The organism is Pseudomonas sp. R1-18 (assembly GCF_051132095.1).
Taxonomy (GTDB): domain Bacteria; phylum Pseudomonadota; class Gammaproteobacteria; order Pseudomonadales; family Pseudomonadaceae; genus Aquipseudomonas.
The window spans coordinates 3955469-4011488 of record NZ_CP071658.1; the positions used below are offsets into that span (position 1 = coordinate 3955469).

General features: G+C 60.7%; 57 protein-coding genes, 1 tRNA gene and 1 riboswitch (2 of these 59 cut by a window edge). Of the genes, 31 read left to right on the plus strand and 27 right to left on the minus strand.

Annotated elements, in window-relative coordinates:
- The 5 genes from J3P77_RS18130 to rutR form a co-directional block, all read right to left on the minus strand.
- A protein-coding gene (locus J3P77_RS18130) for an ABC transporter permease (protein WP_434677958.1) crosses the window boundary here: on the minus strand, positions 1-513 show its 5' portion. 414 nt of this gene lie to the left of the window's left edge; the window shows 513 of its 927 coding nt (coding positions 1-513); its start codon is at positions 511-513; its stop codon lies beyond the left edge, outside the window.
- A complete protein-coding gene (locus J3P77_RS18135) occupies positions 513-1625 on the minus strand; it encodes an ABC transporter permease (protein ID WP_434677959.1) in 1113 nt (370 codons plus the stop codon). Before J3P77_RS18135 ends, J3P77_RS18130 begins: the two co-directional genes overlap by 1 nt.
- Positions 1618-3135 carry an ABC transporter ATP-binding protein gene (locus J3P77_RS18140; RefSeq protein WP_434677960.1) on the minus strand — a complete coding sequence of 506 codons (1518 nt, stop codon included), beginning with the start codon at positions 3133-3135 and terminating at the stop codon, positions 1618-1620. Before J3P77_RS18140 ends, J3P77_RS18135 begins: the two co-directional genes overlap by 8 nt.
- Complete coding sequence (locus J3P77_RS18145) at positions 3132-4223, minus strand: BMP family ABC transporter substrate-binding protein (RefSeq protein ID WP_434677961.1); 1092 nt, start codon at positions 4221-4223, stop codon at positions 3132-3134. The genes J3P77_RS18140 and J3P77_RS18145 overlap by 4 nt, the downstream gene beginning before the upstream one ends.
- Before the next feature lie 177 nt (positions 4224-4400).
- Positions 4401-5195: a pyrimidine utilization regulatory protein R gene (gene rutR / locus J3P77_RS18150; protein WP_434682054.1), complete on the minus strand. Its 795-nt coding sequence runs from the start codon at positions 5193-5195 to the stop codon at positions 4401-4403.
- A gap of 289 nt (positions 5196-5484) precedes the next feature.
- On the opposite strand from rutR, the gene rutA reads away from it, so the two are divergent.
- The 6 genes from rutA (at position 5485) to J3P77_RS18180 (ending at position 10657) form a co-directional block, all read left to right on the plus strand.
- The gene (rutA, locus tag J3P77_RS18155) at positions 5485-6567 is read left to right on the plus strand and encodes a pyrimidine utilization protein A (RefSeq protein WP_434677962.1); all 1083 of its coding nucleotides are present in this window, start codon (positions 5485-5487) and stop codon (positions 6565-6567) included.
- Positions 6567-7307: a pyrimidine utilization protein B gene (gene rutB, locus J3P77_RS18160; RefSeq protein WP_434677963.1), complete on the plus strand. Its 741-nt coding sequence runs from the start codon at positions 6567-6569 to the stop codon at positions 7305-7307. The genes rutA and rutB overlap by 1 nt, the downstream gene beginning before the upstream one ends.
- 10 nt (positions 7308-7317) lie before the next feature.
- A complete protein-coding gene (gene rutC / locus J3P77_RS18165) occupies positions 7318-7701 on the plus strand; it encodes a pyrimidine utilization protein C (protein WP_434677964.1) in 384 nt (127 codons plus the stop codon).
- A 14-nt stretch (positions 7702-7715) separates the two neighbouring features.
- Positions 7716-8516: a pyrimidine utilization protein D gene (rutD, locus tag J3P77_RS18170; protein ID WP_434677965.1), complete on the plus strand. Its 801-nt coding sequence runs from the start codon at positions 7716-7718 to the stop codon at positions 8514-8516.
- A gap of 11 nt (positions 8517-8527) precedes the next feature.
- Positions 8528-9076 carry an NADH-dependent FMN reductase RutF gene (gene rutF / locus J3P77_RS18175; RefSeq protein ID WP_434677966.1) on the plus strand — a complete coding sequence of 183 codons (549 nt, stop codon included), beginning with the start codon at positions 8528-8530 and terminating at the stop codon, positions 9074-9076.
- 405 nt (positions 9077-9481) lie between these two features.
- Positions 9482-10657, plus strand: coding sequence for an HD-GYP domain-containing protein (locus J3P77_RS18180; RefSeq protein WP_434677967.1), 1176 nt, complete (start codon positions 9482-9484; stop codon positions 10655-10657).
- 29 nt (positions 10658-10686) lie between these two features.
- On the opposite strand, the gene J3P77_RS18185 is transcribed toward J3P77_RS18180, so the two are convergent.
- The 6 genes from J3P77_RS18185 to J3P77_RS18210 all read right to left on the minus strand — a co-directional run bounded on the left by J3P77_RS18185 (position 10687) and on the right by J3P77_RS18210 (position 19909).
- A complete protein-coding gene (locus J3P77_RS18185) occupies positions 10687-13407 on the minus strand; it encodes a LuxR C-terminal-related transcriptional regulator (protein ID WP_434677968.1) in 2721 nt (906 codons plus the stop codon).
- Between the two features lie 115 nt (positions 13408-13522).
- Positions 13523-13771 carry a hypothetical protein gene (locus J3P77_RS18190; protein WP_434677969.1) on the minus strand — a complete coding sequence of 83 codons (249 nt, stop codon included), beginning with the start codon at positions 13769-13771 and terminating at the stop codon, positions 13523-13525.
- Positions 13772-13795: 24 nt separating this feature from the next.
- Complete coding sequence (locus J3P77_RS18195; protein ID WP_434677970.1) at positions 13796-15160, minus strand: DUF1329 domain-containing protein; 1365 nt, start codon at positions 15158-15160, stop codon at positions 13796-13798.
- 27 nt (positions 15161-15187) lie between these two features.
- Positions 15188-17125, minus strand: a complete 1938-nt coding sequence (locus tag J3P77_RS18200) for a DUF1302 domain-containing protein (RefSeq protein ID WP_434677971.1) — start codon at positions 17123-17125, stop codon at positions 15188-15190.
- Positions 17126-17478: 353 nt separating this feature from the next.
- Positions 17479-19161: a fatty acid--CoA ligase gene (locus tag J3P77_RS18205; protein WP_434677972.1), complete on the minus strand. Its 1683-nt coding sequence runs from the start codon at positions 19159-19161 to the stop codon at positions 17479-17481.
- 118 nt (positions 19162-19279) lie between these two features.
- Positions 19280-19909: a LysE family translocator gene (locus J3P77_RS18210; protein ID WP_434677973.1), complete on the minus strand. Its 630-nt coding sequence runs from the start codon at positions 19907-19909 to the stop codon at positions 19280-19282.
- Positions 19910-19993: 84 nt separating this feature from the next.
- Here J3P77_RS18210 and J3P77_RS18215 point away from each other — a divergent pair, with 84 nt between their 5' ends.
- From J3P77_RS18215 to J3P77_RS18225, 3 genes are all read left to right on the plus strand, one after another.
- Positions 19994-20959, plus strand: a complete 966-nt coding sequence (locus tag J3P77_RS18215; protein WP_434677974.1) for a 2-hydroxyacid dehydrogenase — start codon at positions 19994-19996, stop codon at positions 20957-20959.
- A gap of 163 nt (positions 20960-21122) precedes the next feature.
- Positions 21123-22121 (plus strand): methyltransferase, encoded by a 999-nt coding sequence (locus tag J3P77_RS18220; protein ID WP_434677975.1) that lies wholly within the window; start codon positions 21123-21125, stop codon positions 22119-22121.
- Positions 22122-22160: 39 nt separating this feature from the next.
- Positions 22161-22298: riboswitch (yybP-ykoY riboswitch) on the plus strand.
- 69 nt (positions 22299-22367) lie between these two features.
- A complete protein-coding gene (locus tag J3P77_RS18225) occupies positions 22368-22952 on the plus strand; it encodes a TMEM165/GDT1 family protein (protein WP_434677976.1) in 585 nt (194 codons plus the stop codon).
- A 36-nt stretch (positions 22953-22988) separates the two neighbouring features.
- Here J3P77_RS18225 and J3P77_RS18230 read toward each other — a convergent pair whose 3' ends face one another.
- The 4 genes from J3P77_RS18230 to J3P77_RS18245 form a co-directional block, all read right to left on the minus strand.
- Positions 22989-23819 (minus strand): M48 family metallopeptidase, encoded by an 831-nt coding sequence (locus tag J3P77_RS18230; protein ID WP_434677977.1) that lies wholly within the window; start codon positions 23817-23819, stop codon positions 22989-22991.
- Between the two features lie 179 nt (positions 23820-23998).
- On the minus strand, positions 23999-24628 hold the full coding sequence (locus tag J3P77_RS18235; protein ID WP_434677978.1) for an SOS response-associated peptidase: 630 nt from the start codon (positions 24626-24628) through the stop codon (positions 23999-24001).
- Between the two features lie 31 nt (positions 24629-24659).
- A complete protein-coding gene (locus J3P77_RS18240) occupies positions 24660-24920 on the minus strand; it encodes a putative signal transducing protein (protein ID WP_434682056.1) in 261 nt (86 codons plus the stop codon).
- Complete coding sequence (locus J3P77_RS18245) at positions 24920-25102, minus strand: CPXCG motif-containing cysteine-rich protein (RefSeq protein ID WP_434677979.1); 183 nt, start codon at positions 25100-25102, stop codon at positions 24920-24922. Before J3P77_RS18245 ends, J3P77_RS18240 begins: the two co-directional genes overlap by 1 nt.
- A 105-nt stretch (positions 25103-25207) precedes the next feature.
- Between J3P77_RS18245 and J3P77_RS18250 the strand changes: the two genes are divergently transcribed.
- Positions 25208-26371 (plus strand): 1-acyl-sn-glycerol-3-phosphate acyltransferase, encoded by a 1164-nt coding sequence (locus tag J3P77_RS18250; RefSeq protein ID WP_434677980.1) that lies wholly within the window; start codon positions 25208-25210, stop codon positions 26369-26371.
- Between the two features lie 127 nt (positions 26372-26498).
- Positions 26499-26705, plus strand: a complete 207-nt coding sequence (locus J3P77_RS18255) for a hypothetical protein (RefSeq protein ID WP_434677981.1) — start codon at positions 26499-26501, stop codon at positions 26703-26705.
- An 81-nt stretch (positions 26706-26786) separates the two neighbouring features.
- Here the strand turns inward: J3P77_RS18255 and J3P77_RS18260 are convergent, their stop codons facing one another.
- A complete protein-coding gene (locus J3P77_RS18260) occupies positions 26787-27371 on the minus strand; it encodes a YajG family lipoprotein (protein WP_434677982.1) in 585 nt (194 codons plus the stop codon).
- A gap of 176 nt (positions 27372-27547) precedes the next feature.
- Here J3P77_RS18260 and J3P77_RS18265 point away from each other — a divergent pair, with 176 nt between their 5' ends.
- Both J3P77_RS18265 and mqo read left to right on the plus strand, forming a co-directional pair.
- A complete protein-coding gene (locus tag J3P77_RS18265; RefSeq protein ID WP_434677983.1) occupies positions 27548-27781 on the plus strand; it encodes a hypothetical protein in 234 nt (77 codons plus the stop codon).
- Between the two features lie 724 nt (positions 27782-28505).
- The gene (gene mqo, locus J3P77_RS18270; protein ID WP_434677984.1) at positions 28506-30014 is read left to right on the plus strand and encodes a malate dehydrogenase (quinone); all 1509 of its coding nucleotides are present in this window, start codon (positions 28506-28508) and stop codon (positions 30012-30014) included.
- Between the two features lie 387 nt (positions 30015-30401).
- Here mqo and J3P77_RS18275 read toward each other — a convergent pair whose 3' ends face one another.
- The 3 genes from J3P77_RS18275 to J3P77_RS18285 form a co-directional block, all read right to left on the minus strand.
- The gene (locus J3P77_RS18275; RefSeq protein ID WP_434677985.1) at positions 30402-30689 is read right to left on the minus strand and encodes a PA4642 family protein; all 288 of its coding nucleotides are present in this window, start codon (positions 30687-30689) and stop codon (positions 30402-30404) included.
- A gap of 65 nt (positions 30690-30754) precedes the next feature.
- On the minus strand, positions 30755-31249 hold the full coding sequence (locus J3P77_RS18280; RefSeq protein ID WP_434677986.1) for a hypothetical protein: 495 nt from the start codon (positions 31247-31249) through the stop codon (positions 30755-30757).
- Between the two features lie 116 nt (positions 31250-31365).
- Positions 31366-31923 (minus strand): hypoxanthine-guanine phosphoribosyltransferase, encoded by a 558-nt coding sequence (locus J3P77_RS18285; RefSeq protein WP_434677987.1) that lies wholly within the window; start codon positions 31921-31923, stop codon positions 31366-31368.
- 208 nt (positions 31924-32131) lie between these two features.
- Here J3P77_RS18285 and upp point away from each other — a divergent pair, with 208 nt between their 5' ends.
- Positions 32132-32770, plus strand: a complete 639-nt coding sequence (gene upp / locus J3P77_RS18290; RefSeq protein ID WP_434677988.1) for a uracil phosphoribosyltransferase — start codon at positions 32132-32134, stop codon at positions 32768-32770.
- Between the two features lie 4 nt (positions 32771-32774).
- The gene (locus tag J3P77_RS18295; RefSeq protein ID WP_434677989.1) at positions 32775-34052 is read left to right on the plus strand and encodes a uracil-xanthine permease family protein; all 1278 of its coding nucleotides are present in this window, start codon (positions 32775-32777) and stop codon (positions 34050-34052) included.
- Positions 34053-34305: 253 nt separating this feature from the next.
- Here J3P77_RS18295 and hemH read toward each other — a convergent pair whose 3' ends face one another.
- Both hemH and J3P77_RS18305 read right to left on the minus strand, forming a co-directional pair.
- On the minus strand, positions 34306-35328 hold the full coding sequence (gene hemH, locus J3P77_RS18300; protein ID WP_434677990.1) for a ferrochelatase: 1023 nt from the start codon (positions 35326-35328) through the stop codon (positions 34306-34308).
- 25 nt (positions 35329-35353) lie between these two features.
- Complete coding sequence (locus J3P77_RS18305; protein WP_434677991.1) at positions 35354-36256, minus strand: TIGR01777 family oxidoreductase; 903 nt, start codon at positions 36254-36256, stop codon at positions 35354-35356.
- Between the two features lie 300 nt (positions 36257-36556).
- On the opposite strand from J3P77_RS18305, the gene J3P77_RS18310 reads away from it, so the two are divergent.
- From J3P77_RS18310 to J3P77_RS18340, 7 genes are all read left to right on the plus strand, one after another.
- Positions 36557-37543 carry an NAD(P)/FAD-dependent oxidoreductase gene (locus tag J3P77_RS18310; RefSeq protein ID WP_434677992.1) on the plus strand — a complete coding sequence of 329 codons (987 nt, stop codon included), beginning with the start codon at positions 36557-36559 and terminating at the stop codon, positions 37541-37543.
- A complete protein-coding gene (locus tag J3P77_RS18315; protein WP_434677993.1) occupies positions 37540-37755 on the plus strand; it encodes a TIGR02450 family Trp-rich protein in 216 nt (71 codons plus the stop codon). The genes J3P77_RS18310 and J3P77_RS18315 overlap by 4 nt, the downstream gene beginning before the upstream one ends.
- Before the next feature lie 154 nt (positions 37756-37909).
- Positions 37910-38866, plus strand: a complete 957-nt coding sequence (locus J3P77_RS18320) for a YbgA family protein (RefSeq protein WP_434682057.1) — start codon at positions 37910-37912, stop codon at positions 38864-38866.
- Positions 38867-38869: 3 nt separating this feature from the next.
- Positions 38870-39793, plus strand: coding sequence for a MerR family transcriptional regulator (locus J3P77_RS18325; RefSeq protein WP_434677994.1), 924 nt, complete (start codon positions 38870-38872; stop codon positions 39791-39793).
- Positions 39794-39803: 10 nt separating this feature from the next.
- A complete protein-coding gene (phrB, locus tag J3P77_RS18330; RefSeq protein ID WP_434677995.1) occupies positions 39804-41252 on the plus strand; it encodes a deoxyribodipyrimidine photo-lyase in 1449 nt (482 codons plus the stop codon).
- Between the two features lie 67 nt (positions 41253-41319).
- Complete coding sequence (locus J3P77_RS18335; protein WP_434677996.1) at positions 41320-42072, plus strand: SDR family NAD(P)-dependent oxidoreductase; 753 nt, start codon at positions 41320-41322, stop codon at positions 42070-42072.
- Positions 42073-42198: 126 nt separating this feature from the next.
- Positions 42199-42498 (plus strand): YkgJ family cysteine cluster protein, encoded by a 300-nt coding sequence (locus J3P77_RS18340; protein ID WP_434682059.1) that lies wholly within the window; start codon positions 42199-42201, stop codon positions 42496-42498.
- Positions 42499-42640: 142 nt separating this feature from the next.
- Here J3P77_RS18340 and J3P77_RS18345 read toward each other — a convergent pair whose 3' ends face one another.
- The 6 genes from J3P77_RS18345 to hemA form a co-directional block, all read right to left on the minus strand.
- Complete coding sequence (locus J3P77_RS18345) at positions 42641-43159, minus strand: acyloxyacyl hydrolase (protein ID WP_434677997.1); 519 nt, start codon at positions 43157-43159, stop codon at positions 42641-42643.
- Positions 43160-43273: 114 nt separating this feature from the next.
- Positions 43274-44089 carry a glutamate racemase gene (gene murI / locus J3P77_RS18350; protein ID WP_434677998.1) on the minus strand — a complete coding sequence of 272 codons (816 nt, stop codon included), beginning with the start codon at positions 44087-44089 and terminating at the stop codon, positions 43274-43276.
- Between the two features lie 2 nt (positions 44090-44091).
- A complete protein-coding gene (locus J3P77_RS18355; protein WP_434677999.1) occupies positions 44092-44853 on the minus strand; it encodes a molybdopterin-synthase adenylyltransferase MoeB in 762 nt (253 codons plus the stop codon).
- Positions 44847-45680 (minus strand): peptide chain release factor N(5)-glutamine methyltransferase, encoded by an 834-nt coding sequence (gene prmC, locus J3P77_RS18360; protein ID WP_434678000.1) that lies wholly within the window; start codon positions 45678-45680, stop codon positions 44847-44849. Before prmC ends, J3P77_RS18355 begins: the two co-directional genes overlap by 7 nt.
- Complete coding sequence (prfA, locus tag J3P77_RS18365) at positions 45681-46763, minus strand: peptide chain release factor 1 (protein ID WP_434678001.1); 1083 nt, start codon at positions 46761-46763, stop codon at positions 45681-45683.
- Positions 46760-48037, minus strand: a complete 1278-nt coding sequence (gene hemA, locus J3P77_RS18370; protein ID WP_434678002.1) for a glutamyl-tRNA reductase — start codon at positions 48035-48037, stop codon at positions 46760-46762. The genes prfA and hemA overlap by 4 nt, the downstream gene beginning before the upstream one ends.
- Positions 48038-48258: 221 nt before the next feature.
- Here hemA and J3P77_RS18375 point away from each other — a divergent pair, with 221 nt between their 5' ends.
- From J3P77_RS18375 to rfbB, 9 genes are all read left to right on the plus strand, one after another.
- A complete protein-coding gene (locus J3P77_RS18375; RefSeq protein WP_434678003.1) occupies positions 48259-49986 on the plus strand; it encodes a tetratricopeptide repeat protein in 1728 nt (575 codons plus the stop codon).
- A gap of 4 nt (positions 49987-49990) precedes the next feature.
- The gene (gene lolB, locus J3P77_RS18380; RefSeq protein ID WP_434678004.1) at positions 49991-50608 is read left to right on the plus strand and encodes a lipoprotein insertase outer membrane protein LolB; all 618 of its coding nucleotides are present in this window, start codon (positions 49991-49993) and stop codon (positions 50606-50608) included.
- A gap of 2 nt (positions 50609-50610) precedes the next feature.
- The gene (gene ispE / locus J3P77_RS18385; protein WP_434678005.1) at positions 50611-51459 is read left to right on the plus strand and encodes a 4-(cytidine 5'-diphospho)-2-C-methyl-D-erythritol kinase; all 849 of its coding nucleotides are present in this window, start codon (positions 50611-50613) and stop codon (positions 51457-51459) included.
- A gap of 37 nt (positions 51460-51496) precedes the next feature.
- Positions 51497-51571, plus strand: a tRNA-Gln gene (locus J3P77_RS18390).
- A gap of 45 nt (positions 51572-51616) precedes the next feature.
- Complete coding sequence (locus J3P77_RS18395; RefSeq protein ID WP_002552145.1) at positions 51617-52558, plus strand: ribose-phosphate pyrophosphokinase; 942 nt, start codon at positions 51617-51619, stop codon at positions 52556-52558.
- Between the two features lie 137 nt (positions 52559-52695).
- Positions 52696-53301, plus strand: a complete 606-nt coding sequence (locus tag J3P77_RS18400; RefSeq protein WP_434678007.1) for a 50S ribosomal protein L25/general stress protein Ctc — start codon at positions 52696-52698, stop codon at positions 53299-53301.
- 164 nt (positions 53302-53465) lie between these two features.
- Positions 53466-54050: an aminoacyl-tRNA hydrolase gene (pth, locus tag J3P77_RS18405; RefSeq protein ID WP_434678008.1), complete on the plus strand. Its 585-nt coding sequence runs from the start codon at positions 53466-53468 to the stop codon at positions 54048-54050.
- A gap of 21 nt (positions 54051-54071) precedes the next feature.
- Complete coding sequence (gene ychF, locus J3P77_RS18410; RefSeq protein WP_434678009.1) at positions 54072-55172, plus strand: redox-regulated ATPase YchF; 1101 nt, start codon at positions 54072-54074, stop codon at positions 55170-55172.
- A gap of 355 nt (positions 55173-55527) precedes the next feature.
- A protein-coding gene (gene rfbB / locus J3P77_RS18415) for a dTDP-glucose 4,6-dehydratase (RefSeq protein ID WP_434678010.1) crosses the window boundary here: on the plus strand, positions 55528-56020 show its beginning. It continues 581 nt past the right edge of the window; the window shows 493 of its 1074 coding nt (coding positions 1-493); it begins with the start codon at positions 55528-55530; its stop codon lies beyond the right edge, outside the window.

Below are 56020 nucleotides of genomic sequence, written 5' to 3' on the forward strand. Positions count from 1 at the left end.
GCCCACCGCGCGCAGGCGCAGCCCGGTGCGAGTACGCGCCAGCAGCCAGACCACTGCGACGAATATCAGCGCCGTCAGGTACACAACGGGGTTCTGCACGAACACCTTGCCGACCACCGGTAAATCCGACAGCGGCCACAACTCCACGGCCTGCAAGCCGCTGACCGGACGGTTAGTCCAGCCCAGCACCGTGCCCAGCAGGCCGGTCAGGCCCTGGCAGAAAAAGACCAGCGCAAGTCCCGCGATCACCTGATTGATGCGCAGCACCAGCACCATCAGTGCAAACAACAAGGACACCGCGCTGGCGGCGGCCATCGACGCCAGCAACGAAAGCCCGGGCAGCCCGAGACCCAGCTGCATTCCGATACCGGCCAGCGCGCCAACGAGCATCAGGCCCTCGGCGCCCAGGGCCAGTACGCCGCTTCGTTCGATCAGGATCAGGCCCAGTGCCGCAAGAGCAAAAGGCACGGCGAAGTCCGGGACGCTGCCCAGCCAGTGAGCGATAAGATCCATCAGCGGTCTCCGGCCTGGATGCGGCGCAGGCGGTGGCGTATGAAAAAGTCCGAGGACGCGACACAGATCACCAGGATGGCCTGGATCAACTGCACCATTGAAAACGGGATCTGGTAGAACACCTGCAGATTGCGTCCGGCCACGAACAGCATGGCCATGAGCAAGGCGACCACTGTTGCAGCCACCGGGTTGTTGCGGGCCAAAAAGGCAATCAGGATCCCGGAAAAGCCGTATCCCTGGTAGAACGACTGGGTCAAGCGGCCTTCCTGCCCGGCGGTCACCACGAAACCGGCCAGGCCGGCCAGCGCTCCGGAAAGCGCGACCGTGCCGACAATCATCTTGCCCACCGGCACGCCCACCGCACTGGCGACCCTGGGGTTGGCGTCGACGAAGCGCAGATAGAAGCCGCCACGCGACACGCCGATGAACCAAAGGGTCAGCCCGGTGACCATCAGCGCCAACACGATCGCCAGGTTGTAGCCATCAAACAGGTCCGGCAGTCGTTCGAAGCCCTGAAACGCTGGCGAGTAGGGAAAATTGTCACGCGGGTCCTTCCAGCTGCCATAGACCAGATGCAAAAGGAAGTTGGCGGCAATGTAATTGAGCATCAGCGTCGAGATGATCTCATTGACCTGCCACTTGAGCTTCAACAGGATCGGGCCGAGCGTCCAGAGCACCGCGCAGACCAGAGCGGCCAGCGCCATCAGCGGCAACCTTAGAAATTCAGGCCCGATCTGGAACAGCGAGATCGCCGTGGCGCCGATACCGCCCCAGATCATCTGGCCTTCGAGCCCCAGATTCCAGAAACGCGCACGGAAGGCCATGCATCCGGCAAGTCCGACCATGATCATCGGCGCAGCCTGAAACAGAACCGCCCGGAAGTTCTGGGCATCGAACACCGTCTGCATGACGAACTCGTTGAGTAGTTCGCCAGCCGGCACGCCGGCCAAAATCAGGATCAGCGTGCAGATCGCCAGGCCCAGAACCAGCGCCAGGGAAATGATCAACGCTTGCAGCGGCCAGGGTGTCTGCTGGCGGAGCTCCAGCGCGTAGCGGCGTCCAAGCAAGGGTTGCCGGGCCGGCGCAGCTTGTTGCAGTGTCGTTTCAGTCATGGCTCACCATCGCCTTGCCAATCGCCTGTCGATCCGCCGGCCGGTCGAACTCGGCGACGATGCGCCCGCGGTTCATCACACCGATGCGGTCGGCCAGAGCCAATACCTCGTCCAGGTCTTCACTGATCACCAGCACCGCCGCGCCCGCGTCACGCGCAGCGCGCAGGCGCCCATGCACGGCCTGGCTGGCCCGTACGTCCAGACCACGGCTGGGGCTGTGAACCAGCACCAATTGCGGGTCGCGGCTGAATTCGCGGGCGATCACCAGCTTCTGTGCGTTACCGCCCGACAGCAGCGCAGCCTTCTGTTCCAGAGAGCGCACCCCTTGTACGTCGAAATCCGCGACCGCCTGCCGGGCATCCTGCTGCAGACGCGGGTAGCGCATGCGCCAGAACGAACCGTAGCGACCGCTGTGCAGATTGCCGACGCCGAAGTTTTCGGCGATCGACAATGAACCTGCCAACGCGGCGCCATATCGGTCCGCCGGGATCGAGGCAATGCGCAGCTCACGGCGCTGCTCGGTCGAGGCGGTGCGCAGGTCGCCGAACTGTGCCAGGTGAATCTCGCCTTCGGTCGGCTGCGGCAGGCCCATCAAGGCATTGGCGAGCTCGGCCTGACCGTTGCCGCCGACGCCCGCGATGCCGTAGATCTGGCCGGCGCGCAGGGTCATGTCGACGCCATCGAGCGGGCCGCTGCCTGGCAGGCTGCGCAGGTTGCGCACCTGCAGGCGCGCTTCGCCGGGCGTCGCGCAAGGATGATCGGTGACGGCGGCACCCGACTCGCCAACCGTCAGGCGCACCAGTTCTTCCACACTGACGTGCTGTGGGTTGAGCGTTTCAATCGTCCGTCCGCCGCGCATCACCGTCACGCGGTCGGCGTAGCGTTTGACGTCCGCCATCTTGTGAGTAACCAGAATCACCGCCGCGCCCTGCCGCGCAAAGGCCTGCACGGTCGCCAGCAGGCGCTCGGCCTCCTGATCGGTGAGCACCGCGGTAGGTTCATCGAGGATCAGGATTCGCGCGCCGGCCAGCAGCACCTTGAGGATTTCCACCCGTTGCTGCTCAGCCACCGACAGGGTGTCGACGATCTGCCGAGGATCGAGCACGAACCCCAGCCCCCGAGCCTTGGCGCTGATCCGCTCTTGGAGGGCGGCGAGACGCTTGCCATAGCTGCCCTCGCCCAACTGCTCGGGAAGGCCGAGCAGAATGTTCTGCGCAACGCTGAAGGGTTTCACCAGCTTGAAATGCTGGTGAACCATGCCGATCCGGTGAGCGCTGGCATCCTTCGGCCCGCCCAGCCGGACGGGGTTGTCATCGATCAACAGCGCGCCGGTTTCGGGGGCATACAGCCCGGCGGCAATGTTCATCAGCGACGACTTGCCCGCGCCATTTTCGCCCAGCAGCGCGTGCACCTCACCCCAGCGCGCGGTGAAATCAGCGTCGCTCAGGGCCTTGAAGCCGTCGAAGGATTTGCTGATGCCAATGAGTTGAAGCGCGTTGGCCTGGCTCATTGCTGGGTCTTCACGCCCTGAACGAACCAGTCCATCTTCCACAGTTCCGGATCGGCCATGCTCTGCCCAGCGGCAATACGCTCTTTGCCATCGCGGTCGGCCATTGGCCCGCTGTACAGAATCTTCTTGCCCGCCAGCAGCTGCGCGCGCTCGGCCTCGATGCGCTGGCGGTGTTCGGCGGAGATCACCGGATCGCCGGTGAGGCTGATATCGGTGCCGCCCTGCTCCATCGACAGCAATGCGCCGTTGGGTGTCGGGGTCCAGTTGCCGGCCATGACTTTCTTGAGCTCGGGCGCCAGGAACCGGTCCCAGACCCACTTCGACGAGCAGATGGTTGCCTTGGGCGCGAACTCGCTGAGGTCGCGATGGTAACCGGTGCCGTGAACGCCGCGTTCCTGAGCGACAATCTGCGGTGTCGGGCTGTCGACGTGCTGGCCGATCACATCCGCGCCATTGTCGATCAAGGCCATGGTCGCAGCGCGCTCCTTGACCGGATCGTTCCAGGCGCCGGTATAGATCACCGTCACCGTTGCGTCGGGGTTGATTTGCCGCGCGCCCAGCTCATACGCGTTGATGGTCCAGTTAACCTGGCCGAACGGATTGGCCGCCACGAAACCCAGCTTGCCGGATCTGGACGCCGCGCCTGCCGCCATGCCGCACAGGTACTGGCTTTCGTAGGTTCGACCGTAGAAGGATTCAAGGTTGGCGGCGTTGGTGGTGCCGGAGCCGTTGAGAAAGGCGACATCCGGGTATTTTTTCGCCAGGTTCAGGAAGGTGTCCGAATACCCGAATGCGGTGCCAACGATGATGTTGGCGCCGCGCGCGATCAGACGGTCGACCACTGGCGTGATGGCGGCGGCGTTTTCCGGCACGCTCTCGACGAACTGGATTTTCTGGTCCAGCTCTTTCTCCAGCTTCACGCGGGCTTCGTCGAACGCCTGGGTCCAGCCGCCGTCGTTGCGCGGGCTGATATAGACCATGGCGATTTTCGCCGGCCCCTTGAGCGTGAGTCCTTCAGCCTGGGCAAGGCTGCCCATCCCCAACGCTACAGCTGCACACAATGTTCCGGGCAACAGTTTCTTGTACATAGACGTTTTCCTGTAGGTAAGGGCCTGACCTCTTGCGTCAGGTCCAAAGCAGCATCCATGCCACTACAGAAAACTCGTCTGGTAACAATGACTTCGGTCATATCGTGGGAAGAAAGCAGATCAAACGGTCCGATTCAGAGCACTTGGTTTGTGCGCTGCGCGCGGCGCGTGCGCTTTTCAGGTTCGCGGCCGGATGCCATCCAGAATCATGCTGATAAGGCTGGCGAGCACCTCTTCGAAGAACTCGGGGTCGTTGAGGGTCTTGCCGGTGACCGCTTCCACCTGGGTCCGGAAATCCGCGTAATGCTGAGTGGTCGCCCACAGCGAAAAGATCAGGTGATGAGGATTGACCGGTGCCAGTTGCCCGGCGTCGATCCACTGCTGGATTACGGCTACCTTTTTCTCCACCGTGTCTCGCAACGGATGCTGCAGCTCGCCTTGTATCAGCGGTGCGCCTTGCATTACTTCCATGCAGAACAGCCGCGATTCGGCCGGATGATCGCGGGACATCTCCAGCTTGGCTCTTATATAAGCGCCAATCGCCTCGGCCGGGTCCTTGTCGGCGGTGAAGTACACCAGGGGCTTGAGCCAGACTTCCAGCAGCTGCCGGAGCACGCTGAGGTAGAGGTCATCCTTGCTGCTGAAGTAATACAGCAGGTTGGTCTTGGATACATCGGCAAGGCTCGCCACCTGATCCAGACTGGTGCCATGCACGCCAAAACGGGAAAAGACCTCCAGCGCGGCATCGAGAATCGTCGCGCGCTTGCTCTCCATGACCCGCAGGCGGCGCTTGAGGGATTCGGCGCTAGGCTCACGAGTTGCCTTGGTCGAGGCCTTGGTTTTGGTCGAGGCCTTGGCTTTGCCCGACGCTGTGATTTTGGGCAGCGCTTTAGGCTTGGGCTGAGTTTTGGGCAGGACCTTGCGTTCGCGCTTGGCGGGCTCGGTCACGGGAGGCTTCTTGTTCACGCAGATCCAACCAGTGATGCCGGAATGAGCGGGCATCTTAACGGGCGCGGGCGTTTTGTCGATATGACGGTTCGCCTTGCCAGCCCTGCCCCGACTGCAAGCGAAACACGCTCCAACAGCGTGCACGACGCACAAACCAAGTGCTCTAATTCAGACCAAATGGTCCGATATTGAGGAACTTAACTCTCAAGTAGTTGAATAATAACGATAAAAAAATATGGCCCGCTATATGCAAACAGCGATTGCAGTGCCGCTCCTCTCACGGCATTCATCGACCCACGCAGCGAGGCCTCACATGGACATTGGTATTTTCATCCCCATTGGCAACAACGGCTGGCTGATCTCCAGCAATGCTCCGCAATACAAGCCCACCTTCGAACTGAACAAGAACATCGTGCAAAGAGCCGAGCACTACGGCTTCGACTTCGCGCTGTCGATGATCAAGTTGCGCGGTTTCGGCGGCAAGACCGAGTTCTGGGAACACAATCTAGAGTCCTTCACACTGATGGCCGGCCTGGCTGCGGTCACCAGCAAAATCCAGCTGTTTGCCACAGTCGCTACGCTGACTATTCCGCCCGCCATCGTTGCGCGGATGGCGTCGACCATCGATTCCATCTCCAACGGCCGCTTCGGCGTCAATTTGGTTACGGGCTGGCAGAAACCCGAATACGAGCAGATGGGCATGTGGCCGGGCGACGAGTTCTTCCACACGCGCTACCAGTATCTGGGCGAATACGCTCAAGTGCTGCGCGACCTCTGGGGCACCGGACGCAGCGACTTCAAGGGCGAGCACTTCACCATGCAGGATTGCCGCGTCAGCCCGCGTCCGCAGGCCGACATGAAGTTGATCTGCGCCGGCCAGAGCGAAGCAGGCATGGCCTTCTCCGCGCAGTACGCCGATTACAACTTCTGCTTCGGCAAAGGCGTGAACACGCCGACGGCTTTCGCACCAACCGCACAGAAACTGATCGAAGCCAACGCCGTAACAGGTCGCAATGTGACGTCCTGCGTATTGTTCATGGTCATCGCCGACGAGACCGACGAGGCCGCGCGAGCCCGCTGGGAGCACATCAAGGAAGGCGCCGACGAGGAAGCCATCGCCTGGCTGAGTGAAAAAGGCGCGGCGGACAAGAGCGCCGGATCGAATCTGCGGCAGATGGCCGACCCGACATCGGCAGTCAACATCAACATGGGCACGCTGGTCGGTTCCTGGGCAAACGTCGCACGCATGCTCGATGAAGTGGCCACGGTTCCGGGCACCCAGGGCGTCATGCTGACGTTCGATGACTTCGTCAAAGGCGTCGAAGACTTCGGCCAGAAGATCCAGCCGCTGATGACCAGTCGCCGACACGTATCGCCGCTCAAGGAGGTGGTTTGATGAACGCGCCTGCCACCCTCGCCGGTCTGGTCACGCCAGACGACAGCCGGCCTTCCTGCAACTTGCCGGCCCGCCCCGAAGCGCTGCACATGAAGGTTGCCGAGACCGCACTGGTAGTCGTCGACATGCAGAACGCCTATGCGTCGCTTGGCGGATATCTGGATCTGGCAGGGTTTGACGTCAGCAGCACCGCGCCCGTCATCGCCAATATCAACAAGGCCTGCGACGCCGCCCGTGCAGCCGGCATTCCGGTGATCTTTTTTCAGAATGGCTGGGACCCGGCCTATGTCGAGGCAGGCGGCCCCGGCTCGCCTAACTGGTACAAATCCAACGCACTGAAAACCATGCGCAAACGCCCGGCGCTGGAAGGCAAGCTGCTGGCCAAAGGCGGCTGGGATTACGACCTGGTGGATGAGCTGAAGCCGCAACCGGGCGACATCGTGGTGCCCAAGACGCGTTACAGCGGCTTCTTCAACTCCGGCTTTGACAGCGTGCTGCGCAGTCGCGGTATCCGCAATCTGGTGTTCACCGGAATCGCAACCAACGTATGCGTCGAATCAACCCTGCGCGACGGCTTCCACCTTGAGTATTTCGGCGTGGTGCTGGCCGACGCCACTCATCAGGCCGGCCCCGAGTTCGCCCAGCAGGCGGCCTTGTTCAACATCGAAACCTTCTTCGGCTGGGTCTCCAGCGTCGATGACTTCTGCGCCACCTTCCGCCCGGCCGGGCAACCTTCTTAAGGAGACCAGCATGACCAAGAAAGCGATTATCCCTGCAGGCACCGGCACTCCACTCGCGCCTTTCGTCCCAGGTTCCATGGCGGACGGCGTGCTTTACGTTTCCGGCACGCTGCCGTTCGACAAGGACAATAACGTCGTGCATGTCGGGGACGCGACCGCCCAGACCCGGCATGTGCTGGAAACCATCAAAGGTGTGGTGGAAACCGCTGGCGGCACGCTGGACGACGTGACGTTCAACATGATCATGATTCGTGACTGGGCCGACTACGCCAAGGTCAACGCGGTCTACGCCGAATACTTCGCCGGAGAAAAACCGGCCCGCTACTGCATTCAGTGCGGACTGGTTAAACCCGATGCACTGATCGAAATCGCCAGCATCGTTCACATCGGCTGACCGGGGAGACGCGCATGTATCACGAAATCCATGGTCTTCAAGATGCCGACGCGCCGACGCTGGTGCTCAGCCCGGGGCTCGGCGGCTCCAGTCGTTACTGGGCGGACGACCTGTCTGTGCTGGGGCGCGATTACCGCGTGGTGGTCTACGACCACGCCGGCACCGGACGAAGCCCGGCGACCCTGCCGGCGGGCTACTCGATCAGGCACATGGCCGAGGAGCTGCTCGCTCTGCTGGATTCGCTGGACATCGCGCGTTGCCACTTCATCGGGCACGCGCTTGGAGGGCTGGTCGGGCTGGAGCTGGCGTTGCTGCGCCCCGAGCTGCTGCAAAGCCAGGTGTTGATCAACGCCTGGAGCAGCCCGAACCCGCACAGTACACGCTGCTTTTCACTGCGCAAAAAACTGCTCGCCGGTTGCGGGCCCGACGCTTACGTCCAGGCACAGGCGCTGTTCCTGTATCCGGCGGACTGGATCGCCGCCAATACCGAACGGCTGGCTGCCGACGAAAAACATGCGCTGGAGCACTTTCCGGATACGGAAAACCTTCTGCGCCGGATTCATGCTCTGGAAACGTTCGATATCGAATCGCGCCTGCGGAGCATCAAGGTGCCGACGCTGCTGATCGCCAACCGCGACGACATGCTGGTGCCCTGGCAACGCTCGAAGCACCTGGCGGACACCCTGCGCGACGCGGAACTGGTCCTGTTGGAGTACGGCGGCCACGCTTCCAGCATCAGCGATCCGCAGCCATTTCGTCTTGCCCTGCTCGATTACCTCAACGCCCGCACCCGGTCGACACCCGCTCTGATCTGAAGGAGATTCCCATGCACAGCACTCAAGTCAGCGATGCACTGCCCACTGCGGCCACACCGGTCGCCGCCCAGGAGTTTCGCGATGCCATGTCCAGCCTCGCGGCGGCGGTCAACGTTATCACCACGGACGGCCCCTGCGGACGCGCGGGCTTTACCGCGACCGCAGTGTGCAGCGTGACCGATCAACCGCCTACGCTGCTGGTGTGTATTAACCGCAATGCTTCGGTCTACGAAGCATTCCTTGGAAACGGCACGCTGTGCGTAAACACCTTGGGCAACGAGCAGCAGGCGCTGTCCAACCTGTTTGGCGGCAAGACCCCGCAGCGGGAACGTTTTGCCTGTGGCAAGTGGACTACGGGCGTAACCGGGGCGCCGATCCTGGAAAATGCCAAACTGGCTTTCGACTGCAAAGTCAGCCACTCGGTCAGCGTCGGTACCCACGACATCCTGTTCTGTGAGGTACTGGACATCCGTCATCAGAACGAAGCGGATGTGCTGGTTTATTTCGGCAGGCGTTATCACCGGTTGCCCACTACGCTGGCCGTCGAAAGCGGAATCTGACGACACGGCTGCCTGCATCTGGAACTTCGCGGATAGTCGCTCAGTCCACTATTCATCCGTTTGGATATATAGGTCGGCTGAACGAACTCCGCTTCTGGAGCTTTTATTCAATATTTTTTGCCGGCTGTTTGGCGTCAATTATTTGAAACCCATAAACCACTGATTTTATTGAAATAAATCAGAATAATGCTTTATTGACGGTTGAAAAATCCTGTGATTTTTCGCTGGCCCGCCCCGTATACTGGCCTTCCGAGATCAGGATGATCCTTGAGTCGTACGAGGTGAAACCATGTCGATCAGCGACAACTGCAAAAATTTTTACTGCCGTTTGGATATACGCCCGTGGGTAGCTGCGTTCGCTGCTGTCTCGTCCAGCCTCTCAGATGATGCCTGCGGGGTCTGAAGATGCTGAGAAAAATCCGGGTATCGGAACTGACCCTGGGGATGCACATCCACAAGTTCTGTCGCCCCTCTATTGATGATCCGTTCTGGATAGAACAGGTCGAGGTGGTGCTGCGAGACGCTGCTGTACTTGAACGCATCCAGAAGTCCGACACTCTGGAAGTCTGGATCGACACCGGGCGCGGCAAGGCACCTTCGGATGTGGCTTGCGCTGGCGCTGAACAGATCTCTACCAGGCCCGCCAGCCTGGAAGAAGAAGTACGGCGTGCCCGTAAAATCTGCGACCGGGCCAAAGGCGCGGTCATGGTCATGTTCAGCGATGCCAAGATGGGCCGCGCCATGAATGTGCACGACGTAGACCTGCTGGTAGAGGAAATTTCCAGCTCGATCCTGCGTCACCCTCACGCTCTGATCAGTCTGTCGCGTCTCAAGACTTCCGACGAATACACCTACATGCACTCGGTGGCGGTCTGCGCCTTGATGGTCGCGCTCGCCCGCCGCATGGGCATGCCGGAAGAGCAGATACGCGAGGCCGGCGTTGCAGGGCTGATGCATGACGTCGGCAAAATGATGATCGACCCGCAGATCCTCAACAAACCGGGACGCCTGACGCCGGAAGAATACGATGCCATGAAGCACCACCCCGAAGCCGGCCTGAAGATTCTAGAGGCCAGCCTGCAGGTCAACGCCATAGTCCGGGACGTGTGTCTGCACCACCATGAGAAGTTCGACGGCAGCGGTTACCCGCATGGCCTGGCAGGCGAACAGATCAGCATCTTTGCCAGAATGGGTGCGGTTTGCGACGTGTACGACGCGATCACTTCGGACCGGCCTTACAAAAAGGGTTGGGGCGCGGCGCATTCGATTCGTGAAATGGCGTCCTGGAAAGGCCACTTCGACGAAGTGGTGTTTCAGAACTTCGTGAAGACGGTCGGCATTTATCCGGTCGGCGCGCTGGTACGTCTGGAGAGCGGGCGGCTGGCTGTCGTCATTGAACAGAATGAGCAGACGCTGTTGCTGCCCAGGGTGAAAGCCTTCATGTCGGCACGAACCGGCAGACGGTTTACCCCGCAGGTCATCGACCTTGCCCGGCAGGAGGAGCGTGACTCGATCATCAAGATCGAACTGCCTGCCGACTGGGGGCTTGAAGACGTCGAGGCGTTGTGGAGCGGAGAATAATCGGGCGCCAGCGGCGTACGCGCGCCCGCCTATAGCAGGCCCAGCGCCTTGGCCCGGGCCACGGCCTGGGTGCGGCGCTCCACGCCGAGTTTGCTGTTGATGTGGCTGGCGTGGGTCTTGACGGTATGCAGCGAGATGAACAACTGCTCGCTGATTTCCTGGTTCGAACAGCCCTGAGCGATCAGCTGCAGCACGCCAAGCTCGCGCACGCTGAGCGTGTCATTGCCCGTGGCCGGGCAACCGCAATTCGGTGTCGGCAGCCGCTCCAGAAGAAAGTCACGCACCGGGCATGGCGCGGCTCGCAGCAATTGCTCGCGGCACCAGCGAGGATGCTCATCGAGCAGCGCCTGAAAGGGCAAAAGTGCCCCGCCTGCCGCGACGTGAAGACTGCGTCCGAGTAACTCCCGCGCTTCTTCACAGCGAGCATCAGCGAGCAGCAGGCTGATGCGCTGCACCGCAGCGTAAAGACTGGGCAACAATGCGCCCGCCTCCTGAGCCCGCTGGTCAAGCTGCTGCAAGCGATGGCCGCTGGTGCGCAGATCGCCGCGCAGACGCTCCAGTACCGCGCGTTGCAACTCAATGTGCTCGGCCAGCTGTGGATGGCATTCCGGCGCGGCGGCCGGCAGCCCGCCGCCGTAGGTCTGAGTCAGGCGCAGCAACCAGGCTTCGGCCAGGTCGACGCGGCCTTGCATCAGCCACAGCTCGCATTTGATCAGGGTGATCATCGCCAGGTAATACATCGGCGGCACGTCCCAGATGTGCATCAGCCGCTCGGCCTCGGTCAACTCGGCGAAGGCTTCAGGAAAACGACCGGCCCGCCCTTCCAGACCGGCAATCACACAATGCCCGATCAGCACGCTGATATCCCGGCAGGCACGGGCCTCGGCCAGGCCGGCGAGCAATTGCACGCGGCCGCCGTCGGTCTGCATGCGCATGGTCAACAGATAACCTTCGTACAATTTCAGACGGGCGCGTACGGCATACAGCCTCGACGCAGGCAGATCCTTGAGCCGTTGCAGCCCCAGCCGGACTTCTTCCAGCGCCCGGAGGATCTGGCCGCGCGCCTGCATGACCCTGGCGCGGTCGTAATGCGCCAGCGCCTCGAACAAGGGATTGGCCACCCGCTGCGCCAGTTCCAGCGCGTCTCGATTCAGCGCCCTGGCGCGCAGCAGATCACCGTCGGCAATGGCCAGGTTGGCGAGCGTCGACAGGCAGACCAGACGCTGGCCATAGCGTTTTTCCGGCAGGCTCAGCAGGGCTTCGCCGCAATAAAGCCGGGTTCGCTCGCTGTCACCACGGCCGCGTGCGATCACGCCGCTCAGCGCCAGCCACTGCGCAAGCATGGACTTTTGCGCCGAGGCCGAGGGCGCCGGCAGGAATCGGCTCAAGTGGCTGGCCAGCGCTTCGGCGGCATCCAGCTGACAGGCCAGCGCCAGCGCCCATGCGTAGAGCACGATCAACCGAGGCGTGCTGGTCAACAGGCTGTCGGGCAAGTCGAGCTTCCAGCGCAGCAACATGCCGACGTTCTGCTCGGAAAGAAGCTGCTCTTCGGAAAGGTTCTGGACCAGGTTTGCCGCGACTTCCGGATGCCCGGCGCGCAGGGCCTGTTCCACGGCTTCGTCCAGCAGCCCTTGCTCGCTGAACCAGCGACAAGCATTCAGGTGAAGATGAGTGTGGCGCGCCTGGTCTGCGTTGCGGGTGCGCAACAGATCCGAGAACAGGTGGTGGTAGCGAAACCAGCGTTCTTCTTCATCGAGCGGCACCAGAAAAACTTGATGAGCCTTGAGATAGCCGAGCATTTCGGCACTGTCACGGGCGTCTCGCGCCGCGTCGCAAAGCGGGGCGCAAAAGCGTTCAAAACAGGCCGTATCGTAAAGAAACGCCTGAACGTCGGCGGGCAGGCACTCGATGACTTCTTCCAGCAGGTACTCACGTATCAACCCGTCGCCGTCGTGCAAGGCGCGTGGCCGAGCGTTTTCGTCGCCGGGCCCAGTGGCGGCCAGCAACCAGAAGCGCAGACCGGCGACCCAGCCTTCACTGCGGCGGATCAGGCTTTGCAGGGCGTCGCTTTCCATCGTCCCGCTGCGGCTGTCGAGCACCGCCAGCGATTCGGCATCGGTAAGGCGCAGGTCCTGCTCGTTGAGTTCGACCAGTTGGCGCGACAGGCGCAGGCGCGCCAGGTGCCAGTCCGGGCGCTGGCGGCTGGTAACCAGCAACACCAGACCGGCCGGCAGGTGGCTGAGCAGCAGTTGCAGGCAGCGGTCGAGTACCGGGCTCTGGGCCAGATGATAGTCGTCGAGCACCAGCAGCAACGGGCGGCTCAGCATCAGGTGCATCGCCAGCTCATCGAGAAGCCCGTCCAGCCATTCGTCGAAAGCGAACGGCTCGTGGCGCTGGCGCATTTTCAGCAAGCCCATGGCCTGCGTACCAAGTTGCGGGAAAAACTGCTGAAGGCCGCCGAGCAGACGTTCCAGAAAACGGCCGGGGTCGCGGTCACGCTGGCTCAGACCCAGCCAGACGCTCTGCCATCCGGTTGGCAGACGCTGACAGAACTCCACCGCCAGCGAACTCTTGCCGAAACCCGCAGGTGCGCATACCAGCAACAGGCGCCCGGCGAGCCCGGCGTCCAGCCGCTCGCACAGCCGCGCACGAGGCACGTGCCCTTCAGGCAGTGGCGGACGGAAGTATCGCCCTTCCAGCGCGGAGATCGCGCTGTCTGCAAATCCTTGCATTCGGGACAGGTCAGTCATGGCCGGCTCTTATTGGAGTCATTATTCGGCGTAACAGGTTGTGTCCCGAGACTAGCGGGTAATCCCGGCCTTTTGAAGGCAACATCCGATAACTCTGTAACAAAATTCCTACAATTTACGAGCCGAATGCCTCGGCATAAAAAAGCCCCGACGACGGGGCTTGATGGGTAGGAGCGGACCGGGCGACGATCCAACTGGTGAGGATCTGCGTGCGCTTCTGCCCGAAGGGCGTAGGAGCTGGCTTGCCTGCGATCTGCCGCGCAGCGGCAGCAGTCCGGTTCACCCCGCAGATCAGTTGGTACAGTGCGGCTTGTTTTGCTGCCGCTAAACGCCAGATCGTCGGATTGCCGCCCACAGCAAGCACGCTCCCTCCGCGAAGGACATCAGATCAACGCACACCCTCCTGGCGCAGCGCGTTGGGCGTGAAGTCGCTGCTGCTGGCGGTAAAGCCGAACTGGTAGGCGCTCTTCTCTTCGTTCTTCATGCCCAGCGCTACGTAACGGCCGGACTGCAGATCGTAGAGGGTTTCGATCGCGTACCACGGCACTTGTTTGTCGTAGTAGTTCTGGGCGTGCGCCTCGGCTACGCGCCACAGTTGTCCACGGCCGTCGTAATGATCGATGACCGCCGCCTGCCAAGTGTCCTCGTCGATGAAGAAGTCACGTTTGGCATAGATGTGGCGCTGCCCTTCCTTCAAGGTCGCGGTTACGTGCCAGACGCGGCGCAGCTCGTAACGCGTCAGATCCTGGTTGATGTGGCCGGCCTTGACCACGTCGGCGTACTTGAGTTTGGGATCGTCAAGCTTGTGGCTGTTGGCGGCGATATACATTTCCTGCTTGCCGATCAGCTTCCAGTCGTAGCGATCCGGAGCACCGTTGTACATGTCGAGGTTGTCGGAAGTGCGCAGCCCGTCCGACGCAGTGCCAGGGCCGTCGTAGGACACTTGCGGCGCCCGGCGCACGCGACGCTGACCGGCGTTGTACAACCACGCCGAGCGCGGCTCCTTCACCTGGTCGAGCGTTTCGTGCACCAGCAATACGCCACCCGCCAGACGTGCAGGCGCGGTGACCTCTTGCTTGAAGTAGAACAGGATATTGCCCGGGTTCTTCGGATCGAAATCCTTCATCCGGTCGCGGAACACGAACTGGTCACTGAAATACACCAGGTTGTAGGAACCGTTGGGCTGCGGCGTAGCCTGGGTAACGAAGCGCCGTACGCTCCCGCCACGGTAACGCGTGATGTGGTTCCAGATGACTTCAACGCCATTGGCGGGAATCGGGAACGGGATTGCGGTATCGAAGTTTTCCAGACCGCTGCCGCCACCCACGATTCGGGTGCTGGTGGCGTTCTTGCGGATTGCGTTGAATACCTCGGCAGGCACCGTGGCGCCGCGATGGGTGGTGTAGACAGGAATCCTGTAGCTTTCCGGATAACGTTTGAACATCGCGTATTGGCCCGGCGCCAGCTTGTCCTTGTACTGCTCCACATTCGCTGCGGTGATCGTGAACAGCGGCTTCTCACTGGCGTACGGGTTGGCGAGGAAGCCCTTGCTGTCCACCGCGCCGGCGTTGGCCGGCATTGGTGTCCAGGCGGAAATGGTATTGGCCGCATTGCCGGCCTTTTCCGCGCCCATTGGCGTCAGAGTCGTCCCCAGTTTCGCCGCCTCGGACTCGGGTACCGCTGCCATCACCCCCGTCGCCAGCAATGACACACCCAACACCCCGGCTTGCAACAGACTCTTTGTTATTTTCATTTTCATAGTCATCCCGATACCGTGTTCTTAGAAGTTCATGCCAAAGCTGAGCGCCACGAAATCTCGGTCATCGACCGTGGTGTACTTCCCATCAAAGAAGTTGGTGTAGGACAGGTTCGCGGTGTATGTATTCTGATACTCGGCATCCAGGCCCAGGCTGACCGCCTTGCGGCCTTCCTCGAAGTTGCCGCCAGGGCCGGGCGAGTAGCCCTTGACGTCATGGGACCAGGCCACGCTCGGCCGCAGGTTTACGCCGGCGTACACGTTGTTGTAGTCCCAGATGGCCCGGGCGCGATAACCCCAGGAGTTGGATGTGGTGAAACCATCGTTTTCGCAATAACGGCTGAGGTTGTTCTGCTCGGCGCCGGTTAGCGTGCCGGCGTTGAGCACAGCGCACTGGCCGGCCGGGAGCGGGCCGGGACCGTAGACCGGGTCGCGGCCGTAGCGGATTTCCGAAGTGCTTTCCAGACCGCCCACATGCGTCCAGCCTACTTCGCCGACCACGGTCAGACGATCAGCGCCCATCACCTGATCGAAGAAGTGCGTAAGCGTGGTTTGCAGCTGGGTGATTTCCTTGCGGCGGTAGCCCGGCTGATCCGTATTGGGACGCCCAGGCAACAGCGACACGTTCGGGTTCAGCGGGGTGATGCCCGAATACAGGATGTCAGTGGTGTTGACCTGCACCGGCGCGTTCGGCCGATAGCTGATCTCACCGCTCCACGCTGTACCGGTCGCCAGCGTGGTGGAGAAGCTCAGACCATACAGGCGGATGTCTTCAGGGTATTCGACGTAGTAGCTGGAGTTGCCGGCCACCACCAGCGGCAGCAGGGTCGGTGCAAGACCTACCGCAACCGACGCGGGAATGCCATTTCGAACCAGCGAACCCACGAGCCCCGGAGCACTGAACGAGGCCGCCGAGCCACCCCGTCCGCTGAAGATCGGCGCACGGCTGTGATAGTTCATCATGTACGCGCCGAACTCGGTGTCCAGCGGCTCGTAGTTGTAGCGCAAGGCAAAACCGAACTGGCCGCCGTCACGCGCATCCCGGTCCGGGCCGCGACGCACGATGGCGCCTTCGTCGGGATTGCCGAAGGTAACGCCCTGCTGCGATAGCGAGTTGAATATCGCGCCCCGCGCAGCAGCCGGCAGTCCCGCCGCGGCCAGGGAACTGTTGAGGCCGGCGCGGCTGCGCAGCACAGCGAGATTGTTGTCACAGCCATCGGCGATAACATCCGGCTGCGAGAAGAAGGTGCCGCAGTTGTCGACCACCGTCTGGTCCCACTCCAGCTGGTAGAAACCTTCAGCCGAAAGGTTGTCGGTCAGGCTTTGCTGCAGATAGAACATGTTGACCGGAATCAGGCCTTCCTTGATTTCCGAACCCGGACGCCGGAAGGCGGAAACATCGATCGGGTTGACGCTGTTGATGCCGCCCTGGATGAAAGTACTTTCACCCCAACTGATCACCTGTTTGCCGAAACGCACCGCACCCGGCTGATCGGCAATGGCGTAGTTGTGATAGACGAATGCATCGAGCAACTGGAAGCCGGAAGACTTGGCGCCTTCCTTGCGGTTGGAATCACTGATGTCCTTGAACTCGCGGCTTTCATCCTTGAGTTCGAAGTCATACCAATACTTGCCGCGCAGAAACACGCCGGTATCGCCGTACTTCAACTCCAGATCGTGAATACCTTTGAAGATCTTCGAAAAGGTCTCGCCACGTTTGAAGTTAAGGTGGCCGTCATCGGAAGTCTGCGACAGGCCGCGTCCGCCGTTGTTGGCACCGATGAGATTCTTGTTGGCTTTCTCGGTCGACCAGCTGGCACCCACCGACAACGAGGAGTCGAAACTGCCCTCGATTTCGCCGACATTGAAAGTAACGCCGAAGGCCGGGCCGGCGAGCGAGGAGGCAAGGCTGACTGCCAGGGGAAGTTTCGCCCGGCGCCAGAAAGGGTTTGCTGTGGTCATCGACGCTACTCCATGTGCTTTATTGTTATGGCAGTGGGAACTTCAAAAAAGCGGACCAGCCATCGAAATCGGAAACTGACGGTTACAGCTCGTTCAGACAGCCCGGAGGCTACAACACGAAATGCATGCTTTCGCTCTTGCTCATTCCCTGTGCCGACTATATCCAGCAGGCCGCTGCGCTTGATCCCTCTAAAGTGTGATTTGCAGCATGAAGGCCTCTGGCCCGCCGGTTCCCGAGAGGTTCCGACAGGCCTGAAACGCAGAATGGCTTAAATTGAAAATTTGGCAAGCAGTGCTCGCGGCCCGACTACGCACACGCCTGCCGGGCCCGCCAGGCATGGCACGGGCGTTTGTTACAGCCTGGACAGAAATGCGCTGTCAGTGTTCTGCCATTCAATGATGTCCTGACGCATACGTTTTTTATCGAGCTTGCCGACACTGGTCTTGGGAATTTCAGTAACAAGCGCGATCTGGTTTGGAATCGCCCACTTGTTGATATGACCTTGCTCGACAAACGGCGTGAGGTGTTGCTTCAAACCTTGCGCGTCCAGGCTGTGACCTTCGCGCAATACCAGCAGCGCAAAAGGCCGTTCGCCCCATTGCGAATCGGCTACTCCGACCACTGCAACTTCGCGCACGGCCGGATGACGACTGCACAGGTCTTCCAGCTCCAGCGACGAAATCCATTCGCCGCCGGTCTTGATCACGTCCTTGATCCGGTCCCGAATATCGATAAAGCCCATGTTGTCGAGCGTCGCCACATCGCCGGTGTGCAACCAGCCACCGGCCCACAGCTCGGCGCCCTTCTCCGGCTCGCGGTAGTAACTCTGCGTCAGCCAGGGCGCACGCAGCACCAGCTCGCCTTGCGTTTGGCCGTCGGCAGGCAGGAAGTTGCCGTCTGCGTCGACAATCGCCGCTTCCACCAGCATGCCCGGCACGCCGGCTTTGATCCGGTAGTCGATGCGCTGCTCTTCGCTGCCGGCGAACAGTTCCTCGTTAAGGTGTGCCACCGAGATCAGCGGACCGGTTTCGGACATTCCGTAAGCGGCAGTCAGCTGGATACCCCTGGCCTTGGCGGCGTCATACAGGCTGCGATTCAACGAACTGCCGCCGATGATGATCTTCCAGCCGCCAAAATCCGTGTCCTGCGCGGCCTTGGCATTGAGCAGCATCTGCATGATGGTCGGCACGCAATGGGAGAAAGTGACTTTCTCCTTGCGCCACAGCTCCACCAACAACTCAGGGTCGTAGCGGCCCGGATAAACCTGCTTGAGGCCAAGCATGGTCGCGGCATAAGGCACGCCCCAGGCATGCACGTGAAACATCGGCGTGATGGGCATGTACACGTCGTCGGTGCCCAGCAGCCTGACGCTGTCGATACTGCCCATGATGGTCGCCACGCCCAGGGTATGCAGCACCAGCTGACGGTGGGTGAAGTAAACGCCCTTGGGGTTGCCGGTGGTGCCGGTGGTGTAGAACGTGGTCGCCACCGAATTCTCGTCGAAGTCCTCGAACACGTAATCGGGGCTCGCGGCAGCCAGCAGCTCTTCGTATTCGCCGGCAAAGTTGGGCAGATCGGCGGTCTTGTCTGGCAAGTCGGTGAGCAGAATGGTCTTTTCGACCGTTGTCAGATGGCCTTGAATGGCGCTGTACAGCCCGAGGAATTCGCTGTTGACCAGCACGACCCGGTCGTCGGCGTGGTTCATGGTGTAGACGATCTGTTCGGGGGAAAGCCGTACGTTGACGGTGTGAATGACGGCTCCAATCATCGGGATCGCAAACATGCATTCCAGATAACGATGGCTGTCCCAGTCCATCACTGCCACGGTGTCGCCGGCCTTGACGCCGGCAGCCGTCAGCGCGCTTGCCAGGCGGCAGATGCGTTCGTTAAGGGTCAGATAGGTGTAGCGAACAGAATCGCGATAGACAATTTCGCGCGTTTTTTCATAGCGGCTGCCGGACATCAGCAGCCGTTTGATCAACAGCGGGTACTGGTAAGCGCCGTCGGCGGGCGCTAGAACGCGAGTCTGTAACATATGAGTCCCTTTTCAAAGTCCACAGGCGAGGCTTGAAATATGGACTCTGAAACCCACCCTCGCCAGTCGCATCAGTCAAAGGGATGATTTGCTGACGAGCGAGGATGTAACGCGCGGGTCAACGCACCTCGGTAAGCGCCAGCTTCAGGCCCAGCGCGACCAGCACACCGCCCATCGCCCGGTCGAACCAATGCCCCATGCGTGCGAAGCCGGCCCGCACCCGGGCCTGGCTGAACAGCCGCGCCACCATGCAGAACCAGGCGGCGGTCGCCACGGCCAGATAAATGCCGTAGCCGCCCTGGACCAGCAACGGCGTATGCGGGTTGATCACCACCGTGAACAGCGACAGGAAAAACAGGGTGGCCTTGGGATTGAGGCCGTTGGTCACAAAACCGCTGACGTAGGCGCCTTTGGCGCTGCGCTCGCTTGGCGCGGCCTTGAGTGCGTCATCCGACGGCTTGGCCGGTCGGGCACGCAGTGCCTTGAAGCCGATGTACAGCAGGTACGCGGCAGCGGCCCATTTCAGCGCGTTGAACAGCACGATGGACTGCGACACGATAAAGCCGATACCCAGCAGCGAATAACCCACATGCAGAAAGATCGCCGAGCCCACGCCCAGCGCGGCCCAGGTGCCGGCCTTGCGTCCATGGGTAACGCTCTCGCGCACCACGACGGCGAAGTCAGGGCCGGGGCTGGCGACTGCTAGCAAGTGAATCAGGGCAACGGTGAGAAATTCTGCCCAATACATGAGCCCTCCTGGAATGTTGACGAGCATCGGCTCTGGTAGGCTCATTACCTTACGCTTCCCATTCACGGCACAAAAGGTACAGCTATGAGCAATACCGGCAGAGCAGTTTTCCTCGACCATACCTCGCTGGATCTGGGTGATCTGGATCTCGGCGCATTGCATCAGAGCTTCGCCGAACTGCAGCTGCATGCGAGCACCCTGCCCGATCAGGTAGCCGAGCGGTTGCGGGGCGCGCAGGTGGCGATCACCAACAAGGTCGTGATCGACGCACATACTTTCGCATCCTGCCCAGAGCTGAAACTGGTTCTGGTCACCGCCACCGGCACCAATAACGTCGACCTTGTGTCGGCGCGGGAGCATGGCGTGACGGTGTGCAACTGCCAGGGTTACGGGACGCCATCGGTGGCCCAGCACACCCTTTTGTTGCTGCTGGCACTCGCCACCCGCCTGCCGGACTACCAGCACGCCGTGCAGCATGGGCTGTGGCAGAAATCTTCGCAGTTCTGCCTGCTGGATTTCCCCATCGTCGAGCTGGAGGGCAAGACGCTCGGGCTGTTGGGCCACGGCGAACTGGGCAGTGCGGTGGCGAAACTGGCCGAGGCGTTCGGTATGCGCGTGCTGCTCGGGCAGATTCCGGGACGACCGGAGCGCCCGGACCGCATTCCGCTGGCCGAGCTGTTACCGCAGATCGATGCGCTGACCTTGCACTGCCCGTTGAACGACCAGACCCGCAACATGATCGGCGCTCACGAGCTGAGCCTGCTCAAGCCGAGCGCGTTCATCATCAACACCGCGCGTGGCGGCCTGATCGACGAACAGGCACTGGCCGATGCATTGCGCAATGGTCATCTGGGCGGTGCTGCATCGGATGTTCTGAGTGTCGAGCCTCCCGTGACGGGCAACCCGCTGCTGGCCGGTGACATCCCGCGCCTGATCGTCACCCCGCACAGCGCCTGGGGTGCCCGCGAAGCACGGCAGCGCATCGTCAGCCAGGTCGCGGAAAACGCCACAGCGTTCTTCGCCGGCGCCCCGGTGCGCGTTGTGGGTTAACGCCAGCAGGAGCGCCCGGGCGGCGATCCGCTTGCCCGCGACGACGGCGCATCTGGAGACACAAATGTGTCGGATGTATTTGCGCCGTCGCGGGTAAGCGCGCTCCTACGCGGTAACCCGCTGCATCGGTGTTAAACTCCGCGCTTTTTCAGGAGCCCAGTCCATGGACCCGCGCAGTGAAGTGTTACTCCGTCAGGCCGAGTTGTTTGAGGGTTCGGTGCTGTTGGCCGGGTTGCCGGCTGACGATCTGCTGGGCAAGCTGCCGGACGCACGTGGCTGGTGCTGGCATGCTGGCGATCAGGCGGCCCTGGACGCCCGCTTTGCCGAACGCACGCATTTCGGCGTTGAAGCTCCTGAACAGACTTTCGACGCAGCGGTGCTGTTCCTGCCCAAGGCCCGCGACCTGACCGACTACCTGCTCAACGCACTGGCCTCGCGACTGGCGGGGCGCGAGCTATTCCTGGTCGGCGAGAAGCGCGGCGGTATCGAAGCCGCTGCCCGGCAACTGAGCCCCTTTGGCCGTGCCCGTAAACTCGACAGTGCACGCCACTGCCAGCTCTGGCAGGTCACGGTCGAGCACGCGCCGCAGGCAGTCGCCCTGGAAAGCCTTGCAAAGCCCTATCAGATCGATCTGCCGGACGGCCCATTGACCGTGGTCAGCCTGCCGGGCGTGTTCAGTCATGGTCGGCTGGACCGCGGCTCGGCCCTGTTGCTGGAAAACCTGGACAAGCTCCCGAGCGGCAACTTGCTGGACTTCGGCTGCGGAGCCGGAGTGCTCGGCGCTGCGGTAAAGCGTCGCTACCCGCATAACGATGTGATCATGCTGGACGTCGACGCCTTCGCCACTGCCAGCTCGCGCCTGACGCTGGCAGCAAACGGCCTGGAAGCCGAGGTTCTGACCGGCAATGGCATCGATGCAGCGCCAATGGGGCTTAATACCATTCTCAGCAATCCACCATTCCATGTCGGCGTTCATACCGATTACATGGCCACCGAGAACCTGCTGCGAAAAGCACGTCAACATCTGAAATCAGGCGGCGAACTACGCCTGGTAGCCAACAGCTTTCTGCGCTACCAGCCACTGATCGAAGAGCATGTCGGAATGTGCCGAATCAGGGCTCAAGGCAACGGGTTCCGGATCTACAGTGCCAAGCGCTCGTAGAAATAAGCGCTTGCCGAATGGATTCTGCAAAGGCAGAATCCGCTCCGTCCTAGGGGAGTAGTCTCCCACGAGCGCCATGCTCGTCCGGCGCGCATCAACATACTTGGTCCTCAGACCATGGTGCGTGCGACCCAGGTCCGCTCAGACGGATCAGTGGTTTGACAAGACCTATGACACGCACACCTTACCCGGGGCGGGGAGGTCGTACGTGTCATAGCCGTGTCGACCCGCCCCTCAGGAAACCTGATGCTGGAATCACTTCTAATCCCCACTGCAGTCGTTGCGCTCGCTGAAATCGGCGACAAGACGCAATTGCTCGCGCTCATTCTGGCTGCACGCTTTCGCAAGCCCTGGCCGATCATCGCCGGCATCGTCGCAGCGACGCTCGCCAACCACGCGGCGGCAGGTGCCGTAGGTGCCTGGGTCAGCAACTTTCTTTCCGACGCGGTGTTGCACTGGATTCTGGCCGCGAGCTTCGCCGCCACGGCGTTGTGGACACTGGTTCCGGACAAGATGGACGAGGATGAGGCCAGCACCGCGCGCAAGTTCGGCCCGTTCATGACCACACTGATCACCTTTTTCATCGCAGAAATCGGCGACAAGACCCAGATCGCCACCGTGATGCTGGCCGCGCAGTATTCCTACCTGTGGCTGGTCATCATCGGCACCACGGTAGGCATGCTGATCGCCAACGTGCCGGTGGTACTGGCGGGCAACTTCGCCGCCGAAAAACTACCGCTGACACTGATCCGCCGACTGGCGGCCAGTGCCTTCTTCGTCCTGGCCCTAGTAGCCGTGTACAAGGCCATGCAGGTCAGCGGCTGGGTTTGATTCGTATGCTGCGGCGCGTAGGATCGGGTCAGGCTTTCAAGATTTTTTGGCCTGCTGATACAGCGGCATGACTTTGGGAATCGCGGCCTGCAGGGCGGCGATTCGGTTTTCCGAAGCCGGGTGAGTGCTCATGAACTCGGGCTGCGAACCACCGGCGTTCTGCGTCATCTTCTGCCAAAGGGTGATGGCAGCGTTGGGGTTGTACCCGGCGCGTGCCGCCAGCTCCAGACCCAGCAGGTCCGCCTCGTTTTCGTTGCCACGACTGTTGGGCAGCGTCAGGCTGTAATTCACGACCGTGTCGGCGAGCGCCAGGCTGTCCTGCCCCAGACCCAACAACGCTCCGGCGCCCTGCCGCGCCATCTGCACACCATAGGCCTTGGACATCGCCTCGCGGCCATGCTCGCGTAAAGCGTGGGCGATTTCATGGCCCATCACCGCGGCGATTTCATCGTCAGTCAGCTTCAGCGTGTCAATCAGGCCGGTATAGAAAATGATCTTGCCGCCCGGACCGCAGTTGGCGTTCAGGTCGTCGCTTTTGATCAGATTCACTTCCCATTGCCACTGCGCCGCATCAGGTCGCAGCTTGGGTGCCTGGGCGATCAGCCGATCGGCAATGGCATGTACTCGCTTGGCGCTGGCGCTGGTGGTATCGAGAACGCCCTGGCTGTTCGCCTCGCCCACGGTCTGTTGATACGACTGGGCGTACATTTTGTTCACTTCGTCGGTCGAGAGCATGCTGAACATGTATTGCTTGCGCTCGACACCGACCGCATCGCCCGACGTCGTGTTGACGGCCTGACAGCCGCCGAGCAGTAGCGCAGCGCCGAGCGCGCAACTTGAGGCACCACGGGCAAATGACTGACGCATGTTGGTTCTCCTGGTAGATAAGGCGGTGATCCTGAGACGTGCAGCTACTCTGCGCCAGACACCGGCCGGTCGCCACATTGGTCCGTGATTCGCAAGGATGGTTCCCGGCCCTGTATCGTGGTTGTGTCTGCTGTGTACCAGATTTTCCACGCATCGCAAGGCCGTTCAATCAAGCTGTATCAACTCAGTGGCGTCAGGCACTCGGGCGCATTGAGTTTGGGGTCGTTGACCAGGTTGGCCAGCGGCCGCTCGCGCAACGCCATCTGTGGCGCGGCGAGCAATGCCTGTAACGCAGGCAATGGTGTATCGCTGGCAAGCCAGGCCTTCTGCCCTTCGGCATCGAGAATCAACGGCCGGCGCTGACTGGCCGCGGCCTGAGTCACCACCGCAACACTCAGCCATGTATGGCCCTGAACCGGATAGGCTTCCCAGACAGCGGCAAAAAACAGCGCAGAGCCTTCGGCGGGCGTGAGCCAGAACGGACGCTTGCGCACGGTGCCGCGCCATTCGTAAAAACCGTTGGCGGGCAACAGGCAGCGGCGCAGGCGGAACGCTTCGCGAAACATCGGCTGTTCAGCCAGCGTTTCCGCCCGGGCATGAGCCGGTGTGCGGGAGAGGTCGGTCAGCCAGGCGGGCGTCAGGCCCCAGCGAGCGCGTGCCAGTTCAAGCGCGCCCTTGTCTTCGCCTGCCCGCAGCATCAGCACCGAGTCCGACGGAGAGATATTCCACTGCGCCTGCTGATCCGCCGGAAAGCCGGGCAAGGCCGCAAACGCGGGCGTCCATCGAAACAAGGCATAACGTCCACACATGAGGGTAACAGCGCTCTTTTTCAGGCAGTAATCAGCACACCAATATATCGGGAATACTGTCCGGCTCGTCGCCGGATAATGGCAGGGCCGCATTGTACGCGGTGATCAGCGCCCGCGCCCGCTCGACCTGATGATCATCCACCGCGATGGCCAGCAGGCCGGACATCGGCAGCTCGCCCATCCCGCCCAACAGGTCGCGGCCGGTGAGGCGCGCCTGGATGCCTTCGCTGGCGAGCATGCCCTGCAACAGTTCGCCTTCCAGAAGATTTTCAGGCTCGTAGATTTTCTGCATCATTCGTTCTCGCTGCGAACGTCCAGACTCCAGTCATGGCCGTCCGTGCGCAGGTCGAACGCGATGGGTCGGCAACAGACCGGGCAGTCTTCTATGTACTGCTGGTCACCTCCCGACAGGTCGAGCACGGCCTCCACGGGTTCGCCACAATAAGGGCAGTCATAACTCTGTAGTTCCTGCATCGCGGCCTCCGGGACCAGTTGTGCGTATAATTGCCCCATTCTTTGAAGGTAGTTTTGCCAAGCATCACCTTCTTTTACCCTATCCGATTCCAACAAGAGAGCATGATGGGCGAATTCGATGCCATCCGACCTTACAACGATGCAGAAGTCCCCGCCGTACTGGCGCGCCTGCTCAGCGACAAAGCCTTTCTCGCTATCCTTACCAAATTCCGCTTCCCGCGGCTGGCCAGTACGCTCGGCTGGTTTCTGCAACCGACCCTGGCGCGCAAGTTGCGCCGCGAATTTGCAGGCATCAACTCGGTCGCCAGCCTGCAGGACAAGGTCGAGTATTACGTTGACCACACCATCGAGCGTGCCACCGACGGCGTGACGTACACCGGCGTGGAGCAGCTGAAATCCGGCACCGCTTATCTGTTTCTGGCCAACCACCGCGATATCGTCATGGATCCGGCGTTCGTCAACTACGCGGTGTACCACGCAGGCCTGCCGACGCCGCGTATCGCAATTGGCGACAACCTGCTGCAAAAGCCTTTCGTCAGCGACCTGATGCGCCTCAACAAGAGCTTCATCGTGCATCGCTCGATCAGCGGGCGGCGAGAAAAGATGGCGGCTTATCAGTTGCTGTCGGCTTATATCAATCACTCCATCACTCAGGACGGTACATCGATCTGGATCGCCCAGGCCGAGGGCCGGGCCAAGGATGGTGATGACCGCACCGAGTCGGCGATCCTCAAGATGTTCCACATGAGTCGCAAGGATGAGCCGTTCGGCGAGGTGATCCGCTCGCTGAACCTTATTCCGGTGTCGATCAGCTACGAATACGATCCATGCGACCATGCCAAGGCCCGCGAGTTGTATATTCGCGCCACGACCGGCAGCTACGTCAAGACGCCGGGCGAGGACGACGTGAGTATCGCGATGGGCATCACCGGCTATAAAGGCCGCGTGCACGTGAACTTCGCGCCGCCGATCACCGAACTGTTCGAGGACACCAAGCAGCTGGCCACCGAAATGGATCGCCAGATTCTCGGCGGTTATCGACTGTTCCCGGTGCATTACCTGGCGTATGCGCAGTGGAGCGATGCCGATCCTGCGCTGGACGTGCCAAAAGCCGAAGACCTGTTCCCCGCCGAGGAACTGGCACGGGCAAAGGAGGAGTGGCAGAACAGGCTGGAAGGCGCGCCGGTCGAACACCGGCCGTATCTGGTCCAGCAATACGCCACGCCGGTGCGCAATCAGTATCGGGTGAAGGCAGGGTTGCCGCTGTAATGTGGGAGGGAGCAAGCTCCCTCCCACAGAATTTCGCACCGAATCTGTGGTTGTCACCAGACCGTAATCCAAGCCGGGCATTGTATGGCTCCCTGAGGGACGACCTCCCCCTTTTCCGGAGCTTTTGATGCTGCACGCAATGAATCAGGACCGCCTGTATCTGATCGCACCGAGCGATGAACAACAGGACTTGATCGACGGCCTGGCCTTCAACGTTCAGGACCGCCACTGGCTGGTTTACTGCGCCTTGGGCGGGCATGTTCATCATGATCTGCCGGACCTGGATCACGCGACCGGCCTGAGTTTTCTGGAGCTATATCAGCAGGCCGCCTGACCGCTTCGGCAGCCACAAAAAAGCCCGGCTCTCTTACGAGGGCCGGGCTTTTTCATGGCTTGTAGGCTGCAACAGCAGGCTTTATTGCGACAGCGTGGCGCCGATGGTCGCGTCCTGGAAGACACGGGTCAACGCATCGCTCAACACGTCGCTCACCAGCTTGGTGTTGGTTTCCTGGTTGGGTGCCATGCCGAACCGCTGGTCCAGCGAGGCGGCGTAGCGACCACTGTAGTTGCGACCGTTATTGCGAACGTCCGCGCGGAACGTCGAGCTGATGGTGGCTTCGGTCACGTACATGCTTTCCTTGGGCGACTGATATTTAAGATCAGCCAGGGTCACGGTCAGCTGTGGAGCGTTGCCGTTCCCGGAGGTCGGCGTGAAGCCCAGCAGACGCACGGCGGCTTCAGCCTGAGCCTGCAGCTTGGGAACAATGTCGTTGCTGCTCACGCTGATGGAACTGGTTTCCGGGTACATCCCGCCTCGTGTACCCAGATTCGGGCCGGGACGACCGTCTACCACGCGAACGACCACCGGCTGACCATGGCCGACCGGGGCCAGTTGCGCGTTCAGCTTGGGTTGAGGACTCAATTGTTGCGGGCTGTGAGCACAACCCACCAGGGTCAGACTGCTTACAGCAAGCAAACCGAACAAAAGGCGACGCAGCATGCTTATCTCTCCATGGGTCAGGCACTGAATGGGCGGCAGTATAGCGGCGTGGAACGCCGGCTCACTAGTTGAAAATGGGACTCGCGGCAAACCGCAATGGTTCAGCCATGGAGGTGTCACGAGGGTGTCACGTCAGCGCGGCAAGATTGCCCCCATCACTCGTCAGGAGTCGCGCCATGAATCTGTTCTGGTCGCTGTTCACCACCCGCCGCCAATACCGCTATTACGCACACGTCGATCAGGCCGGAATCTGCCGCGCCATCAAGCATTGCGCGCAGCGCCCGACCGGCTCCGAATGGGTCGAAGTCACAGAGCAGCGGCTTGCCTGGCTCGATCAGCCTTTGCCGGCCAACGCCAGGGTCAGCCGCCCGCTATCGCGCTCGACAACGCGGCGTTTGCTCACTGCCTGACCGGATGGCGAATAAAAGTCAGTTAATCCGATCAATTTGCGTCGTTTCATCGCTATAATCTCCCCCCGATTATAAGGACGTCTCCTGATCGGGCCTCGCAGCATCGCCAATCGTCGTATTGGCACCTCCGTATCGCCCACAGAGAGCCGCCCACACAGGTCATGTGCACACCGACGTGCTCGATGGACGGCAGTGAATCGCTCGAACGAATCGAACCTTTCTCCCGCGCCAGCGCCTCACAGTGTATGCATCTGGTCTGCCAGAGCTGCTTGAGCAGCCCTTTTCGAGGTTTGGTTCACGTTTCCAAAAGGACGTGAAAAACGGGTTTCACTACTTCACAAGAGTGTGGCGAGCAAATGAATAGGTACGCGTTTGTAAAAGCACCATTAGCGTCTGAACCGGCCCCCTTGAACAGGACTGACCGCGACTGCGCCTCCAATACCGGTGCCTGAAACCCTTGAACGGGCCTGGTCGAAAGACAAGTGCCTTGACGATGGTCGAATGGCCCAGCGGGTCTGAAAATGAGTTCATATGCTTATGATGGACACTTCATTCAGCCTGACCGGGACCTGCGCTTTAAGATGCGAAAAATTGCGAAGAATCGGACAGGTGATCCTGGCCGGGACCAATGGGGCCCAACCTTGCTGCACGCCCCGGTCTTCCGGCATCCAGCCTCAGGATCGTATGCCGTCAATTTGGTGCTGCAGATTTTGGAGACGCGTTAATGGCGCATAACGAAACAGTCGACGTGGTACTGGTCGGAGCGGGCATCATGAGTGCCACCCTGGCGGTACTGCTCAAAGAGCTCGACCCCGGCCTCAAGCTGGAAGTCGTTGAGCTCATGGATTCCGGAGCCGCGGAGAGTTCCAACCCGTGGAACAACGCCGGTACCGGTCACGCCGGCCTCTGCGAACTCAACTACACGCCGCCGGCCGCCGACGGCTCCATCGACATCAAAAAAGCCGTACACATCAATACCCAGTTCGAAGTGTCCAGGCAGTTCTGGGCATACCTGGCTCGCAAAGGCACTTTCGGTTCGGCACGATCCTTCATCAACCCGGTTCCTCACCTCAGCTTCGTTCAGGGTGAGAGCGGCATCTCGTTTCTCAAGACCCGCTTCGAAGCCATGAGCAAGCACCACGCCTTCGCTTCGATGGAGTACACCGAAGACAAGGCCAAACTTGCCGAGTGGATGCCACTGATGATGCCTGGGCGCCCCGCCGATGAGAAGATCGCCGCGACGCGAATGCTCAACGGTACGGACGTCAACTTCGGTGCTCTGACAAACCAGTTGCTCAAGCACTTGTCCAGCGCGCCTGACGCTCAGGTCAAATACTGCAAACGCGTCACCGACATCAAGCGCAACGGCGCGGGCTGGACGGTAACGGTCAAGGACGTCAACAGCGGCAGCAGCCGCGACATCGACGCCAAATTCGTGTTCCTCGGGGCTGGCGGCGCGGCCTTGCCGCTGTTGCAGATGTCTGGCATCGAAGAGAGCAAGGGCTTCGGCGGCTTCCCGGTCAGCGGCCAGTGGCTGCGTTGCGACAACCCGGAAGTGGTCAAGCATCACCAGGCCAAGGTCTACAGTCAGGCAGCGGTAGGTTCGCCGCCAATGTCGGTACCGCACCTGGACACTCGCGTGGTCGACGGCAAGAAGTCGCTGTTGTTCGGACCTTACGCGGGCTTTACCACCAAATTCCTCAAGCACGGCTCGTTCCTTGATCTGCCGTTGTCGGTGCGCGTTGCCAACATCAAGCCGATGCTGGCGGTGGCCCGCGACAATATGGACCTGACCAAGTACCTGGTCAGCGAAGTGATGCAGTCGATGGAGCAACGCCTCGAATCCCTGCGTCGTTTCTATCCGCAGGCACGCGCCGAGGACTGGCGCTTGGAAGTGGCCGGGCAGCGGGTTCAGATCATCAAGAAGGATGCGAAGAAAGGCGGCGTGTTGCAGTTCGGCACCGAACTGGTGTCGGCAAAGGACGGTTCTCTTGCGGCATTGCTGGGCGCCTCGCCGGGCGCTTCGGTAACGGTTTCGATCATGCTGGAATTGATTGAGCGCTGCTTCCCGGAGAAAGCCAGGACTGAATGGGCCGCCAAGCTCAACGAAATGTTCCCGGCCCGAGAAAAGGCTCTGGAAAGCGACGCGCAGCTGTACCAGCGTATCAGCGCCCAGAACGACGAAATCCTTGAGCTGGTTGAACACACCAGCGAGGCACCTAGCCTGGCGTAACGTTGCGCCGTGGCAATAAAAAACCCGTGTGCTCATTGAGCCACGGGTTTTTTATTGCCAGACCGGTATCTGTTCGCCTGTGACGCCTGTGGGGGCGGTGCTGCACTTGCAAGCTAACGGTCTTTCATCTGCCGCAGGCGTAGGAGCTGGCTTGCCTGCGACCCGCCCGGAACCGGCAGCATCCAGATTGGTGCGGTGTGTCTGGCACGGCCAAGGCGCCTGACCTGCTGCCGCTGCGCGCCAGATCGCAGGCAAGCGGAGCGCCGCCCGGCCAGCTCCCACGCCCTTCGGGCAGAAGCGCACACAGATCACCTCACCAGTAGGCGCCACCAGGCGGCGCTGCGCTTGTTTACGAAAGGGCCAGGCCATCCGGCAAACGGTTCAGGGTCAGCCGCGAGCCTGCTGGATCAGCTCGATGTAGTCTTCGGCGTTGCGCTGATCCTTGATGAGGGTCACGAAGTCGTTGCCCTGCTCGTCCTTGCCATCCAGGTCGTAGCCGGCGTCCTTGAAGAACGCCAGGAAGCGCTCGAAATCGTCGATCCGCAATCCACGGTAAGCCTTGATCAGCTTGTGCAGCGACGGCGATGTGGCGTCGTGCGGCTCGAAGTCGAGGAACAGTCTGATCTGCTCGTCGCCGATCTCATCCCCAATCACCTGCTTCTTGTCTTTACGCATTGCGGGCTCCAGCTTGTCGCGGCTTTTCAACGGGCGGGCAGTTTACCCTCCGCCATGCGCGCGGCTCAACGCGTGCGTGAGACGGCGGTGTGCAGGTCGGCCCAGATGTGCCCGTTGGCATAGCTGAGAAACTGGCAATAGACCTTTTCGTTACGCAACAGATCGATGAGCACTCGATACTCCGACGCCGGGTAATACAGCGTCAGCGTGCGCGAAGGCTCGTCGTAGCTCGGTTTCTTAAGGCTCTTGCTTTCGCCGCTTTCAAAATGAATCAGCACCTGCCCGATGGTCGCGCCCTTGTTCAGCGGCTTGCCTTTGAGGCGCAGCATCAGGGGCGATGTGACCGGAATCGGTTGTTGGCTGGACTGACGCTGGTTGCCGGCGACCACCGAATATTCAGTGATCTGCAACAGTTGCTGCTGCTCGGGAACGCCTTCACGCAGGTTCAGGTCATCAGGCGGCAGATACTGCTCATGCATGGGTTCGGCAAAAGCCGGAGCGAGTGGCGAGAAGCCGAGCACCACGGCGAGCGCCAGAAGGCGAGGATGGATGTACGTCATGAGAACTTCCCTGGGACCGACCGATGCGTACTACAGCGGTTCAGGGCGCGCGGGTCAACAGCCCTTCTTCCATCCGCCAGCGAATGCCCCCGCGCAGACGCGGGGACAGGCGCGCATTACAAGCCTTTGACGGCGTAGATACCGGCTGCGTTGCGCCAGTAGCCTTTATAGTCCATGCCAAAACCGAAGATGAAACGGTCGATGCAAGGCAGGCCTACGTAGTCAGCCTTCAGGTCCGGGCGGGCTTTGCGATTGTGGTCCTTGTCGATCAGGACCGCAGTGTGCACCGCCCTAGCGCCGGCATGCTTGCAGAAGTCGATGATCGCACTCAGGGTGTGACCTTCGTCGAGGATATCGTCGATGATCAGCACATCACGGTCGATGAACGAGATTTCCGGCTTGGCTTTCCAGAACAGGTCGCCGCCCGAGGTCTCGTTGCGATAGCGGGTCGCGTGCAGGTAGGAAGCTTCCAGCGGGAAGGTCAGATGCGTCAGCAGTTTGCCTGAGAAGATCAGGCCGCCGTTCATGACGCAGAACACGACAGGGTTGCGATCAGCCAGTTCGGCGTTGATCTGCGCGCCGACACGGGCAATGGCGGCATCGACTTCGGCTTCCGTGTACAGGCAGTCAGCCTCGCGCATGACAAGACGGATATGCTCGAGATCAGCGGACATGAGGCTCTCCAGATGGGGGCAGTGTAAGAAAAGCGGGCAAAGGTACGCATCCCGACGATTCAGGGCAAGCGATTCTGGACTAACGTTGCGCATGACCTCAGAGCGAAGTCTATCCATACGGTAAGACAATACTGCACGCGCCGTAAGACAGTAACTGCTGAATAGATTAATCTAGGCCGTTTTTTTGCCCCCGCTGGAGCCTTTCCCTATGCCCATCCGTGAGATCCGCCATCCGCTGATCCGCCACAAGCTCGGCCTGATGCGCCGCGCAGACATCAGCACCAAGAATTTCCGTGAGCTGGCTCAGGAAGTCGGTGCATTGCTCACCTACGAAGCCACTGCAGACCTTGCGCTGGAAAACTATGAAATCGATGGCTGGGCCGGCCCCGTGTCGGTCGAGAAGATCGCCGGCAAGAAGATCACGATCGTGCCGATCCTGCGCGCCGGCATCGGCATGCTCGATGGCGTGCTCAGCCTGATTCCGGGCGCCAAGGTCAGCGCCGTGGGCGTGGCCCGCAACGAAGAAACCCTGCAGGCGCATACCTATCTGGAAAAACTGGTTCCGGAAATCGACGAGCGTCTGGCGATGATCATCGACCCGATGCTGGCCACCGGCAGCTCCATGGTCGCTACCATCGATCTGCTGAAGAAAGCCGGCTGCAAGGAAATCCGCGCCATGGTTCTGGTCGCGGCTCCCGAGGGCATCGAAGCCGTCGAGAAGGCGCATCCGGATGTGATGATCTACACGGCATCCATCGACCAGCGCCTGAACGAACACGGTTACATCATCCCGGGCCTCGGTGATGCCGGTGACAAGATTTTCGGCACCAAGCAAAAGGACGCGTAACCCGATGACGCAGCACGAGTTCAATGATCCACTTTGGCGCACGGTGCTTTCCGGTGCGCAGATGCTGTTCGTGGCGTTTGGCGCGCTGGTGTTGATGCCGCTGATCACCGGACTCGACCCTAACGTCGCCCTGTTTACCGCAGGTCTGGGCACCTTGCTGTTCCAGATCGTGACAGGTCGTCAGGTGCCGGTATTCCTGGCATCGAGTTTTGCGTTCATCACCCCGATCATCCTCGCCAAGGGTCAGTTCGGCCTGGCCGCGACCATGGGCGGCGTGATGGCGGCAGGTTTCGTCTACACCTTCCTCGGTCTGGCGGTGAAGATCAAAGGCACCGGTTTCATTGACCGGCTGTTGCCGCCGGTGGTGATCGGTCCGGTCATCATTTCCATTGGTCTGGCGATGGCCCCTATTGCCGCGAACATGGCGATGGGCAAGTCAGGCGATGGCGCAGAGCTGATTCACTACCAGACGGCGATGATGATCTCGATGCCCGCGCTGCTGACGACGCTGATCGTCGCTGTGTTCGGCAAGGGGATCTTCCGTCTGGTGCCAATCATCTCCGGTGTGCTGGTGGGTTTTGCGTTGTCGTTCTATTTCGGAGTGGTCGATACCGCGAAGATCGCCGCCGCTCCGTGGCTGGCGCTGCCGCATTTCACCGCGCCGGAATTCAACTGGCAGGCGATTCTGTTCATCGTTCCAGTGGCACTGGCGCCAGCCATCGAACACATTGGTGGCGTGATTGCTGTCGGCAGCGTGACGGGTCGCGACTATCTGAAGAAGCCGGGCCTGCATCGCACTCTGTTCGGTGATGGCATTGCCACCACAGCGGCAGGCCTGTTCGGCGGACCGCCCAACACCACTTACGCCGAAGTTACCGGCGCGGTGATGCTGACCAAGAACTACAACCCCAAGATCATGACCTGGGCGTCGATCTTCGCGATCACTCTGGCGTTCATCGGTAAATTCGGCGCGTTGCTGCAGAGTATTCCGGTGCCGGTGATGGGCGGGATTCTGTGCTTGCTGTTCGGTTCGATTGCAGCGGTGGGCATGAACACCCTGATCCGTCACAAGATCGACCTGTCCGAAGCGCGCAATCTGGTGATCGTGTCGGTGACCCTGGTGTTCGGCATCGGTGGCGTTCTGATCGGCACTGGTGACGGCCCGGACGATTTCGGCCTCAAAGGCATCGCCTTGTGCGCCGTGACCGCTATCCTGCTGAACCTGCTGCTGCCCGGCAACGACAGCTGGAAGAACAAGAAGCTGGACGATCAATTGCCGTAGGATTGCTGCCGCTACGCGGCAGAAGCGTGATCGCGTTTTTTACGGATTGCTTTTGATTCTGCCCGAAGGGCGTAGGAGCTAGCTTGCTTGCGATCTGGCGCGTAGCGGCAGTATTACGCGGCAGAAGCATGATCGGGTTTTTACTGATCTGTTTTGAATCTGCCCGAAGGGCGTAGGAACTAGCTTGCTGTGGGCGGCAATCCGACGATCTGGCGCGTAGCGGCAGTAAACCGGAGCGCCGCCCGGTGCGCTCCTACAACATCACCGGCGCGCGTTCGCACAGCCGGTTCAGGGCCTTGGCCCAATTGGGGTCGTCATTCAGGCACGGCACCAGCACCAACTCTTCCCCACCCGCTTCCTTGAATTGCTCGGCGCCACGGTCGCCGATCTCTTCCAGGGTCTCGATACAGTCGGCCACGAACGCCGGACACATCACCAGCAGTTTCTTCACTCCTTGTGCCGCCAGTTCGTCGAGACGCGCTTCGGTGTAGGGCTCGATCCACTTGGCGCGGCCCAGCCGCGACTGGAACGACACTGACCATTTACCGTCCGGGATGCCCATGCGGCTGGCAAACGCTGCCGCGGATTGCAGGCATTGCGCGCGATAACAGGTGGCAAGCACTTCGGGCGGCGCCTTCATGCAGCAGTCGTCCTTGAAGCAGTGTTTGCCGGTCGGATCGAGCTTGTGCAGATGGCGTTCCGGCAGACCGTGAAAACTCAGCAACAAATGATCGTAAGACTGCTCAAGATGCGGCCGGACGTTTTCCACCAACGCATCGAGGTATTCGGGCTGATCGTAGAACGGTTGCAGCAGAGAGAACTGAATGCCCAGCGCCCTGGCTTTCACAACCCGTCGGGCTTCTTCGACCACGGTAGTGACGGTGCTGTCGGCAAACTGCGGATACAGCGGCGCCAGCGTGACCTTCTTGATGCCCTGCCCGGCCAGACGAGTGAGCACGGTTTCCAGAGAAGGCTCTCCGTAGCGCATCGCCAATTCCACCGGACCCTGCGTCCATTCTTTCTTCATCGCCTGCTGCAGACGCTTGCTCAGGACTACCAGCGGCGAACCTTCGTCCCACCAGATCGAGGCATAGGCGTGCGCGGACTGTTCCGGGCGCTTGATCAGGATCAGCGACACCAGCAGCCGCCGAACCGGCCACGGCAAGTCAATGACATAAGGGTCCATGAGGAACTGATTGAGGTAACTGCGCACATCGGCGACTTCGGTCGACGCGGGCGAACCCAGATTGACCAGCAACAGCGCGTGATCGGTCATGCAACACACATCCTATTCAAAGCGTTCAATGGCGACCCAGCAAGTTGTTCAGGGCTGCATGCAGATCGGTGAAGCGAAAAGTGAACCCGGCTTCCTGCAGGCGACTCGGCCGGACCCGCTGGCCGCCCAACAACAGCACGGACAGCTCACCCAATAGGGCCCGCAGAGCCAACGCAGGCATCGGCATAAACGCCGTGCGATGCAGAATGGCGGCGAGCGTCCTGGCAAACTCCCGGTTACGTACCGGTGCTGGCGCGCAGACATTATAGGGACCCTGCGCGTCAGCATGATTCAACAAGAAATCAATCGCCCCGATTTGATCCTGCACATGAACCCACGGCATCCATTGCCGTCCGTTGCCAATCGGGCCGCCCATGCCGAATTTGAACGGCAGCAGCAGCTTTTGCAGAAAACCGCCTTTGCTGGACAACACCAGCCCGGTGCGCACGATCACCACCCGCACACCCAGCGCCTCGGCGCGCTGCGCGGTTTCTTCCCAGGCGATGCACAACTGGCTGGCAAAATCTTCCTTGGCGGGTTGGGATGTCTCGTCAACATCGCGCTCACCGCTGTCCCCGTACCAGCCAACCGCCGAGCCCGAAATCATCACCTTTGGTCGGACCTTGCGACTGCTGATCCAGCCGAGTAATTGCTCGGTGAGGCCGATCCGGCTTTCCCAGAGCAACAGCCGGCGCTTGCGGGTCCAGGGCCTGTCCGCAATCGGCGCCCCGGCAAGATTAATGATTGCATCGACGGGCTGATCGCCCAGTTCATCGAGCCGCGCAACCGCGCGCACTGACGGCCCGCACAGGCTGGCAACCTCAGCCGGACGACGACTCCACACAGTCAGCTGATGTCCCTGCGCGGACCAGAACCGGCAGAGCGCCTGCCCTATCAAACCAGTACCGCCTGTCAGCAATATGTGCATGGCCGGTTACCTCGCGTGGCGTTCGTGACGATTGAGTAGTCTATTTTTCACAGGTTGTGCTTATCCGGTCGACGAAACTGTTTGCTGAACCATAGGCCAAACCTGAATGGACTGGAGCTTTACTACCCGTTCGGGTAGTTGGCCCGTTGTCGATCGGCACCAGACTTCCCGTGCTCGAACCTACCCATTGCGGCGAGATCGAGAGGCAAAATAGAGAACCAGTGCAAGTTATACCAAACAGCAAGATTGTACAGGTTTTACCGACGGCGTAGTCTGTGCAGACAAGGTAAAGAGGCCTCTATGACTGTACCTATCGCAATCATTGGTACCGGTATCGCCGGACTCTCGGCGGCTCAGGCACTGAGCGCTGCCGGGCATGATGTACATCTTTTCGACAAGAGTCGTGGCAGCGGCGGCCGTATGGCCAGCAAGCGCAGCGATGTCGGATCTCTGGATCTGGGTGCGCAGTACTTCACTGCACGCGACCGGCGTTTTGTCACTGCGGTCAATCAGTGGCAGGCTCAGGGCTACGTCGCCGAATGGACGCCATCGCTTTACAACTTCCATGGCGGCAGGCTGACGCCTTCGCCGGACGAACAGAGCCGCTGGGTCGGGCAGCCCGGCATGAGCGCCATCACCCGCGCGATGCTCGGCGATCTGCCGGTGTCGTTCTCGTGCCGGATCACCGAGGTGTTCCGTGGCGAACGGCACTGGAACCTGCTGGACGCGGACGGCGAAAGCCACGGCCCGTTCAGTCATGTGGTGGTCGCCACGCCAGCGCCCCAGGCTACGCCGTTGCTGGCCGCAACTCCCAAACTGGCAAGCGTCGCCGCCGGGGTGAAGATGGACCCGACCTGGGCCGTGGCGCTGGCATTCAGCTCCCCATTACAGACTCCCATGCAAGGTTGCTTTGTGCAGGACAGCCCGATCGACTGGCTGGCGCGCAACCCCAGCAAGCCGGGACGCGACCTTACTCCCGACACCTGGATCCTGCATGCCACCAGCGCCTGGAGCAGACAGCATCTGGATATGCCCAGAGAGCAGGTCATCGATCATCTACATGGTGCGTTTGCTGAATTGATCGACTGTGCCATGCCGGCGCCGAGCTTCAGCCTCGCCCATCGCTGGCTCTATGCCCGACCTGCAACCGCTCACGAATGGGGCGCGCTGTCCGACCCGGATATGGGGATCTACGCCTGTGGAGACTGGTGCTTGTCCGGCCGCGTCGAAGGCGCCTGGCTCAGCGGCCAGGAAGCTGCCCGGCGGCTCTTGGAGCATTCACAGTGAACGCCATCAACCCGCGCAAACTGCTGCTGTCGAAATGGACGGCAGCAACGCCTCGTAATCGTGAAAAGCATTTTCTGGTCACTGAGTTAATCAAGGATGAAGAAGGAACGGTGCTGGAAATCGAGTTGCAGGCAGTGCTGACACGACGCAGTGAACGCCTGCCGTGGCAGGTGCTGCGCGATGCGCAGGCCTGGCGAATGGGCTGGAAATAAGGCGCACAGCACAGGCAGCCAGTAGCCCGCCTGTACAAATGCCCTCCGAAAAGCTGTACAAATTAATTGACTTGTACAGACGCACACCTATGATGAACCGAGGTTGTACAGAGCTTTATATCTGTATAAGTCTTTGAAGAGGTTCATGATGTCTCTGCCCGTGCTCGACAAACCAAAACTCGGTATCAGCGCTTGTCTGATGGGCGTTGAAGTGCGCTTCAATGGCGGCCACAAGGAATCGCACCTGTGCACGCGGGCTCTCAACGAATATTTCGACTTCATTCCGCTGTGCCCGGAAGTCGCTATCGGCATGGGCGTGCCCCGCGAACCCATCAGGCTGGTGGGTGATCCGGAGGCTCCGCAGGCCGTCGGCACTGTGAACAGCGAATTGAACGTAACGGAAGCGCTGGCCGAATACGGCGCACACATGGCTGCCGAAGTGGGCGATATCTGCGGCTACATCTTCATGCAGAAGTCGCCGTCCTGCGGTCTGGAGCGGGTCAAGGTCTATCGGGAAAACGGCGCGCCGGTCGATGGCGGCGGGCGCGGTATCTACGCCAGGGCGTTCTGCGAACGTCATCCCGATCTGCCGGTGGAAGAAGACGGTCGCCTCAATGACGCGGTACTGAGGGAAAACTTCGTCACCCGCGTGTTCGCTTATGCGGCGTGGCAGCAGTTGCTCAAGGGCGAGATTACCCGCCGTTCGCTTACCGAATTCCATTCCCGCTACAAATACCAGCTGATGGCTAACAATCCGGTGCAGTACAAGGTTCTGGGCAACATGCTCGGCAGCATGGGCCGCAGCGATCCGAACGAAGTCGCGCCGCGCTACTTCACCGCCTTGATGGCGGCGCTGAAGAAATGCGCGACGCGCAGCACCCACACCAATGTCCTTCAGCATCTGAGCGGTTATCTGAAACAGACCATCAGCGCCCAGGACAAACAGGAAATCCAGCAACTGATCTCTCAGTACCATCAGGGCATCGTGCCGTTGATCGTTCCGCTGACGTTGCTCAAGCACCATTTTCGCCAACATCCAGACCCGTACGTGGCGCTTCAGGTGTACATGCAGCCTCACCCGGAAAATCTCAGCCTGCGCAATGCGATCTGAATCATGAATCGACCCCGTACCCAAGGCCCCGGTGATGGCGAAGCCTTGCCGCCCGACTGGCTGCCCATTCGCGAAGTTGCCCGGCAGACCGGCGTCAATGCCGTCACGCTGCGAGCCTGGGAGCGGCGCTACGGCCTGATTGTCCCGCATCGCACCGCCAAAGGTCATCGCCTGTATTCCGCCGAACATGTGCAGAGGGTGATGAAGATCCTCACGTGGCTGGACCGCGGCGTCTCGGTCAGCCAGATCAAGGCTCTGATCGACGATCAGCAACCGCAACCTTCCGTGTCGGGTGACGACTGGACAGCGCTGCGGCAGACCTTGATGCAAGCCATCGGTCAACTGGCCGAACGCCGGGTCGATGATGCGTTCAACCAGGCCATGTCGCTCTACCCGCCTCGCACCTTGTGCCAGCAATTGCTGCTGCCGCTGCTGACCGAGTTGGAGCAGCGCTGGCGGGGCAAATTTGGCGCGCATCTGGAGCGCACGTTCTTTCATTCCTGGCTGCGCAGCAAATTCGGGGCGCGGATCTACCACAACAATCGCCAGCTCAACGGCTCGCCCCTGCTGCTGATCAACCAGTCGGACCTGCCTTTCGAGCCGCATCTGTGGCTCACCGCCTGGCTGGTCAGCAGCGCCGACTGCCCGGTAGAGGTCTTTGACTGGCCATTGCCCGCGGGTGAGCTGGCACTCGCCGCCGAATATCTGCGACCGCGCGGCATCGTGCTGTACGCCAGCAGAGCATTGAATCTGCAACAGTTGCCCAAGCTGCTGGCCAACGTTGCGTGCCCGATCGTGCTCAGCGGCCCCGCAGTGCAGATTCACGACGCCGAACTGCTCGCCATCGCCGAGCCGCTCGCAGGCCTGACCCTCGCCCATGATTCGCTCGGCGCCCATACCGAGCTGGCCAGGCTCGGGCTTATTTGAAGGACTGACTATGCAATTGCTTTGGCTGCGCAGCGATCTACGTGTGCACGACAACACTGCCCTCGCCGCTGCCATGGAGCGCGGCCCGACACTGGCGGTTTATCTCATCAGCCCCGCGCAGTGGCAGAGCCATGACGATGCCGCCTGCAAGGTGGATTTCTGGCTGCGCAATCTGGTGGAGCTGAAAAAAGCGCTGGGCGCACTGAACGTTCCACTGCTGATTCGCGAAGCGGACACCTGGGATCAAGCGCCCGGGGTTCTGGCCGAGCTCTGCAAAGAGCATGGCGTAGAGGCCGTCCACGCCAACGAAGAATACGGCATCAACGAAAGCCGGCGTGACCTGGCCGTGAAGCGCACGCTTGAAGACGCCGGGGTACTGTTTCATGACTATCTGGATCAATTGCTGTTCGCGCCGGGCAGCATTCTGACCAGGACCGGCAATTATTTTCAGGTGTACAGCCAGTTCCGCAAGGTCTGTTACCAACGCCTGCATGCGGCCATGCCACATCCGGTCGTGACGCCCAAGGCGCAACCGCCGCTGTCGATCGCAAGCGATGCGGTCCCGGAACAGGTTGCCGGGTTTGAAACGCCATCCGAGAGTTTGCGGCAGCTATGGCCTGCCGGAGAAATCGAGGCTCGTCGACGGCTCGAAGCGTTCGCCGATGAGCAGATCAGTTATTACCTGGCCGAACGCGACTTCCCGGCAAAGCCCGGAACCAGCCAGCTGTCGGCCTACCTTGCGGCGGGCGTGATCTCGCCCCGGCAATGCCTGCACGCCGCGCTGATGAGCAACCATGGCGAGTTCGAAACCGGTGATATCGGCACGGTGACCTGGATCAACGAGCTGCTGTGGCGCGAGTTCTATAAGCACACGCTGGTCGGATACCCGCGCGTGTCGCGCCGTCGAGCGTTTCGTCCTGAAACCGAGGCGCTGCAATGGCGTGACGCGCCCGAGGAACTCGCCGCCTGGCAGCAAGGCCGGACCGGTCTGCCGATCATTGATGCAGCCATGCGTCAGATGCTGGAAACCGGCTGGATGCACAACCGTCTACGAATGGTCGTGGCGATGTATCTGACCAAGAACCTGTTGATCAGTTGGCAGGAAGGCGAGCGCTTTTTCATGCGCCACCTGATCGATGGTGATCTGGCCGCCAACAATGGCGGCTGGCAGTGGAGCTCTTCGACAGGCACTGATTCGGCACCCTATTTCAGGATCTTCAACCCCATTGCCCAGTCAGAAAAGTTCGATCCCGAGGGCGTATTCATCAAACGCTGGCTGCCTGAGCTGGCCGGGCTCAACAAAAAACAGATTCACAATCCCGCCGCGGCGGGCGGCCTGTTCGGAGTCGCCAGCTACCCGGCGCCCATCGTTGATCTGAGCGCCAGCCGCGGTCGCGCACTGGCCGCGTTCAAGGCCCTGCCCCGTCGCCAATCGGTGGCGGCGCCAGACGAGGAATAAGCCTGGGTCACCCGAAAGGACCCGGCGTTGCCAGCCTGTATCGGCCTGGCGCTAGAGGAGAGTCGGTATGAACAATCCCGTTGCACGTCGTATCTGGTTGACCGGTGTCGACGGCGGAACCGGCCTGGCGCTGGCCAGTGAGTTGCTTGCGGCCGGGCATCGCCTGGCGTTGACCGCGCGGGCACCGGCACCGCTGGTGGAGCTGAGTCGACGCTTCCCAGGCCAGGTCTTGCTGGTGACCGGGGACATGAGCGACGGAGTGCAACTCAAGGCCATGGGCGATCGCATCGACCGGGAATGGGGAGTGCTCGACACCGCAGTGTTCTATGCGGGCGGCCTTGAGGCGGCCGCCCTCGATGAAACGGCTTCACGGGACAACGCCTCGCAAGCTGTCACGCCGCACGATGAGGTAGTTGCCGCCAGCCTTTACGTTCAGGAAGCGCTGCCATTGTTACGCAGCGGAAGGCGACCTCGCCTGGTGGGCATCGCAAGTACGCCCGGGCACGGCTACACCGCCGCCGACATCGCCGGACCAGACCTGCGCCAGGTCTTCCAGGCGTTGCGGGAGAATCTGACGCAGGGGCCTATCGATATCAGCGTCATCGACCCAGTGCTCTTGACCGTACATACCGATAAAGCCGAACGCGAAGCATCGTTAAGCGATATCGCCCTCAAGTGCCTGGCCGAACAACTGGTCATACCTGGCCGCCCTGCAGAGATATCCAGCCCGGCCCGACAGCTCGCAGCGCCACCATCTCGCGCCCAGGCGGTGCTCAACCTGTTCCCGGCCCACGACCCCTCATCGAAAAAGGACCAGTGATCAGTCGTCGCCAGCGTTTGTTCGCGTACCATGCAGGCCCCGCTGACGATGTGCCGCCTTCAACCGTCGTCCGCACGTATTGGCCATCCAGACCCTGCGCAGGAGATTGCACTGAAACCCGCCCTTATCGCCCACGCACAACTGCCCGATGAGCCGAAGGTCACTTGCTCGACTTGCGCGGCGTGCTGCTGTCAGCTGGAAGTGATGCTTATCACTGATACCGGGGTGCCGGAACGCTTCATCGATACCGACGATTGGGGTGGCGAGGTCATGCTGCGGCTGGACGATGGCTGGTGTGCGGCGCTGGATCGCAACACCATGATGTGCACCATTTACGAAAAGCGCCCACTGATCTGTCGCGAATTCGAGGCGGGTGCCGAAGACTGCTTAAACGAAAGAAAAGGGATTGCGACGGCTTATCTCTGACCCTGCGCCGGCGTCAGGCATGCACCGTGGGAAACCGTGGGAAGTAGCTTGCTCGCGACAACGCTGACACAGACTCTGTATTTCCGCGCTGTTGTCGCGATCAAGCTACCTCCGATGGCAAATCCGATCAGTCAGGCGACGATCAGAACGGCATCTTGTAATGCAGGGCGTAACTTTCGATACCGTCGTTCGGCTGCTTGATACCGGCGTTGGAGTAGTGAGTGGCGCGGATGCCGACCTCATGCCCACCGGCGAAGCGCAGGCCCAGGCCAATGCGGTCTTCGAAGTTGAAGGCAGAACCGAATTTGCGGTCTTCAACCTGAGTGTTGGAGAACACCGAAACACCGATACCCGCTTCGACGTATGGTTTTACGCTGCCGTTGCCGAATTCATACACCAGCACTGGCGAGAACGACAGGCTGTGGTTGTCGGAATAGTCCTTGCCGTCCCAGTAGGTATAGGCACCATCCCAGTAACCGGTCAGGCGACCGATATCGCTTTCCAGCCAGCTCTTGTCCCAGTCGAACTGCACACCCAGGCGATAGGTCATGGTGGACTCGCCCGTTTGGCCAACCGAAAACTCGACGCCGTCGGCTTGCGCCAACGCGCTTTGCCCGGCGAAGAGCGCCGAGAGCACAGCCATGCAAAAGAGTCTCTTCATGAGAAACGTCCTATTCATACAGCAGTTATTAGAAGTGTTGGGATCACCAGACGCGGTATAGAAAACTGGCGGTGATCTTTAGTTCAGCTGTAAAACGTCTTTTTCACGTTTTTTTTACAAACTGAAGCTTCGCACACTGTCAGAACTTTGCCAAAGGTACGGTAGGATTTTTCCGAAATTAGCGGGATTGCCGCTGGTCCAGTACAAAACCTCGCGCGCAGGCCCCTGCGCCAGAAGCTGCCGGCCAGCCAGAAGACGTTGCAACTGGCGCGCTACCGCCGCCCCTGTGTCAACCAGACTGATCGATTCGGGGATCATCTGCGCCAGCAGTGGCTTGAGGAAGGGATAGTGTGTACAGCCGAGGATAATGGTGTCGCAGCCCGCTGCCAACAACGGCTCGACGTAACTCCATAGCAACTGGCGAAGGTCAGGGCTGAGCAGATCCCCGGCCTCGATCCGCTCCACCAGGCCGGGGCACGGCTGAGTTACGACGCGCACGTCGCTGGCGAAGCGGTCGAGCAGCGCCGCGAACCGAGCGCTCTGCAGCGTACCGGTGGTTGCCAGTACGCCGACCACGCCGCTGCGAGTGGCTTCGGCCGCCGGCTTTACGGCCGGTTCCATGCCGACCACTGGCCAGTCGGGGTAGCGCTGGCGAATGTGCGCCACGCCCGCTACCGTTGCGGTATTGCAGGCGACGACCAGTGCCTTGGCACCCTGCTCGCGGAAGAAACCGGCGATTGTCAGGCAACGCTCGATAATGAACTGCGGCGTTTTTTCACCGTACGGGATATGCCCGCAGTCGCCCAGATAAAGCAGCGATTCGTCAGGCAGCAACTGGCTGATTTCTTTGAGCACCGAGAGGCCGCCCACGCCGGAATCGAACACGGCGACGGGCGCATTGCTGCCGAAGCTCATGTGGATTTCCGACATGCTCAACTCCGTACGCCCGACGGGCCGCAGACAGCGCAGGCCGGATCGCGCCTGACCTTCAGCTCGCGAAAACGCGTGCTCAGTGCATCGACCAACAGCAGGCGGCCCACCAGCGGCTCACCAAAGCCGGCCAGCAGTTTAAGTGCTTCAAGTGCCTGAAGACTGCCCACCAGTCCTACCAGCGGCCCGACCACGCCTGCTTCGCTGCAAGTCAGTTCGGTTTCATTGCCGTGGCCATACAGACAGTGATAGCACGGGCTGTCGGCACGACGCGGGTCAAATACCGACAATTGTCCTTCAAGGCGGATCGCCGCGCCGCTGATCAATGGCCTGGAGGCCATTACGCAGGCAGCGTTGACCGCTTCGCGAGTCGAAAAATTGTCCGAGCAATCCAGCACCAGATCGACGTCGCGCACTGCCGCACCAAGCGAGTCGGCATCCAGCGCGCTGCGGTGCGCGACCAGTTTCACTTGCGGATTGATCGAGGCAAGCCGGGCGATGGCCGAATCTACCTTGGCCTGCCCGACACTCTGGCTGTCATGGATGATCTGGCGTTGCAGGTTGGTCAGGTCGACAGTGTCAAAGTCCGCCAGATGCAGCTCGCCGACGCCGGCCGCGGCCAGATACAGCGCAACCGGCGAACCGAGGCCGCCCAGCCCGACGATCAGCACACGACTGTTCTTGAGCCGTAGTTGCCCGTCGATATCCACGTGCTGCAGCAGGATCTGCCGGCTGTAGCGCAGCAGCTCCTGATCGCTCAGCACGGCAGTTGTCCAAAGCTGATGCGCTCGTGCTCGCCCAGATCGCGACGAGTCTGCACGCGCTCGAAACCCTGTTGTGTCAGCAGGTCGCGAACGGCCGCACCCTGGTCATAGCCGTGCTCCAGCAGCAACCAGCCGCCTTCTTTCAGATGGTCCGGAGCCTGCTTGATGATGGTCCGCAGGTCGTCCATGCCGTCGCTGCCGGCGACCAGCGCACTGCTCGGCTCGAAACGCACGTCGCCCTCGACAAGATGGGGATCGGCATCGGCGATATAGGGTGGATTGCTGATGATCAGGTCGAAGCGACGACCTTCCAGTGCACTGAACCAGTGGCTACTCAGCACTTCGGCGTTATCCAGATGCAGTCGTTGCCGATTGCGCTCAGCCAGTTCAACGGCTTCGGGCACACGGTCGACCGCGGTGACCTTCCATCCTGGCCGGTCATTGGCGAGCGCAAGAGCGATGGCGCCGGTACCGGTGCCCAGGTCCAGAACCTCGGCGGGAACGAAAAGCGGTACCAGCTCCAGCGCGGCTTCGACCAGCATTTCGGTTTCCGGACGAGGGATCAGCGTATGCGGCGCGACTTCCAGATCAAGTTTCCAGAAACCCTGGTGGCCCAGAATGTAGGCCACTGGCTCGCCGGCGCGACGCCGTTGCAAGTAGTCGGCGAACGTCAGCGCGGCTTCGGAGCTGACGATGCGCTCCGGCCATGTGTGCAGGAAACTGCGCGGTTTGCCTAGCGCGGCGGCCAGCAGCAGCTCCGCATCCAGCCGGGCAGTCGGTGAATCGGGTAGCTCGGCGCTTCTTAACAAGCTGGCAATGATGGTCATTTAATCACCCAGTGCCGCAAGTTGATCAGCCTGATATTCAGCGAGCAGCGGCTCTATCACTGCATCGACCCCACCGGCCAGAACTTCATCCAGTGAATACAAAGTCAGGTTCACGCGGTGATCCGTTACTCGCCCCTGAGGGAAGTTATAGGTGCGAATCCGCTCGGAGCGATCGCCCGAGCCGACCAGCAGCTTGCGCTCCGACGCAATGGCATTGGCGGCGGCGCTGGTCTGCTGATCGTTGAGTTTGGCAGACAACCACGACATTGCCCGTGCGCGGTTCTTGTGCTGCGAACGCTCTTCCTGACACTCCACGACGATGCCCGACGGCAAGTGCGTGATACGGATCGCCGAATCGGTCTTGTTCACGTGCTGGCCGCCGGCGCCCGAGGCGCGGTAGGTATCGACGCGCAGGTCGGCCGGGTTGATTTCGATGGCCTGTTGCTCATCGGGCTCGGGCAGGACCGCGACGGTGCAGGCGGATGTGTGGATGCGGCCCTGAGACTCGGTTTCCGGCACGCGCTGCACGCGATGTGCGCCGGATTCGAATTTCAGCTTGCCGTACACATTGTCGCCTTCTACCCGCGCGATCACTTCCTTGTAGCCGCCGTGCTCGCCTTCATTCTCGGAAAGAATCTCTACACGCCAGCCACGACGCTCGGCGTAACGCGAATACATGCGGAACAGGTCGCCGGAAAAGATTGCCGCCTCGTCTCCGCCGGTCCCGGCGCGGATCTCCAGAAAGACATTGCGCCCGTCGTTGGGGTCCTTGGGCAGCAGCATGCGTTGCAGCTGCTCTTCCAGTTCGGCCAACTGCTGTTTGGTGTCGCGAACCTCCTCCACGGCCATTTCGCGCATGTCCGGGTCGCTGTCCTTGAGCAGGGCCTGCGCGCCGTCCAGGTCTGCCAGCACCTTGGCCCGCTGCTTATAGAGCTGGATTACCGGCTCGACCTCGGCGTATTCACGCGAATAAGCGCGAAATTTTGTCTGGTCACTGATCACTTCCGCGTCGCCAAGCAGCGCGGTCAGTTCCTCGAAACGGTCGCTGAGTACATCCAGCTTATTGAGCAGCGAAGCTTTCATTGCGGGGTTTTATCCGTCGAGCCCTCACCGAGGGCGAATAGTTCCTGGGCCATGGCCAGCGCATCGACGCGGCCTTCGGCAGACAGCTTCTTGAGCTGGACACTGGGCGCGTGCAGCAGCTTGTTGGTCAAACCACGCGCCAGCTGGACCAGTACGTCCTCGGCATTGCTGCCGTTGGCCAGCATCCGCTGCGCCTTGGCCAGTTCCTCGTCGCGAAGACGTTCACTCTGCTGGCGATAAGCACGCAGTACATCAACCGCGGCCAGCTCACGCAGCCGCGACATGAAATCGTCGACACCGACGCTGACCAGTTCTTCCGCCGCCAGAGCCGCGCCCTGACGACTCTTGAGGTTCTCGGCGACCACTTCATGCAGGTCGTCGACGCTGTACAGGTAAACGTCGTCCAGCTCGCCGACTTCAGGCTCGATATCGCGCGGGACGGCAATATCGACCATGAAAATCGGTTTGTGCTTGCGCAACTTCAATGCGCTTTCCACCGCTCCCTTGCCCAGAATCGGCAACTGGCTGGCCGTGGAACTGATCACGATATCGCTGTTGACCAGCTCTGCGGGAATGTCCGAGAGCAGCACGGCGTGAGCACCGAATTCCGCGGCCAGCGTGTTGGCGCGCTCCAGTGTGCGGTTGGCAACCACGATACGCTTGACGCCCAGGTCGCTCAGGTGCCGCGCGACCAGCGTAATGGTCTCTCCGGCACCGATCAACAGGGCCTGGCTGCGTTGCAGGTCGCTGAAAATCTGTTTGGCCAGGCTGACGGCAGCGAAGGCCACCGACACCGGGTTCTCGCCGATGGCGGTATCGGTCCGCACCTGTTTGGCCGCGCTGAACGTAGCCTGGAACAGTCGACCAAGCAGCGGGCCGACGGTACCGGCTTCGCGGGCAACGGCGTAGGCGGACTTCATCTGGCCGAGAATCTGCGGCTCGCCGAGTACCAGGGAATCGAGACCGGAGGCCACGCGCATCATGTGACGAACAGCCGCATCGTCCTGATGGATATAGGCGCTGGCGCGCAGCTCATCGAGGCTCAGATGGTGATAATCGGCCAGCCATTTCAGCACGCTGTCGGCAGCGAGCTGGTCATGTTCGATGTAAAGCTCGCTACGGTTGCAGGTCGAGAGAATCGCGGCTTCGCGGCTATGGGTAAGGCTGCAGAGCTGCTGCAGAGCCTCAACCAGCTGTTCTGGCGTAAATGCCACGCGCTCGCGAACGTCTACCGAGGCAGTCTTATGGTTAATACCAAGTGCAAGGAAGGCCATTCAGGGTCGCTGGTGGTGACGTGAAGCCGACAATTGTCCTACTTCGATAGGTTCAGAACAACCACCACATATTATTGTCCCACTAGAATCGCGCGTAATCGGGCGCTCGCAGGCGTGCGAGGCGGCCGGGACCGCTATCCTTTAGTTTTTCGTCGGCTGTGGGTATTGCCTGCGGCCTTGTGTCATGATGCTCCCACCGCAGGTAAGCCGCCCTTCTATATATGACTAGATCCTCCGCGTTGTTCCTCGCCCTCGCTTTTCTCGGCGGCTGCCAGTCGATGACACCCGAGTCATCGTCCGTTGCACCCGTTCAAAAAGACGCGCCGCCCGCGCCTGAAGCCAAGCCCGTGGTGTACGGCTCTTTCTCCCAGGAAACATTGGTCAGCCTGCTGAGCGCGGAGCTGGCCGGCCAGCGCAATCGTTTCGACATTGCGCTGGACAACTATGTCAGTCAGGCGGTCAGCACGCAGGACCCTGCGGTTTCCGAGCGGGCGTACCGGATTGCCGAGTACATGGGCGCCGATCCGGCGGCTCTGGAAACCTCGCTGATCTGGGCCAGGAACGATTCGACCAACCTGGAGGCGCAGAGAGCGGCTGCCATTCAACTGGCCCGTTCGGGGCGCTACGACGACTCGATGGTCTACATGGAGCGCGTACTGCAAGGCCAGGGCGACACGCATTTCGACTTTCTGGCGCTCGCCGCCGCCGAGACCGATTCGGACACCCGTGACGGTCTGCTCAAGAGTTTCGACCGGCTGCTGAGCAAATACCCCGACAACGGCCAGCTGATCTTCGGCAAGGCCCTGCTGCTTCAGCAGAACGGCGACGCCCAGCAATCGCTGCGCCTGCTGGAAGACAATCCGCCCAAAGAAGGCGAGATCGCGCCGATCCTGCTGCACACCCGGCTGCTCGCCAGCATGGATCGAGGCGACGAAGCGCTGCCGATCCTCGAAAAAAGCATCAAGAAATACCCGGAAGACAAGCGCCTGCGTCTGACTTACGCGCGCATGCTGGTCGAACAGAACCGCATGGACGACGCCAAAGCCCAGTTCGCCAGCCTGCTGCAGCAGTATCCCGATGATGATGAGCTGCGGTTCTCCCTGGCGCTGGTCTGCCTGGAAGCCAAGGCATGGGACGAAGCGCAGGGTTATCTGGAAGAACTCATCGCCCGTGGCGCGCATGTCGATTCGGCGCATCTGAACCTTGGGCGCATTCACGAAGAACGCGACGATCCGCAAAGCGCGCTCGCGGAATATGCCCAGGTCGGCCCAGGTACTGATTTTCTGCCTGCACAGCTGCGTCAGAGCGACATTCTTATCGGCAACGGCAACTGGGCCGAAGCCGCCAGGCGTCTGGCCGATGCCCGCGACGAGCAACCCGAATATGCCGTGCAGCTGTACCTGATCGAGGCTGAAACGCTGACCAGCAACAATCAGCCCGATCGTGGCTGGCAGGTGCTCACTCAGGCACTCAAGCACTATCCGGACGATGCGAATCTGCTGTACACCCGCGCCATGCTGGCCGAAAAGCGCAATGACCTGGTGCAGATGGAGAAGGATCTGCGCAGCATCATCAAACGCGAGCCGGAAAACGCCATGGCGTTGAACGCGCTGGGTTATACGCTTTCCGACCGCACTACCCGCTATGCCGAGGCAAAGGATCTGATCGAAAAGGCGCACCGCCTGAACCCCGACGATCCGGCCGTGCTCGACAGCCTCGGGTGGGTGAATTACCGCCTTGGCAATCTCGACGAAGCCGAACGCCTGCTGCGTCAGGCGCTGGCACGCTTCCCGGACCATGAAGTCGCCGCCCATCTGGGCGAGGTCCTCTGGGCCAAAGGCGAACAGAGCGAGGCTCGTGAAATCTGGGGCAAAGCCCTTGAGCAACAACCCGACAGCCCTATTCTGCGCAGTACCGTGCTGCGTCTGACCGGATCAGAGACTCTTTGACGTTATGTTTTTGCGCCACGTAGTTGTATTCAGCCTCATCGCCCTGCTCGCCGGTTGTGCCGGCATGACCTCCCGTGAAGCCTTGCAAGGCAAGGGCGACCCCGCGCAATGGCGCGAACACAAACAGGAGCTGACCAGCCTCGACGGCTGGCAGATCAACGGCAAGGTCGGCATTCGTGCGCCCAAGGATTCCGGCAGCGGCACATTGTTCTGGCTGCAACGCCAGGATTACTACGACATTCGCCTGTCCGGCCCGCTGGGGCGCGGTGCCGCCCGCCTGACCGGTCGCCCCGGCGGCGTGGTTCTGGAAGTCGCCAATCAAGGCCGTTACGAAGCGACAACGCCGGAAACCCTCCTTCAGGAGCAACTGGGCTGGAAGCTTCCGGTCTCGCATCTGGTGTGGTGGGTACGCGGCCTGCCCGCGCCCGACTCCAAAAGTCGTGTCACTCTGGACAGCGACAGCCGTCTGGCGAGCCTCGATCAGGACGGCTGGCAGGTCGAATATCTGAGCTACGTCGAACAGAATGGCTATTGGCTGCCTGAGCGCGTCAAACTTCACGGCCAGGACCTCGACGTCACGCTGGTCATCAAGGACTGGCAGCCTCGCAAGCTTGGGCAATGATCATGAGCGCACCTCGCCTGACCCTGCCCGCTCCGGCAAAACTCAATCTGATGCTGCACATTCTCGGGCGCCGCCCTGACGGCTATCACGAGCTGCAGACCATCTTTCAGTTTCTCGACTACGGTGACGAGCTGAGCTTCGCGGTCCGCGACGACGGGCAGATCCGCCTGCAAACCGATGTGCCAGGCGTTCCGCACGACAGCAACCTGATCGTCAAAGCGGCTCGGGCACTGCAAGCGCAGTCCGGATGCAGACTGGGAATGGACATCTGGCTGGACAAACGCCTGCCCATGGGCGGTGGAATCGGCGGCGGAAGCTCGGACGCCGCTACCACGCTGGTGGCCTTGAACCATCTCTGGTCACTGGATTGGGACGAGGATCGGCTGGCGGCGCTCGGGCTGACTCTGGGCGCGGACGTACCGGTTTTCGTGCGCGGACGCGCCGCGTTTGCTGAAGGTGTCGGAGAAATTCTCACCCCCGTGACACCCGAAGAACCCTGGTATTTAGTGCTCGTTCCGCAAGTGTCTGTAAGTACAGCAGAAATTTTTTCAGATCCACTGTTGACACGCGACACTCCTCCCATTAAAGTGCGCCCCGTTCCCAAGGGAAACAGTCGAAATGACTGTAAGGCGGTTGTAGAGAGGCGTTACCCAGAAGTACGTAATGCTTTGAATTTGTTAGGTAAATTTACCGAAGCAAAATTAACCGGAACTGGAAGTTGTGTGTTTGGGGCCTTCCCAAACAAAGCTGAAGCTGATAAAGTCTCGGCCCTTCTTACAGAGACCCTTACAGGGTTCGTAGCAAAGGGAAGCAACGTTTCGATGTTGCATCGCAAGCTACAGATTCTGTAACAGGAAACGAGTGCCAGGCACTCGGATTGATCACTACAGGGGCGTCGCCAAGCGGTAAGGCAGCAGGTTTTGATCCTGCCATGCGTTGGTTCGAATCCAGCCGCCCCTGCCATTTTCTATACTCATCCAGGTTACCCTCAGCCTCTAGGTACTGCGCGTGTCCAAGATGATGGTCTTTACGGGGAATGCTAACCCCGATCTGGCTCGGCGTGTGGTACGTCAGCTGCATATCCCACTGGGTGATGTCTCTGTCGGCAAGTTCTCCGACGGCGAAATCAGCACTGAGATTAATGAAAACGTCCGCGGTAAAGACGTATTTATCATTCAGCCTACCTGCGCTCCGACCAACGATAACCTGATGGAACTCGTCGTGATGGCTGACGCCTTCCGCCGCTCCTCAGCGTCCCGAATTACTGCTGTAATTCCTTACTTTGGTTATGCCCGCCAGGATCGCCGTCCGCGTTCCGCACGTGTTGCCATCAGCGCGAAAGTCGTCGCCGATATGCTGACCGTGGTGGGTATCGATCGTGTTCTCACGGTTGATCTTCATGCTGACCAGATTCAAGGTTTCTTCGATATTCCGGTAGATAACATCTACGGCTCCCCTGTTCTGGTGGATGACATCGAAGACCAGCGCTTTGAAAACCTGATGATCGTTTCCCCGGATATCGGTGGCGTCGTGCGTGCACGTGCCGTTGCCAAGTCCCTGGGCGTGGATCTCGGGATCATCGACAAACGCCGTGAGAAAGCCAATCACTCCGAAGTGATGCATATCATCGGTGATGTCGAAGGGCGTACCTGTATTCTGGTCGATGACATGGTAGATACCGCCGGCACTCTGTGCCACGCGGCCAAGGCCCTGAAAGAGCATGGCGCCGCCAAGGTCTTTGCCTACTGCACACACCCTGTGCTGTCGGGTCGGGCGATCGAAAACATTGAGAATTCCGTGCTGGACGAACTGGTGGTGACCAACACCATCCCGTTGTCCGCCGCCGCACAAGCCTGCAGCCGTATCCGTCAACTGGATATCGCGCCGGTAGTCGCCGAAGCGGTCCGCCGCATCAGCAACGAAGAATCGATCAGCGCGATGTTCCGCTAAGGGTTATCCCGAAGCCTGCATCTCGTCGACGAAAAGCGCCCCGCCCTGGCATTCGGTCAGGGCGGGGCTTTTTTGCCCATACCGCTTTGGCGCTGGTCGCAAACGCCAAGTGGATGTGGTTATTTTGGAGAAACAAAATGAATGATTTCACTCTGAATGCCGAACAGCGTTCCGACCTGGGGAAAGGTGCGAGCCGCCGCCTGCGTCGTCTCGCAAGCCTGGTTCCTGCTGTTGTCTACGGTGGCGACAAAGCCCCTGAGTCCATCAGCATGCTGGCTAAAGAAGTTGCCAAGCTGCTCGAAAACGAAGCTGCCTTCAGCCACGTTATCGAACTGAACGTTGCTGGCCAGAAGCAGAACGTCCTGATCAAGGCTCTGCAGCGTCACCCAGCAAAAGGTCACGTGATGCACGCTGACTTCGTACGCGTTGTGGCCGGCCAGAAGCTGACCGCCATCGTACCGGTTCACTTCATCAACGAAGAAGCTCCGGTCAAGAAAGGCGGCGAGATCTCTCACACCGTTACCGAGCTGGAAGTTTCCTGCCTGCCGAAAGATCTGCCTGAGTTCATCGAAGTCGATCTGGGTGCTCTGGAAGTTGGTGACAACGTTCACCTGTCCGACCTCAAGGCGCCAAACGGCGTTGAGTTCGTTGCACTGGCGCACGGCACCGACCTGGCTATCGCCAACGTCCACGCTCCACGCGTAGTTGTAGAAGACACCAAAGAAGAAGGCGCTGCCGAGTAATCAATTACTTGGTAACGTCGGAGTTGCTCAGGAAACATCGCGAGCCATAGCAGGCAAAGCGGGCGAGATCGCGGAGTTTACATCATGGTAAATGAGCAGTTTTCGTCCACATTTGCCGCTGTCGCAAGCGGTGTTATCCACAACTCCAAGGAAGAGCCCCTGCCGTGACCGCCATTCAACTGATCGTTGGCCTGGGAAATCCAGGCGCTGAATACGAACAGACCCGGCATAACGCAGGGGCTCTTTTCGTTGAGCGTATTGCTGCGGCGCAACGAGTCAACCTCGTTCCCGAGCGCAAATTCTTCGGCCTGACCGGACGCTTCTCGCATCAGGGTCAGGATGTTCGTCTGCTGATCCCCACCACGTACATGAACCGCAGCGGCCAGGCAGTGGCGGCGCTCGCCGGTTTCTATCGCATTCCGGTCGACGCGATTCTGGTGGCCCACGACGAACTCGACCTGCCACCGGGCGTTGCCAAACTCAAAGTCGGCGGCGGTCATGGCGGTCATAACGGCCTGCGCGACATCATCGCCCAGCTCGGCAACCAGAACACATTTCATCGCTTGCGGCTTGGCATCGGCCACCCGGGCGATGCCAGCAAGGTATCGGGTTTCGTCCTGGGTCGCGCGCCGCGCGCCGAACAGGAGAAACTGGATGCCAGTATCGACTTTGCCCTCGGCGTGCTGCCGGATATCTTCGCCGGTGAATGGAACCGGGCGATGAAAAACCTGCACAGCCAGAAGGCCTGACATCACTCGAGGGGAAACATCATGGGATTCAATTGCGGCATCGTCGGCCTGCCCAACGTCGGCAAGTCCACCCTGTTCAACGCCCTGACCAAATCCGGTATTGCGGCTGAGAACTTTCCCTTCTGCACCATCGAGCCTAACAGCGGCATCGTGGCCATGCCCGACCCGCGCCTGGCGGCGCTGGCGGCCATCGTCAACCCGAAGCGCATCCTGCCGACCACCATGGAGTTCGTCGACATCGCCGGCCTGGTAGCAGGCGCCTCGAAAGGTGAAGGTCTGGGCAACAAGTTCCTGGCCAACATTCGCGAAACCGACGCCATTGCCCACGTCGTGCGCTGCTTTGAAGACGAAAACGTGATTCACGTTTCCAACAGCGTCGACCCGAAGCGCGATATCGAGATCATCGACCTGGAACTGATCTTCGCCGACCTCGACAGCTGCGAAAAGCAGTTGCAGAAGGTCACGCGCAACGCCAAGGGCGGCGACAAGGACGCAGTGGTCCAGAAAGGCCTGCTGGAGCAGCTGATCGCCCACTTCACCGAAGGCAAGCCTGCACGCAGCCTGATGAAGACCATGAGCAACGATGAGAAAGCCGTCATCCGCGGCTTCCATCTGCTGACCACCAAGCCGGTCATGTACATCGCCAACGTCGCCGAAGACGGGTTCGAGAACAACCCGCTGCTGGACGTGGTTCGCGCCATCGCCGAAGAAGAAGGCGCAATGCTGGTGCCGGTCTGCAACAAGATCGAAGCCGAAATCGCCGAACTGGAAGACGGCGAAGAAAAGGACATGTTCCTAGAAGCACTGGGCCTCGAAGAACCCGGCCTGAACCGCGTAATCCGCGCTGGCTACGAAATGCTGCACCTGCAGACCTACTTCACCGCCGGCGTCGAAGAAGTCCGCGCCTGGACCATCCGCGTCGGTGCAACAGCGCCGCAAGCCGCAGGCGTGATCCACACCGACTTCGAAAAAGGCTTCATCCGCGCCGAGTGCATCGCCTACGACGACTTCATTCAGTACAAGGGTGAAGCCGGTGCCAAGGAAGCCGGCAAATGGCGCCTGGAAGGCAAGGACTACATCGTTAAAGACGGCGACGTGCTGCACTTCCGCTTCAACGTCTGACCGTTGCCGTGGTTGTCACGGACAACTGGTTTAAAAAAGCCCCCGACTTGGCAAGCGAGTCGGGGGCTTTTTTTCGCCGGGGTGAACGCGTTCGTTTAAAGCACGGCGCGAGCAACTGTCACAGAGCCCTTTACTCGCGAGCGGATGGCAAAAGATGCCTTCGGCAAGCCGCCGGTTATTACCAATAATTTTTGGGGCATGGCCGTTCTTCTATGTAAAATGTCGCCCCTAACTACCACTTGCCGGCGAGTGTCTATAAACACAGGACCGGCACGGGTGTTCACAAGCGGCGATAGATCGCCATTGCTTCCACGGACCAGGCAGCGCCTTGTCATAACTCAAGGTAGACATTCTTTTGAAGATCCTAGTAACAGGTGGTGCCGGCTTCATCGGCTCGGCAGTCATTCGGCACATCATCTCCAACACGACTGACTCGGTCGTCAACGTAGATAAACTGACCTACGCCGGAAACCTCGAATCGCTTCAATCGGTTGATCAGAGTGAGCGCTACGCGTTCGCCCATGTGGACATCTGCGACCGCGAAGCCATCGACCGGGTTTTCAACGAGCACCAGCCTGATGCCGTTATGCACCTGGCGGCTGAATCCCACGTCGACCGTTCCATCAGTGGCCCGTCGGAATTCATCCAAACCAACATCATCGGCACCTACACGCTGCTCGAAGCAGCGCGCGGTTATTGGAACCAGCTGAGCGACACACGCAAAGCCGCGTTCCGGTTCCACCACATTTCGACCGATGAAGTGTACGGCGACCTGGAAGGCCCGGAAGACCTGTTCACTGAAACCACGCCTTACCAGCCAAGCTCGCCCTACTCCGCCAGCAAGGCCA

What these genes read in the sequence shown, in the direction of transcription:
- J3P77_RS18135 (WP_434677959.1), bottom strand. Translation starts at nt 1,625, where the DNA reads ATGACTGAAACGACACTGCAACAAGCTGCGCCGGCCCGGCAACCCTTG.
- J3P77_RS18140 (WP_434677960.1), bottom strand. Translation starts at nt 3,135, where the DNA reads ATGAGCCAGGCCAACGCGCTTCAACTCATTGGCATCAGCAAATCCTTC.
- J3P77_RS18145 (WP_434677961.1), bottom strand. Translation starts at nt 4,223, where the DNA reads ATGTACAAGAAACTGTTGCCCGGAACATTGTGTGCAGCTGTAGCGTTG.
- rutA (WP_434677962.1), top strand. Translation starts at nt 5,485, where the DNA reads ATGGACATTGGTATTTTCATCCCCATTGGCAACAACGGCTGGCTGATC.
- rutB (WP_434677963.1), top strand. Translation starts at nt 6,567, where the DNA reads ATGAACGCGCCTGCCACCCTCGCCGGTCTGGTCACGCCAGACGACAGC.
- rutC (WP_434677964.1), top strand. Translation starts at nt 7,318, where the DNA reads ATGACCAAGAAAGCGATTATCCCTGCAGGCACCGGCACTCCACTCGCG.
- rutD (WP_434677965.1), top strand. Translation starts at nt 7,716, where the DNA reads ATGTATCACGAAATCCATGGTCTTCAAGATGCCGACGCGCCGACGCTG.
- rutF (WP_434677966.1), top strand. Translation starts at nt 8,528, where the DNA reads ATGCACAGCACTCAAGTCAGCGATGCACTGCCCACTGCGGCCACACCG.
- J3P77_RS18180 (WP_434677967.1), top strand. Translation starts at nt 9,482, where the DNA reads ATGCTGAGAAAAATCCGGGTATCGGAACTGACCCTGGGGATGCACATC.
- J3P77_RS18185 (WP_434677968.1), bottom strand. Translation starts at nt 13,407, where the DNA reads ATGACTGACCTGTCCCGAATGCAAGGATTTGCAGACAGCGCGATCTCC.
- J3P77_RS18195 (WP_434677970.1), bottom strand. Translation starts at nt 15,160, where the DNA reads ATGAAAATAACAAAGAGTCTGTTGCAAGCCGGGGTGTTGGGTGTGTCA.
- J3P77_RS18200 (WP_434677971.1), bottom strand. Translation starts at nt 17,125, where the DNA reads ATGACCACAGCAAACCCTTTCTGGCGCCGGGCGAAACTTCCCCTGGCA.
- J3P77_RS18205 (WP_434677972.1), bottom strand. Translation starts at nt 19,161, where the DNA reads ATGTTACAGACTCGCGTTCTAGCGCCCGCCGACGGCGCTTACCAGTAC.
- J3P77_RS18210 (WP_434677973.1), bottom strand. Translation starts at nt 19,909, where the DNA reads ATGTATTGGGCAGAATTTCTCACCGTTGCCCTGATTCACTTGCTAGCA.
- J3P77_RS18215 (WP_434677974.1), top strand. Translation starts at nt 19,994, where the DNA reads ATGAGCAATACCGGCAGAGCAGTTTTCCTCGACCATACCTCGCTGGAT.
- J3P77_RS18220 (WP_434677975.1), top strand. Translation starts at nt 21,123, where the DNA reads ATGGACCCGCGCAGTGAAGTGTTACTCCGTCAGGCCGAGTTGTTTGAG.
- J3P77_RS18225 (WP_434677976.1), top strand. Translation starts at nt 22,368, where the DNA reads ATGCTGGAATCACTTCTAATCCCCACTGCAGTCGTTGCGCTCGCTGAA.
- J3P77_RS18230 (WP_434677977.1), bottom strand. Translation starts at nt 23,819, where the DNA reads ATGCGTCAGTCATTTGCCCGTGGTGCCTCAAGTTGCGCGCTCGGCGCT.
- J3P77_RS18235 (WP_434677978.1), bottom strand. Translation starts at nt 24,628, where the DNA reads ATGTGTGGACGTTATGCCTTGTTTCGATGGACGCCCGCGTTTGCGGCC.
- J3P77_RS18240 (WP_434682056.1), bottom strand. Translation starts at nt 24,920, where the DNA reads ATGCAGAAAATCTACGAGCCTGAAAATCTTCTGGAAGGCGAACTGTTG.
- J3P77_RS18245 (WP_434677979.1), bottom strand. Translation starts at nt 25,102, where the DNA reads ATGCAGGAACTACAGAGTTATGACTGCCCTTATTGTGGCGAACCCGTG.
- J3P77_RS18250 (WP_434677980.1), top strand. Translation starts at nt 25,208, where the DNA reads ATGGGCGAATTCGATGCCATCCGACCTTACAACGATGCAGAAGTCCCC.
- J3P77_RS18255 (WP_434677981.1), top strand. Translation starts at nt 26,499, where the DNA reads ATGCTGCACGCAATGAATCAGGACCGCCTGTATCTGATCGCACCGAGC.
- J3P77_RS18260 (WP_434677982.1), bottom strand. Translation starts at nt 27,371, where the DNA reads ATGCTGCGTCGCCTTTTGTTCGGTTTGCTTGCTGTAAGCAGTCTGACC.
- J3P77_RS18265 (WP_434677983.1), top strand. Translation starts at nt 27,548, where the DNA reads ATGAATCTGTTCTGGTCGCTGTTCACCACCCGCCGCCAATACCGCTAT.
- mqo (WP_434677984.1), top strand. Translation starts at nt 28,506, where the DNA reads ATGGCGCATAACGAAACAGTCGACGTGGTACTGGTCGGAGCGGGCATC.
- J3P77_RS18275 (WP_434677985.1), bottom strand. Translation starts at nt 30,689, where the DNA reads ATGCGTAAAGACAAGAAGCAGGTGATTGGGGATGAGATCGGCGACGAG.
- J3P77_RS18280 (WP_434677986.1), bottom strand. Translation starts at nt 31,249, where the DNA reads ATGACGTACATCCATCCTCGCCTTCTGGCGCTCGCCGTGGTGCTCGGC.
- J3P77_RS18285 (WP_434677987.1), bottom strand. Translation starts at nt 31,923, where the DNA reads ATGTCCGCTGATCTCGAGCATATCCGTCTTGTCATGCGCGAGGCTGAC.
- upp (WP_434677988.1), top strand. Translation starts at nt 32,132, where the DNA reads ATGCCCATCCGTGAGATCCGCCATCCGCTGATCCGCCACAAGCTCGGC.
- J3P77_RS18295 (WP_434677989.1), top strand. Translation starts at nt 32,775, where the DNA reads ATGACGCAGCACGAGTTCAATGATCCACTTTGGCGCACGGTGCTTTCC.
- hemH (WP_434677990.1), bottom strand. Translation starts at nt 35,328, where the DNA reads ATGACCGATCACGCGCTGTTGCTGGTCAATCTGGGTTCGCCCGCGTCG.
- J3P77_RS18305 (WP_434677991.1), bottom strand. Translation starts at nt 36,256, where the DNA reads ATGCACATATTGCTGACAGGCGGTACTGGTTTGATAGGGCAGGCGCTC.
- J3P77_RS18310 (WP_434677992.1), top strand. Translation starts at nt 36,557, where the DNA reads ATGACTGTACCTATCGCAATCATTGGTACCGGTATCGCCGGACTCTCG.
- J3P77_RS18325 (WP_434677994.1), top strand. Translation starts at nt 38,870, where the DNA reads ATGAATCGACCCCGTACCCAAGGCCCCGGTGATGGCGAAGCCTTGCCG.
- phrB (WP_434677995.1), top strand. Translation starts at nt 39,804, where the DNA reads ATGCAATTGCTTTGGCTGCGCAGCGATCTACGTGTGCACGACAACACT.
- J3P77_RS18335 (WP_434677996.1), top strand. Translation starts at nt 41,320, where the DNA reads ATGAACAATCCCGTTGCACGTCGTATCTGGTTGACCGGTGTCGACGGC.
- J3P77_RS18345 (WP_434677997.1), bottom strand. Translation starts at nt 43,159, where the DNA reads ATGAAGAGACTCTTTTGCATGGCTGTGCTCTCGGCGCTCTTCGCCGGG.
- murI (WP_434677998.1), bottom strand. Translation starts at nt 44,089, where the DNA reads ATGTCGGAAATCCACATGAGCTTCGGCAGCAATGCGCCCGTCGCCGTG.
- prmC (WP_434678000.1), bottom strand. Translation starts at nt 45,680, where the DNA reads ATGACCATCATTGCCAGCTTGTTAAGAAGCGCCGAGCTACCCGATTCA.
- prfA (WP_434678001.1), bottom strand. Translation starts at nt 46,763, where the DNA reads ATGAAAGCTTCGCTGCTCAATAAGCTGGATGTACTCAGCGACCGTTTC.
- hemA (WP_434678002.1), bottom strand. Translation starts at nt 48,037, where the DNA reads ATGGCCTTCCTTGCACTTGGTATTAACCATAAGACTGCCTCGGTAGAC.
- J3P77_RS18375 (WP_434678003.1), top strand. Translation starts at nt 48,259, where the DNA reads ATGACTAGATCCTCCGCGTTGTTCCTCGCCCTCGCTTTTCTCGGCGGC.
- lolB (WP_434678004.1), top strand. Translation starts at nt 49,991, where the DNA reads ATGTTTTTGCGCCACGTAGTTGTATTCAGCCTCATCGCCCTGCTCGCC.
- ispE (WP_434678005.1), top strand. Translation starts at nt 50,611, where the DNA reads ATGAGCGCACCTCGCCTGACCCTGCCCGCTCCGGCAAAACTCAATCTG.
- J3P77_RS18400 (WP_434678007.1), top strand. Translation starts at nt 52,696, where the DNA reads ATGAATGATTTCACTCTGAATGCCGAACAGCGTTCCGACCTGGGGAAA.
- ychF (WP_434678009.1), top strand. Translation starts at nt 54,072, where the DNA reads ATGGGATTCAATTGCGGCATCGTCGGCCTGCCCAACGTCGGCAAGTCC.